Here is a 57,671-nt window from a genome sequence, read left to right on the forward strand (position 1 = left end):
ATCTCAGGTTATATTATTAAAGTGAGGAAGAGGGTAAACCTGAGAGATCTGAATAAATGCATTTACATGATTTTGATAAATAATTGTATGATTCACATATTCAGTATTTTATACTTGCAATTTCGTTTATCAAATTCCATATTGAGGCATCAACCAACCAATGAATTACTATGGCTATAACTAAAAACACTACAACTCCTTCAAAAAAATCTGCTGGCAAAGGATCTTTAACAGAAGCTAAAACGAATGAGGATTTTAATAAAAAAGCGCCTCAAAAAGATGATCCGCAACTAAAAATAAAGACCGTAAAAAAATAAACTTATTCGGTCGGAATGCGCTGAAATCCAATAAATACGTATTTTACCTGAGGTCTAAGTCGGGGTAAATTGTTCGTTTGTGTGCGTTAATTCTGTTAATAATTCCTGAACTTTACAACCGTTTTATAGTATGCCTCGTACTATATAGTACTAACCGTAATAATTAAGACCATGACTATTCAATTCAATACCGACAAAAATATTGCAGGGAATGATCGTACTGCAACGTATATGAATTCAATGATTTTAGATTCTTTGGATCGATTCAGTGATCACATTACTCGTATAGAAGTATATCTTTCAGATGAGAACAGCAATAAAACAGGTGGTAACGATAAGCGTTGTCTGCTTGAAGCACGTCTTGAAGGTTTAAAACCAATTGCAGTTACTAATTTTTCAGATACAGTTGAAAAAGCGGTGAGTGGTGCAATTGATAAACTTGTAGGTACATTAGATAAAACGTTAGAACGCCAACGCGCTTACTAATCCTTGTTTGTATAAAAATCATCAATCGTCCGGGACTTACATTCCGGACGATTTTTTTTCATAAAATCGTTGCTGTTTAAAATTCTAACAAGATTATTTTTTCATCCTGTTGTTTATGTTCCTAAAATAATTGAACTTAAAATAAGATCAGGTATTTATTTTTAAATATATAATCAAAATTTTATGAGCAACATTATTATCCTTTCATCAAGCGTACGCGTTGGCAGAGCCAGTAACAGAGTAGCAATGTATTTTAAAAAATACATTGAAGAAAATAAATTAGCCACCGCAGCAATCATCGATCTGAATGAATATCAGTTTCCAGTTTTTAACGAACGTTTAAAATTTCAAACAAACCCAACTGCACAGACATTGGAGTTTGCAGAGAAGATCAAATCTGCCGATGGTATATTGATTGTTACTCCTGAATACAATGGAGGCTATCCTGCAGCTTTAAAAAATGTAGTTGATCTCTTATACGATGAGTGGCACCGCAAACCTACTGCAATTGCTACCGTTTCCAATGGGGGATTTGGAGGCACACAGGTCATTACTTCGCTGCAATTTTCTTTATGGAAAATGAAAGCCTGGACTGTACCTGCGATGTTTCCTGTGCCCAAAGTTCAGGATGCTTTTGATGAACAAGGCAATGCAACGGATAAAGCCGGAACAGATAAAAGAGCAGATGCGTTTGTAAAAGAATTACTGTGGTGTATTGAAGCAAAAAGTAAAATGAATAAATAATAAATGCATACTCATGAAAGCATTAGAAATTATTTCTGTTCCTGTAACAGATCCCCAAAAGTCAAAAGAATTTTATTTGAAAATGGGATTGGAGCTTGTTGTTGAAGCGTCGTTTAGTGAGACGCAGAAATGGATACAGCTTCGCTTTCCGGAAGGTAGTACATGCATCACCCTTGTAAACTGGTTTCCTCAGATGCCTGCGGGTTGCTTAACAGGAATGACCATTGCTACAGATGATATTGATGCAGATATTGAACGATTAAATAAGAACGGTATTGAAACGGCGCCGATTGATTCGACACCCTGGGGAAAATTTGCAGGGATCAAAGATCCGGATGGTAATGTGTGGAATTTGCATCAAAGTTAATTGTCTAACTAAGTAGTTCATCTTAATAAAAATCGCATGAACCAGATAAAATTCTCTGAATCAATTTACATACATGCTTCACAGGAACGTGTGTTTGACTATACGCAGGATTATAAAAATCGTCTGCTGTGGGATACGTTTCTAAAAAAGGCAGATCTGATCGATGGTGCTACAGAAGCAGGTTTAACAGTGAAAGCGTATTGCGTAGCGCATAACGGAATTGGGATGGAGACAGAGTATGTTTCATTCAATCGTCCGAAAGTGACAGCTGTTAAAATGACAAAGGGCCCATTTATGTTTAAGGATTTTTTAGGTTCCTGGAATTTTAAACGGATCGGCCCTGAAGAAACGGAAGTTATTTTTTTGTATTCTTTTACGTTACGTTTTCCTTTCAATATGCTTACACCATTTATCAAACGTAACCTGCAGAACAATGTAAAGCAACGCCTGATTGATCTCAAAAACAACATAGAAAAAAAATGATTAAAGGATTACATTATTGTGAAGAATAGATACGATGATTTTTATCATAAATACATCATTCCAATCAATAAATAAGCCGAGGTATTTTGCATAAAATAAATTTTAGTGCACTTTTATATCTAAATAAACCGGGTGATATTTTGTATTTTAATTAACTATTTAGACCGATGAAACCGTATTCTTTTCTAATTGTGTTAAGTGCGTTGATCGTATTTTCATGTAAAAATGAAACTCCTGAATCGACTGATAGAGATGGCCTTACAGATAGTACTCTTATAAAGGATAGCGAAGAACATCCGATTGAACTGGTTGACTCTGCTATTTTTCATATAGGGAATCACGAATTTGAAATACGTGCATCAAGTCCAAATGAATTTAATGCAGCAGCAGATCCATTTAAAATGAAGGATACATCTGAAGCAAATAGAATTCAAAAAGTTGCATCTGCTGTTTCCCGTAGTGGGGATTCATTAATTTTTAAATGTCTGAATAATAAAAATACATATCTGATAAATGACAACGACGATGAGGATGATGTGGATGATTATTCTGTTTATACATTTATTAAAGACATGCCGGAGATCAATCAATGGCTGGTGATGGGAGTATATTATGAAGCATATGGATATGTGTTCATTAATAAATCATCTGGAGACACTACACTGTTGTATGGTATGCCGGTTGTTTCTCCGGATAACAAATATATCATTACGTTTAATCAGGATATTCAAGCAGGCTTCACCTTTAATGGTTTTCAGCTTTTTGAAGTGAACGGTTCTGAATTGATAGAGCTTGGAGAAAAAGAATTGTACAATTGGGGACCCGATAATGTAAGATGGAAAGATGAAACAACATTGCTTGTAGAACAGTCTCATTTAAAGTTCGATTATACCAATTCAGAACAATCTATTACAACAGAATATATAGAGATCAAAATGAAGTAATTATCGTCAGCGCCACAAGCTTTTTATTTGAACGGGAAAGTATAGCATAGAACAACATGCTATACTTTCCCGTTTATTTTTAGAAAACGTATAAAATGTAATTGATGCAACCTTATATCTTCCAATTACTTATAAAGAAGGGGGTAACTTAAATCGAAAAAGAAATGACTTTTATTTCATTTTAAATATCTTTAGTATTTAAACCCCTTAATATTCAAATATGGAAGGCCTTTTAATGGTTATTGGTTTTGCAGGATTATTTTTTTGCATTTTCATTTTGCTGAACCGAACAGGAACATTGCTTGATACAATCGAAGCACTGCAAAAGAAGCTTCAGGTTATGGCAAAGGATGTGAACGACGTACGTTCAGAACTGCAGCGTATAAAGTCACTGGATAAAATAAGAACAGAAGAGGCGCCTGTCAGTAAGCCTGAAACGATAATAACACCGCCGGTTATTAAAGAAGAGGTGAAGGAAGTCATTGTTCCGGAAATACCTGTTGAAGAAAAAGTGATCAAACCTGAACCTTTTGTATTTGAACATAAGGCTGAACGTCCATTATTTGTACCAACAACAGAGCCTGTTAAACCGAAGGTAGTTAAACCTAAAGAACCGAGCTTCTTTGAACGCAATCCGGATATAGAGAAATTTATAGGAGAGAACCTTATTAATAAAATTGGTATTGCCATTTTAGTATTGGGTATCGGCTTCTTTGTGAAATTTGCTATTGATCAAGGATGGATTCCTCCTGCAGGTCGTGTATTGATTGGTATTGCTTGTGGTGCCATATTAGTGGGTATTGCACATTACACTCGAAATACGTTCAGGGCATTTAGCTCAGTGCTTGTAGGTGGTGGACTGGCTGTTTTTTATCTGACTATAACCATTGCCTTTCAGGAATATAAATTAATGCCTCAGACCTTGGCGTTTATAATTATGGTCATCATTACATTGTTTGCAGTCATTTTGTCAATTTTCTATGACCGCAAAGAACTGGCCATACTTGCTATCATTGGCGGCTTTGCATCGCCATTTATGGTGAGCACAGGTGGCGGAAATTATCAGGTACTCTTTACATACATTGCTGTTTTAAATATCGGTATGATCGTTCTTTCGTACTTCAAGCGATGGAATGCAATCAATGTTATTGCTTTTGTATTTACTATTTTATTGTACGCAGGCTGGCTCATTAAAACATTTAATTACGACGAAGAACCATTGCCGTATGTTGGTGCATTGCTTTTTGCAACATTATTTTATGTATTGTTCTTTGCGATGAATATTGTAAACAACATCAAAGAGAATAAATCTTTTGTATTGTTTCAATTGTCTATATTGATCAGCAATACCTTCTTGTATTACAGTGCAGGTATGTTTATTCTGAAAGGCATACATGGTGGCTTATACCAAGGATTGTTTACTATTTTGATTGCGTCATTCAATTTTATTTTTGCATATGTATTATACAAGAATAAAAAAGTGGATTCCAATCTGGTGTATCTGCTCATTGGTTTGGTACTGACCTTTGTTACGCTTTCTGCACCGATTCAATTAGAAGGGAATTACATTACCTTATTCTGGGCAGCGGAAACAGTCTTGCTACTGTGGCTTTCGCAAAAGTCCGGCATACAATTGATGAAGATTGCTTCATTTATTATTAATGCATTGATGTTTATAAGCTTGCTGCTTGACTGGCATCATGCCTATAGTACATTTGATGGAATCCTTCCATTGTTTATCAATAAAGCATTTGTAGCTACTATAGTTGTTATTGCTTCAATAAGTGCCACGATTTTATTATTAAAAAAAGAAACAAACGAAACCTTATTTGGGGCTCTGGGTATTAAAGAATATGCAAGTGTATTGGAAATTGCATTTTTAGTCGTTGCTTACTTCGGTGGTTTACTGGAAGTTTATTATCAATTCGAAAGCAGATTGGGTTTATTGCAAAGCTATGTAGACATCACACCAATCTACACCTGCTGTTATAACTTAATATTTATATTGTTATTCGCCCTGTATGTACGCTTCCGAAAAGTAGCTCTGCTGGAATTATTTCCGATCATTGCCTGCATTGTAATTTCAGCTGCATATCTTATTTATTACAATACCATTGTTCTGGATCTTCGCAATGAATATCTGATGAGATCTCCTGAACTCGGTTTTCATTATTATTTCCATTACGTAAATGTTGTGCTTTTACTGATTCTATTAGGATACACATTTATATGGATGAAAAATAAATTTGCTAAAAACGCTACGCAATTTAGTGTTTACTTATGGTTTATGTCATTTGCAGTTATATATATTGCAAGTGCTGAATTATTAAATCTGGTATTGGTGTCTTCATTCAAATCTGATGAAGACTTATATAGCGTATCTCATCAGGTATATAAAGTTGGCTTCCCCATTCTATGGGGTGTTGGTTCATTCATATTGATGATCCTCGGAATGAAGTTTAAAGTTAAAACGCTGCGGATCATTTCGCTTACTATTTTTGGAGTTACCTTATTGAAGATGTTTATTTTCGATATTCGGGAAATGTCTGAAGGAGGAAAAATTGCAGCCTTTATTTCGTTGGGTGTATTGCTTCTGATCATTTCATTTATGTATCAAAAGCTGAAGAAAATTTTAACAGAAGAATAATCTTGAATTCATTGAAGATGTATAAAAGAATAATTGCATTACTTTGTTTTGCTTTATGTGCATCTGCTGCACAGGCACAATCCTTTCGCTGGTCTGCTGCATTGGAAGATAGTGTTATAGCAGATGGTTTTTACAACATTGTACTGCGACCGGAAATTGGTGCTAAGCTGCAAGACAATTATTCGGACATCCGCATACTGAATGAAAAAAATGAAGAGATACCCTTTGTTCACAAAAGCGAAGAACCTTATTTTTCAAGCACCCTATTTAAAGAATATCCGATTGTCTCCAATAAGATCATAAACGGGTGTTGTACAAAACTTACCATTGAGAATACGGGCAAGAAGGCAATCAACAATATTTGTTTTGTATTGAAGAACTCGGATGCGGTTAAAGTAAATCGAATTTCCGGAAGCGACGATGGTATTACCTGGTATGCAGTTAAACAGTTTGATGTGTTTTATAACAACTACAGCGAGACAGATACCAAAGTACTTACCTATGTACATTTTCCGTTAACGGATTATTTGTATTACAGTTTCGATATAACAGATAGGGGATACTGGAATGAGAAAAGCTGGATTCATTGGGAAAACAGCAGTCGATGGAATTATCCTGTAAATGTATTGAAAGTCGGTTTCTACGAAACGTTTTTAAAAGAAGGTAAATATAAATCTGTTCCTGCACCAACGTTTGAGCAGCAAACAAAGGCAGAAGAAAAAAGGACCTACATTAAGGTTTCTTTTGCGGATCAGTATTTAATCAATCGCATCCGGTTTAATTTTTCAGGTCCCAGATATTATAAGCGAGAGATTACACTTGCCACTAAAGTTTCCGGGAAGAAGAAACAAGGCGACATGTATATTCCGATTACTACACTTGAAGTAAATTCGTATTCATTAAATGAATTTGATTTTAGTTTTTTCAGAGAAAAGGAATTTTATATACTTATTGAAAACGATGACAACCGTCCGTTGGAGTTGAAAGGTATTGAAACATGGCAGCTGACAAGATACTTAAAAACCTATTTAGAAAAAGGACACCAGTATCGTTTGGCATATAGTGATTCTGCGTCTGTTGCGCCTGTATACGATCTGAATTATTTTGTAGATAGCATCCCAAAGGTATTGCCAACGCTATTGGTACTTGATAGTAAAAAGATTGATAAGCCCGCTATAGTGGTGGCTGAAGAATCGATAAGCTGGTATGAGAATAAACTGTTTGTATGGTTGGCAATTGCTGCACTCATTGCATTACTCTCGTTTATGTCCTGGAAAATGTTGGGCGAGATGAAGAAGGATAGTGGTCAGTAAATAGTGATCAGTAAAGAGTATTAACTTTGAAACCTATTCAGTATAAAAAGAAAAAGACTTTAGATGTTACTTCTAAAGTCTTTTTCTTTTTATACTGACAACTGACCACTGACAACTGTCCACTAGAAAATCGTTTTCCCTGTATAGTTTACAAACAGTTCCAAAGCTTTTGTTCCTGCCAGCGAGTTGCCCGATTCGCTTAGTCCCGGCGACCATACAGCAATAGACATTTCGCCCGGAACTATGGATACAATGCCACCGCCTACACCGCTTTTAGAAGGCAGGCCAACACGATAGGCAAAATCACCAACGGAGTCATACATACCACAGGTAAGCATTAACGCATTGATTCTGTCGGAAGCTTTTTTAGGAATGATTGCTTTTTCAGAAGAAGGAATTACACCTTCGTTCGCCAAATATAAAAAAGCCTTGCTTAGATCGGAGCAGCTCATGGACAAAGAGCATTGATGAAAATATACATCCAGCACTTCGCGCACTTTATTATGAATGTTGCCAAAGCTTTTCATAAAATAACCCATCGCAAGATTTCTGTTTCCTGTTTCGCGTTCGGATTGAGCAACCGCATAATCAAAATCGATTTGATCATTCATGCTGATCATTCGTACAAATTCAAGAATAGCTTCTTTAGGTTCTCTGATATGTGAACAGATGATGTCTGTAATAACATGTGCACCTGCGTTGATAAAAGGATTGCGAGGAATACCTTGTTCCAGTTCAAGTTGAATAAGAGAATTGAATTTACTGCCCGATGGTTCTCTGCCTACACGTTTCCAGATGCCTGCATCATTCGCTGCTATAGCCATTGTTAACGTAAGTATCTTGGAAATACTTTGAATAGAAAAATTTTCCTGTGCATCACCAATGTGTGCATGTATACCATCTACAGTGTGTATAGACATGCCGAATTTTATAGGATCAATGCCTGCCAATGCCGGAATATAATCAGCAACTTTACCTTGTCCTAAATAGGGTTTTATGTCTTTTTGAATTTGATTCAGGATCGCCTGGTAATTCATGGGCAGGTATATTCCGATAAGGTTTTTTGTTATTTGGAATTTGTTATTTGGAATTTCGAACGGCCTACGTTTTCTGTTTCTTTTTCTTCGCAGCAGGGAAGAGCACATTATTTAAAATAAGTCTGAAGCCCGGAGAGTTGGGATGCAGGTTCAGATCTGTAGGATCTTCGCCAACAAAGTGCTGATAGTCTTCCGGATCGTGGCCACCATAAAAGGTCCACGTGCCTTTACCATACGTCCCATGAATGAACTTTGCTTCACTAATCTCTTTGTTTTCGCCCAGTACAATAACTTCAGGTTTTATTAAACTGTTTTTGAATCCCGTTGTTTGTCCCATAAAGCCGTGTATAGTTCGTGTATGGCACTGGGTAAGCATTGTTGGGATCACATCCCATTTAGCAGAGAAATCAAACAGATTAAAGTAATCATTGTTCTCGGAGATCCCTCTTTCAGGAGGGTTGTTGTCAATGTTTGAATATTCGTATTCGTAGGGATCCGATTTTAATTTGAAATTCTGAAAGGCAAATGTTTTGCTATAATCCAATCGGGCAGAAGCATTTGGTGTCGCCGGATCGCCGTCGTACATGGTCTCGCAGATATCAATACCTTCGGCAGCCAATGCAATATCATAGGTATCTGTTGCAGAACACATAGCAAACATATAACCTCCGCCTGCACAGAAATCACGAATCTTTTTTACTACCCCCAGTTTCATTTCAGATACTTTGTTGAAGCCCAGACGTTTTGCAGATGCTTCATATTCCCGTTGCTGCTGTTGATACCATGCCTGATTGCGGTACATGGCATAAAATTTACCGTATTGTCCTGTAAAATCTTCGTGGTGCAAGTGCAGCCAGTCGTATTTAGGTAATTCGTTTCCTATAATTTCATCGTCATAAATTACCGTATATGGAATTTCAGCATAGGTTAATACCATGGTAACAGCATCATCCCAGGGCAGTTTAGTTTTTGGAGAGTAAACGGCAATTTTGGGGTATTTTTCCAATTTTACTACATCCATATTTATTTCCGGTTTGCTGATGTAGGATTGTATTCCTGCATAATCCGCATCGGAAATAATTTCATAGGATACCCCTCGGATAACTAATTCATTCACAAAGGATGGCGTATAATTGAAGGCAAAACTGCCGCCCCGGTAATTTAATAACCAGTCAACCGGACTATCTTTTGTTAGTATCCAATAAGCTACACCATACGATTTTAAATGATTCGTTTGATTTTCATCCATTGGTACAACGATTTGATTTGCCTGAGAAGCAAAGCCAATTGAATGTAAAAGTAATATGTATAGAAGAATTCGTTTGAGCATCAGGATCACATTTTCTTGATACAAGTTAGGCTATAATTAAAGTACCTCCAAAAAATATATCAATAGTATTAACGAATCAAAAATGTGCATAATCTTTATAAATTATTGGTTTTTTCACTTGTAATTACAGGAATAATTGACAATATTTGTCGAGGTCAATTTAATTTTTTATAAAACTAATCCTTACAAGGAAAATGACACATATTAAAATAGTAAGTAAATTTGTGATTGCCAGCTTGGTATTATTAGGCTCATTAGCTTCTAACGCTGAAATACTGACAATTTCCGGAGTTTATCAAGGTAAAAATTTGTACGTTCAGAACCCGTTTGCGGGGAATATGAGAGATTACTGCACAAATGATGTGTATGTAAATGAAGAGAAGAAAGAGTACAACGTAGCTAGTAGTGCATTTGAAATTGATTTGTCATTCTTGAAAATCGGTGATCCGGTTACTGTCAAAATAACACACAAAAGCGACTGTAAACCTAAAGTCTTGAACCCTCAGGTAATTCAGGCTACAAGTGCATTTTCTATCAGCTCATTTTCTGTTGATCAGGATAAAATTGTATGGTCTACAAAAGGTGAACGTCCAAAAGGTAAGATCTTTGTTGAGCAAATGAAATACAATACTTGGGTGATTGTAAAAGAATTGAGCGGTAAAGGAAATTCATTAATGAACAACTATGAAGTTGAAAGTTTCCATCATTCAGGCGTAAACCAATACAGAATTAAATACCTTGAAGTGGATGGTCAGATCAAGTATTCATCTACTGTTGAATATACTTCTACATTACCTCCGGTAACCTTCTATCCAAAACGTGTTACAGATAAGATCACTTTATCAAGACCTGTTGAATACGAACTACAGGATGCATTTGGTAACGTTATCAGAAAGTCTAAAGGAACTGAAATTGATATCACAGGTTCTCCGGCAGGGGTTTATTACCTTAACTGTGACAACCAGACATTTAAGATCTATAAGAAGTAATTTTACTTCAACGTTTTATAAAAAAAGACTCCTATAAATTGGGAGTCTTTTTTTTATGTGCTTAGCTTATTCATTCATTCGCCAACTCACTTCTTTCGTACACACTCAAGTTGTTTTATGAGTATATCTTGATTTGTAGTTAACAGAAGCGTTGCTCGTGTATTGTTTTTTCTATTATAAATAAAATAAACAATCTTATAGCGTTCAAGAAAGCCTAAGTCTCGCTTATTAATATCATACAGGCAAGTTGTTTTTCCGTTGGCAAGTTCTTTAGATGAGGAAAGGAATTGCATCTCAACAATGGTACTGTCTTCCAGTTGCAGATAGATGTCTTTATAGGAACGGGCTTTTAGCGTATCGTTGTATTCAAACTCAACCCGCAATGTTCTGAGGGCTCCTTGGAAGGAGAGCGACATATCGATATTCATTGAATCGGATAGGAAGATAGTATCATACTCATAGTTCCTGTTTAAGGAGCCATCTGCTCTCAGAACCTCTGTAAATTCACATTGAGCCTGTGTCTTCAATACTGTAATAAAGAAGAAAAGGATTAAGTATATTTTAATGGATACAATATTTTTATACATCATAGTATGCAGTGGTTTATTTCTTATCTTTTAAATAACCGATAAAAATATTATTAAAGGTAAATCGTATGTTCCAGACATTAGTTAATGTAGATGAGTCTGTACCAAATAAAGGGTGATACTGGCAACTATAACCAGGTTCAATCTGAATATTATCTGTTAAGCAATAACCAAGCCCTACATTTGTTAAAAATAGATTTATAAGTTGCGTACGTTTGGGATTGTTCACTTTAGAAAATAAAATTTCTTCTGAAAAGCTCAGAAAAAAAGTGCCTTTAACCAATTCTTTTTTGTTTATAGGCATGATGGCTTTTAATCTATAACGTAGTTGGGTACGGTATTGCGTGTTATCATCATACATCAACCAACGCAGGTCTATACCGGCCCTGTGTGATAAATAAAATTTACGTGAAGAAATATTAAATAACGCATATGCTGAAATTCTATATTCGTTCATCGAATTCTGGTTTATTTCTTCAACGTCCAGATCATGTCTATAGAATCCACCTAACGATAGTTTAATTACCCGTGTAGGATAAAAATGAAACCATGGATTTACAATTGCATACGATCGGTATTTCAGTATATTGGTTTGCCCCGTATCGGCGCTGGTACCTTGTGTCAGATCAAGTTCAAACAAATAACGCTTTATAGGTTTTGTAGTAAAGTCAGTTTCTATATAAGCCTGTGAAAATTTTTTATGTTGGGCAAAGATTGAATTTGAAAAAATAACGAAACTGAAAAATAAAAAAAATCTTATTATGACGGTCAGAGAAGTTATATCTTTTCTTTGACCGTCATAATATCTCGGCATATGTAACACAATAAAAGATGGGTTCATATCTAATACATCTTTATTTTTTCACCATATTTTTTTGCTCCCAGGCTCTTACATGTATTCGGCCCTGATCAAAAATACGTTCGTAATTACCCTTTGTGATCAATTCTTTAGTATTAGGTGTTAATAGCTTCCAAAGTGGCTCATATTGATTATATACACTATAATATTGTTCCTCAGATTTGGGCGCAACTACATCTGTACCAAACAAAAAACGATTGGGATAGGTATTCAGTAATTCTGAAGAAACAGTTAATGAGGAAGGAGTCTCAACGAAATACTTGGCAACTTCATCCCACGAAATATCAAAAGATACATGCTTTAAGGTTGGGTCCAATATAATCTCTTCGATAAGTGCTGCTTGATTTTTTACAGGATGAACAACTCTGCCCAAACCTATATGTGCCCATATAATCGTAGCCTTAGGATGGCGGCGGAATAAGGTCTTTACTTCTTCCAGATAGTTGGTTTTTCCTGCTTTCGGGAAAGGATTGTCAATATCGTTATGGATTAACACTACAAGACCTGTTTCTTCGGCAAAGGATAATATGGAATCCAGTGCAGGATCTGTAAGGCTTGCGACATCTCCGGATATTTTGGAAGAAACAAATTCTTTATGAATGGAAAATTCACCAATGCCGGTAAACACTCCTGGGAAGGTTTGTAAAACTCTTCGAATGTGTGCGGCAGCATACATATCGGTAGGATTAAAGCCGGTGATCATTGGATCAAACCGATTCTGATCTTCAGGCTTTAATGATTTATACTGCATCGCAATATAGGCATCTGTGAAGGAGTAGTAGTAAAGTGGTGCATCGGTATCTAAATAATAGGTTGGTGCATTATTGCCATTTACTCTGTACGACCATTGTTGTTGCAACGGAATTCCAAATAGGGTAGAGCGTCCTACTTTATCGCCCATCAACTTTAAATAGTCCTGTACAGAAATTCCTTCCTGAATGTAATTTGTAAGATGGAAATGAGAGTCGTGATATAGAAACCCTTTCTTCTCATTTACCTTTGAAAGGTGATCAATATTTACGAATAGGAATGAACTCAGTCCTCCAGCAATAAGGAGTAAACTCATCCATACGAATTGTTTTGTTAGATATTTTTTTTTCATATCGGATATGTTAGAAAAATAGTGCTGTTGCTAAACTATAAATCATTCCTGTTTGTCCGCCTACATAGTACCCGAATGTGCTGTTGGCTGCCGCATGCGTAACATGGATAACATGTGCATTTAAACGCAAATAACGATTGCCGAACGGATAGAAATTAGATCCTACTAAATATTCATAGGATCTGTTGAACTGCCCATATATTTGAGATGTTCCACCATAGACTTCCCACTTATGTTTAACAGGATAGAACGCGGCCTGTACATAGAAACCTTTATCGACTATTTTATTTAATGGCACGGGACCATCTGCTGTGAAATTATTTAATAAACGATAATAAAATTCTGTTTGAACAAAAATCCCTTTGTATTTAAAACCCGCATCAGCGGTTAATAAATTGAACTTAGCTGTTTGAAGTGTTACTGTATCGGCTAAAGCACCTGTAGCAAATAACAACTGCGAATCAGAAATTTTAATTTGTGTATTGTCCGGAGAAGGTTCACTTGTTTGATTGTAACGGTCTTCCACACTGGTTGTGAAACACGTTCCAAAACGAGTGGCTAATTTATCGTGGTATTCCCAATCGCCATAGGCTCCTTTAGGACCGAATTCGCCTGTTGTTGGCTGCCAGAATAACGTAGCTGCATACGCGTAATCTCTGGTAAGTTGTTTGGCATTAACCCCCAACTGACTTAAGTTATTACCCACCATGGCAGAATAAAATACTCTTGGCAATATTTCTCCTGAAGCCCAAACTCCACTGGTAAAGCCGGGTCTGAAAAAGTCATCTGCCATCACACGGTCTGTTCCCAACCAAAATGGATGCGAGTTCATTAATGAACGCGTACCGGGTAATCCATTCACACCTGCAAATAAATTGAACCGCTTATGGAAACTATAACCCATGTTACCAATGATATTTACCTGTTGGGTAGATAATACGGTCCAGAAAGTAATGTTGTAGGTGAATTTAGGATCGTACAAAAAACCTTTCATGAACACCAACACACGATGTAACTGTAGATCGCGTCGTGTATCGATTGCCTGAGTTCTTCCCAAATGATCCTGAAAGGTTGGATGATCTGCTACTTGATTTTCATAACGAAACAAAGCATATCCGCTTATATTCATGGAGCCTTTAGGTGTTTTAGCTACAACAAATCCACTACTTGGACTCATGGATCCCCAGTTTGTATCTTCTTTAAATGTAGTATCTCTCAAAGGTCTATATTTTGCAGTATCCTGAGCATATAGAGCATGTATCGAGTGCAATAGTAAGATGTGTAGTAAAAGTAGCTTAGACACTTTCATATGTACCTGAAATTAAAGATTAAAAGGCGAATGAAAGCGGGGATGCACTTTCATTCGTCTGTTACTAAAAAGATGTTCAAGAATTATTTAGGTTGGATCAAATAAGGATTTGCACCTAAGGTTTGAATAATGTATTGAATTGTTTTTTGTGCTTTAACACTGTTACCAGCTGCATCCAATGGAGGAGAGAATACCGCGATACCAAACTTACCAGGTATTACAGCAATGATGCCGCCGCCAACACCGCTCTTTGCAGGTGCGCCAGCGTTATACAACCAGATTCCTGAATCATCATACAGACCTGCTGTAGACATTACAGCAAGTACATGTTGTGTGGTAATTGGAGATACAACAACCTTTTTTGATAATGGGTTTTTACCTCCGTTGGCTAAGGTACCAGCCATCACCGCCAGATCATATGCACCAACATTGATGGCACATTGTTTTGTATAGATATCTGTACTTTTTAATGGATCGAAATACATTTCGCCATACGCATGCATTAGCATGGCAATAGCCTGATTACGTTGATTGGTTTCTGCTTCACTTTTGTATACAGGCCCATTCACACCTAACGAACGGTTAGCAAAGTCACTATGTGTTTGGATGATCCGATTCCATTTTTCGTCATACGTAGCCCCTCTTACCAAACTCGTTGTAGCAATGGCTCCCGGATTAACAAATGAGTTTATTTCTTTACCCTTTCTTTCTTCAATTGCTACAATAGAATTAAATTTTAAACCGGTAGCATCAACACCTATTTTATCCTGGATAGATTGTGCACCGTCGTCTTCAATAACACGTGCCAATGTGAAAACTTTCGAAATAGATTGAATAGAAAATAAAGAATCTACATCACCGATTTTATATACTTTTCCGTCAACAGTTACAATAGCAATACCATACAGATTGGAATTAACTTCCGCAAGTGCGGGAATATAGTCTGCGTTTTTTCCTTCTTTAAGATCTTTGAACTTCGCATAAGCTTCTTTAATAGCATTGTTAATTGGATCTGTTGCAGCAACAGGTTTGGAGAATGTAAAAGCTGTAACAATTGCTCCAATCAATAGCATAGATGCTACTGTAATGGTTCTAAATCTGTTTTTTTGTGAAAAGATTTTCATATGATTTCAAAATTAAAAGTTGGTATTAAAAAGTTTTAGGTGCTTCCGGATTGCGGTTAAAAACATGTCCGAATTTATATTTAAACGATGCCTGAAGTTTAACGGCATTGTAGCTCCAGCCGTCGTTGTAATTCTCACGGCGGCCATACTGTAATTCAATACCTGCAACCATTTGCGGAACAGGCTTACACAAAAGATTCACTATACCATACTGGCCGGATTTATATGAATTTGCTGCCTGTCCGTTTGAGTTGGAAATATTCATGTACGAAAATCCTATTGCGGTGGTCCATTTTTCATTCCAGTCATGATCTAAGAAACCTACTAATCCTAAAACAGGTAATGCAACTCCTTTGATCGGTTGATTAACATTTCCCGGATCCGTTTTGATTGCTACGTCAACAGGTGCATCGTTCATGTAGTTTTGTATACCTTGTCCGTATACAGCTTGGCCGCGGAACGTATTACTTGTTCCAAGTTTGATATTTGTACTTAAATTTAATCCCCAGCCGATTGCATGTCCATTCAGATCAAACTTACTGGTATCTACAACATCTTTCCAGCCTATGTAGCGAAGAATACCTGCCAATTCTACATATCCCCATTTTCTACCCAAGCGATATTCTGCAGATAAATCGGGTACCGGAAAATGACTTTTTACACCTTGTAATTCTACACGACTTGCATAAACTCCTTGATCAGCACTTGCACCGGGTCTTTCCAATGCAAACGTTAGACGGGTATCGCCTTGTATCGGCATATATCTGAACTGAACGTTACGGAAAAATACCATACCGTTAGGTCCCCAGTATTCAAGCGTATTTGGGAATACATCGATATCCATGAACGGGCTCCATGTCTGACCTGCACCAAACTTACCAAGTTCACCATAGGCATGTCGTAATCTGAATGTTGTCTGACCGGCATCTACGCCCGTTCCAAACATTTCAAATTCAAACCATGTTTTTAATTCTCCCAAAGCAGTAGGTGTGTAGGTCTTTACACCAAAACGTGTTTGCCTTACGCTCATGAAAAAATTACCATTTGTTCCGTATTCATTTTTATAACCCGGCAATTTAGTAGGGCGCATAACATCAAACCAATTTGGATCTGATTGTCCGAAATTATAACCCGCATCCAATTGCACATGGCCATATATTTCCATGCTTTTATCGGGTGCATCTGGAATATTCTGAGCAACAACTTCAGAATGCGCGAGTAAAAAGCAACTGAGTATGAACGAATACTTCAGCATTTTTTTTTGGGTAAACTTTTTTTTCATAGAGGTGTCTTTATATAAAAAACTTTAAAAAACTAAAATCTAAAAGCAATACATATCTAAAAGCAATACATAAATGTAAAAGTAAAATATTAAAAAATAAAAAAAACGATACAATAAATTTAGGTTGAAGCAACTGATTTAAATTATTCAATTTTAATGTATTTAATAGAAAAAAAATGGTATTGGTGGTATTGTAAAAATAATACGTAACAGACTTAATAAAGTGTCTATAAATAAAAAGAACTGCAGATAGCAGTTCTTTTTATTTATAGATTGAAACATATAATGTTTAGAGTACGACTTTTTCCCAAACCGGATCGATCTCTACCAATCCTTCGCCGTTAATAACTTTCAGCTTTACCTTTTTTAATTCATTTACCCAAAGCGGATCGTATGGCATAACTACTTTGATGTAGTTGCTTGTAAAGCCAAACATGCTTCCGTTTTCTTCTTCCGCTTCAAACAATACTTCTGCTGTTTCAGAAAGATGCTGTTCATAAAAGAAGCGACGTTTCTTTTCAGAAAGCGTCCTAAGCATGGTACTACGCTCGCTACGGTCTCTATTTGGACGCTTGCCTTTCATTGTTGCAGCAAGCGTATTCGCACGTTCAGAGTAACTGAATACGTGCAGATAGGAGATATCTAATTCGTTTAAGAAATTATAAGTGACGTTGAAGTCCTCATCTGTTTCTCCCGGGAAACCAACAATCACATCCACACCAATGCATGCATGTGGCATTAAGTTCTTTATCGCTTCAACACGCTCTGCATACAACTCACGTTGGTAGCGACGGCGCATCAGTTTTAAGATCTTATTGTTTCCGGATTGCAGCGGAATATGAAAATGCGGTACAAAACGTTTAGATGTTGCAACAAACGAAATGATCTCATCTGTCAATAAATTCGGTTCGATTGATGAAATACGGAAACGATCAATGCCTTCTATGTTATCCAGTACTTTTATCAGCTCTAAAAAAGAAGTTGTACGTTCGCCGCTGATGATACCATAGTCACCAATGTTTACGCCCGTCAATACAATTTCCTTTACATCATTTGCAGCAATTTCTTTCGCTGTTTTAATAACGTTTGCAATACTGTCGCTTCTGCTGTTGCCTCGCGCAAGCGGTATGGTACAGAAACTGCAGGAGTAATCGCAACCGTCCTGTACTTTCAAAAATGTACGTGTACGATCGTTTACAGAATACGAACAATAATAATCCGTCGCTTTTGAAATATCGCTGGTATAGATGGTGGCTTTTTCCTGTTTATTGAAATCGCCAAGAAGTTCAAACAATTTAAATTTTTCAGAAGCACCTAAGACTGCATCAACTCCCGGTATTTGCGCAATTTCTTCAGGCTTCAACTGTGCATAGCAACCGATGATGCCTACAAATGCACCAGGAGAATAGCGCAACGCTTCTTTTACTACTTTCTTGCATTTTTTATCGGCATGGTCTGTTACAGAACAGGTGTTGATGATGTATACATCCGCCTGTTCATGAAACTCAACTTTTTCATATCCATTCTCTGAAAACATTCTGCCAATGGTAGATGTTTCTGAGAAATTCAACTTACAGCCTAATGTATAGAAAGCAACTTTTTTCATGTATTCAATTTCGACTTCGGGAAAGTCTTATTTATTAGATACAAAGATAGCTTATTTCTTGTAAAAATCCTCCATTAATACCTGCAGGAATGCCTCAGCATAGGTAATATCCTGCTTGGTAATTCCCTTTTTTTGCTGAGTAATTTGTTGATTGTTCAATCCGTACATAAAAAAACGCTTGTTGTTGTATACGCTTGCAAATCCATCGTTAAACGAATACCAGGCCGGATATTGAGTAGTATCTGTAATATTGATGGGTTTAGAGAATGTAAATGCAGCAGGTTTTAAACCCAGATATGCAGCGATGCTCGGAGCAAGCTCAATCTGAGAATGGGTATTTGCAACTAGTCTTTTTTGATTAATAGCACCGCCCAGCCAAACCATCGGAATCTTAAATTCATCGGGTGTATGGTTTGCATATTCATTGCCAGGCAATACATGTCCGTGATCTCCAATTACAATGATCCATGTATTGTTCCACCATGCCTGCTGTTGTGCTTTATGAATGAAATCAGCAAAACAGGAGTCTGTGTAATGATGCGCATTTTTAAATTGTATTGTCTTTGAACTTCCTGCTAATACACGTCTTCCAGGCACGTCAAAAGGTTCGTGGCTGCTAAGCGTGAAAAGTGTATAGAAAAAAGGATTCGCTTTTTTACTTTGTAGATTTGCGCGCTCTAATAAACGGTCAAACGTAAATTGATCATGCGCTCCCCATTTGGCGCCCCAGCTTTCTTCAGGGAAATCAAACTTGCCTTGAATTTCATCAAAGCCATTGTAATTCATGTACGAACGCATATTGGCAAACTCCAGCTCTCCGCCATAAATATACCCTGTATTATAACCGGCTCCTTTTAGCTGCTGTGTAATAAAAGGCAGTTTACGCGACTTGCCCGGTTCGGTCATGATGGAGTAATCGGGCTGCGCCGGATATGCACTCAACAGCGCTACCAAGCCTTTATCGCTGCGGTCTCCGCTTGCATACATGCTGGAAAAATAAATACCGGAATTTTTTAACGTATTTAAACCCGGAGTTACCGTATCGTTTAAAACTTTTGCTGTTAAGCTTTCCCAGACGATCAAAATAATATTCGGACGAGTACTTGTTAAAGGGATTGAATCAAGAGCAGATGCAATCAAGCGTTGCCGAACAATACGATCTTCATCTCCCGATTTAATTAAACGATATCGTTCCGGATCCGGGCCGTTTTGTTCAATCACCGAACGGGCCAGTGTCCATGCAGGATTTAGCGCAGCTTGATTTAAAATAGGTATTGTAGAATAGTACGCAACACTTTCGTTGTTGGGTATTTGCTGCAAACCGCCTCGGATGGGAATAACCAGCAAGGCTGCAACAAATAAGGCAATAGGTACTTGCCATAATTTTAAATGAATGAACGGAAACGTGAAATAATATTTTTTAAATATTTTAAAACCGATATATGCAGCAATAAAAAAGAATGGAAGTAGCAGCCACAAAGGAGAGGACATGGCGGAACCAATCATTTCTGCAGGTGTACCTGTATAACGAAAGAGTGTATTATCTAATCTGAATCCCCAGAATGAAAACAATTCTGCATCAAGCGTATAGGCAAAGGCCAGTAAAATGATCCAGATACTTGTATATATAAGTATACTGTTGCGAACAATTTTTTCATTGAGCTTAAACACCAATAAAAGCGGGAGCAGAGCTGCAATGAGTATTGTAATATAGGAGGCAAAGGAAATATCTAAGGTTAGTCCGTAAACAAACGATTTTAACGTTTCCGTGATTGGAAGTTTAGAAATAGGCTTGATGTGATAAAGCAGAAAAAAGCATCTTCCGCACAGGAAGAATAACATCCAGAATAACAGATAGCGTAAAATAAATAGAATATACTTTTTCAGAAGAATTAAGGTTTTGGGTTTAATAGTTAAAATTAAGCAGAATTGAGAGCATTGAAGCAGAATTGCTAAAGTACTTTTCAACGAGTTAGGTCAGGATATCTGTATTTTGAATTGATAAATACGTATATACACGGATTTTGGCAACTTGCCCTTAAATTTTTATGCCTAAAAGGTTGAAATGAATAAGGTTTTTATAGTTTTGGGTTAGAATATAGACCCCTAAAGAAAAAATTATTCATTATGGCCCACTTACGTTTTAAAGCTTTAGAAAGTCTTAATGCAAGGCAACCAATTAAAGTTACAGCCCCATCCACTAAGATATCTGATTATTATGGAGAAAATGTGTTTGGTATAGATGCAATGAAGCGTTATATCTCATCCGATGCAGTTAAAGTAGTATTAGCAGCAACAGATTCAGGTGAGAAAATTGATGCTATTACCGCAGATGCTGTTGCAGCAGGTATGAAATGCTGGGCTATTGAAAAAGGTGTTACACACTATACGCACTGGTTTCAGCCGTTAACAGATGCTACAGCTGAGAAGCATGATTCATTTTTTGATCTGGATGGTGAAGGTAAACCTTTTGAAAAATTTAAAGGAAGTGCTCTTGTTCAGCAGGAACCGGATGCCTCTTCTTTCCCGAACGGCGGTATTCGTTCTACATTCGAAGCACGTGGCTACACGGCCTGGGATCCATCGTCTCCGGCTTTTATTATGGGCGGTACCTTATGTATTCCTACCATATTTGTTTCCTATACAGGTGAATCTTTAGATAACAAAGCACCCTTATTGAAATCGCTTGCAGCGGTTGACAAAGCTGCTACTGAAGTATGTCAGTTCTTCGATAAAGACATTACAAAAGTAACTGCAACACTTGGACCTGAACAGGAATATTTCTTGGTAGATGCAGCATTGTTCAATGCTCGTCCGGACTTGCTAATGGCTGGTCGTACCGTATTTGGTCATGCGCCTTCCCGCGGACAACAATTAGACGATCACTATTTTGGTTCTATACCGCCACGTGTAAATGATTTCATGGTTGATTTTGAAATCGAAGCATTGAAGCTTGGAATCCCTGCACGTACACGTCACAACGAAGTTGCACCGGGCCAATATGAGATGGCACCTACTTTTGAAGAGTGTAACCTGTCTTGCGATCACAATCAATTGATCCGTGATTTAATGCATAAAGTGGCAGAGAAACATGCCTTAAAAGTATTGTTCCATGAAAAACCTTTTTCAGGAATCAATGGCAGCGGAAAACATAACAACTGGGCGTTGAGCACAAACTTTGGTAAAAATTTATTAAGCCCGAGCAGCAAGCCAAAAGAAAATTTAATCTTTTTAACGTTCCTTGTGAATGTTGTTAAAGCAGTAAACGATTATGCAGACTTATTGCGTGCATCGATTGCATCTGCCGGTAACGACCACCGTTTGGGTGCAAACGAAGCACCTCCTGCAATCATTTCAGTATTCCTTGGTAAACAACTAACTGAAGTACTGGAAGAGCTTGAGAAGAACGGAAACGTGCGTATTGATAAAGGGGATAACATGTATATGAAATTAGGGATCAATAAAATTCCTGAATTGTTGTTGGATAATACCGATCGCAACCGTACATCTCCATTTGCTTTCACAGGTAATAAATTTGAATTCAGAGCTGTGGGAAGTGCTGCAAACTCAGCTTCACCAATGACAGTATTGAATACCATTGTTGCAGAAACATTAGTGCAATTCAAATTAGAAGTGGATAAACAAATTGATAAAGGAGTGAAGAAAGAAGTTGCTGTAGCAAACGTGTTACGCGACTATACACTTGCTTCCAAGAAGATCCGTTTTGAAGGAAACGGATACAGCGAAGAATGGGTGAAAGAAGCTTCGAAGAGAGGATTGAACAATGTAATGACAACACCACAAGCGCTTGATTTCTGGATTACACCAAAGGTTAAAAAATTATTTGAAAAGCATGGTATTTATTCAGAACGTGAATTAGAAGCACGTTATGAGATCATGCAGGAAAATTATATTAAAAAAATTCAGATCGAAGGCCGTGTAATTGGTGATTTGTCTATCAATCACATCATTCCTACAGCTATTGAATATCAAAACAAATTGATATTGAATGTAAAAGGGTTGAAAGATATTGGTCTTGAAAAAGAAGCTAAACCGATTATTGAAGTCATTAAAGAGATATCTAAGCATATCAATGCAATTCAAACAGATGTCGATGCAATGACGGAGGCACGTAAAAAAGCAAACGTCATTGAGCACATGCCCGAGAGAGCAAAAGCATACTGCGATAAAGTGAAGCCATACTTTGATACAATCCGTTACGCGGTCGACAAATTGGAGTTGATTGTGGATGATGAAATGTGGCCATTACCTAAATACAGAGAACTTCTGTTTTTAAGGTAATAATAGTATTGTTCTAACTTTAAACTGGCATTCAAGCAAAATAATGCCTGTTTAATTTGTATTATTCCAATTAAAAATTGTCTGTAAAATATTTTAGTACTTCAAAATCAAGAAGTTTTAAAATATGTGCAAAAAGAGATACGACTTATGTGTTAAAACATTAGTTTTTTACAAATAGAGGGTTAAATTTGCATCATAGTATTTACAATTCTTATTAATTATCTATAAACACGTTCATTTTCGATGGCAAAGTCAAAATTAGAGTACATCTGGCTTGATGGTTACCAACCAATTCAAAGCTTACGTAGCAAAACTAAAATTGAAGACGATTTTAGTGGGAAATTAGAAGATCTTAGCAATTGGTCTTTTGACGGTTCGTCAACAGAACAAGCAAAAGGTGGTTCTTCTGACTGTTTGTTAAAACCAGTATTTGTTTGTCCTGATCCACAGAGAAAAAATGGTTATTTAGTAATGTGTGAAGTATTAAATGCAGATGGTACTCCTCACGTTTCAAATGGTCGTGCTCAAATTTCAGATGATGACAATGATTTCTGGTTCGGTTTCGAACAGGAATATTTCTTATATGATTTAACTACAAACATGCCGTTAGGTTTCCCTGCTGGTGGATATCCAAAACCACAAGGACCTTACTATTGTTCAGTAGGTGCTCAGAATGCTTATGGTCGTGAGATCATTGAAGAGCATTTGGATGTATGTCTTGATGCTGGCTTAAACGTTGAAGGTATCAACGCTGAGGTTGCTGCAGGTCAGTGGGAATTCCAGATCTTCGCTAAAGGTGCTAAACGTGCTGGTGACGAAATTTGGGTTGCTCGTTACTTGTTAGAAAGAATCGGGGAAAAATATGGTGTTTCTGTAAACTACCATCCTAAGCCACTTGGTAACCTTGACTGGAACGGTTCAGGTATGCACGCGAACTTCTCTAATACATTGTTGAGAACAGCAGGCAGCAAAGAAGTATTCGATAAAGTATGTGAAGCATTCCGTCCGGTAGTTAAAGAACACATCGACGTTTACGGTGCATACAACGAATTACGTTTAACTGGTAAGCACGAAACTGCAAGTATTCATGATTTCAGCTACGGTGTATCTGATCGTGGTGCTTCAATCCGTATCCCGGTTTTAGTTCCTGCTAAAGGCTGGAGTGGTTACCTAGAAGATCGTCGTCCAAACTCTGCGGCAGATCCATACAAAGTTGCTGCACGTATCATCAAAACAGTTAAGCCGATTACGCGCTAATCTGTTTGTTGATTTAAATATTGAAAAGTCTCCCGCGAATTATTCGTGGGAGACTTTTTTGTTTTAAATCCATTCGAAATAACTGAAATATCTTATATTAGTTATATGTTCAATAATTTTAAAATCATATTTTATGAATAGACGTATACTTAAGAAAGCAACTCTGTTTTTAATTGTTTGTTTTTTGTTTCTAACATCAGCACAAAACCTTCGGGCCTGTACGGGTATAGATGTTATTGTTACTAAAATTACATTTACATCCATTACTACTGACTCATATATGTATACGTATGAGATCAAGAACACAGGTACCCAATCTGTTCCATTGAATCAACTGTCACTACAGAATTATGTTGCCACAGATGCACAAGGATCAAATCAAAAAGCAGCAGGAGGTTCAAATATTGTTCTGTCCAGCAATACAGGAGTGATTGCCGCAGGTGCTACCTTTACTGGAACACTCGGTGCATATCCAAATGCAGTGGGTACTTATCCCCAAAGTTCATATCCGTATTTATTTGTCACTGTTTCTGTTTATCCGGGAACAGAATGTGATAATACAAATAATACATTGGTTGCTCTAATTGAAATGACCACTACCGGTAACCAATCCAAACATACAGCCGATGCTACATTAATCTGGAATGCAACTACAAAAAGTTTTTTGGTTAAAGACTGGTCGGGTAGCAGTACCTCGTTGCAATACAATATATTCAACATGTCCGGCACGTTGTGTATGTCCGGTTTTATTGAAGAAGAACTATCTACAACACTGACTTCATTACAAAATGGTATGTACATCATTTACATTACAGATGGAGAAAAAGTATATTCAAAGAAAATAATCTATTAAATGCAATAAGATTAAAGTCGAATCATTTCTACTTTAATCTTATACATGAATCCGCTCTTAAGCCTTTTACCCCTGAATATATTTTTAAGTGGAATATGCCTTTGTAGTGTATCATGAATGATTCATTACAAAGGCATATTTGACTTTACAATTGCGACCTTCTTAAGGTTTTATTACCTTGTGAAGTATAAACAGAAAAAGTTGTAAGTAGGAGGATAAAACTTATGGAAATTAACAGGTAATATGCTTTTTAACTCAATACACTTTGCCATATTTCTGCCGATAGTTTTTATCCTTTATTGGTTTTTGAAAGGAAACTTAAAACTTCAAAATATTTTATTACTCGTTTCGAGCTATTTTTTTTATGCATGCTGGGACTGGCGCTTTATGTTTCTGCTTATCTTTTCAACGCTATTGGATTATTTCACCGGTATTAAAATTTACGATGCTGCCAATCAGAAAGAAAAAAAGTTTTGGTTATTTCTTAGTATTGCCATCAACTTAGGCTTCCTTGGAGTATTTAAATACTATAATTTTTTTGCTTCATCCTTTGCTGATGCACTGTCGCTATTGGGCTTTAAAGCTGATTTCGTCTCTTTGCAAGTATTATTACCTGTCGGAATTTCTTTTTATACCTTTCATGGCTTATCCTATGTTCTGGATCTCTATAAAAACAAAATTACACCTGAAAGAAACCTGATCAACTATTCTGTTTTTGTTAGCTTTTTCCCATTGCTTGTAGCCGGGCCAATAGAACGGGCAACACATCTATTACCTCAGATTCTTAAAAAAAGAGAATTTGATTATTCAAAAGCGGTTGACGGATTGAGACAAATATTATGGGGCCTATTCAAGAAAATTGTAATAGCAGATAACTGTGCTGAATATGCGAATACAATTTTCAATCATTCATCAGACTATTCAGGAAGTACGCTTGTTTTAGGAGCATTGTTTTTTACGTTTCAAATCTATTGCGACTTTTCAGGTTACTCTGATATTGCATTGGGTGTAGCACGTTTATTTGGTATAGATCTTTTAAGAAACTTTGCTTTTCCATATTTCTCAAGAGATATAGCCGAGTTTTGGAGACGCTGGCACATTTCGCTTTCCTCTTGGTTTAAAGAATACCTCTATATCCCATTAGGAGGTAGTAAAGGCGGCACGTGGATGAAGATACGTAATACCTTTATCATCTTTCTTGTAAGTGGTTTTTGGCATGGCGCAAACTGGACCTTTATTGCCTGGGGCACCTTGAACGCAATTTATTTCTTACCACTTTTATTAACCAACAGAAATCGCCATAACTTAGAAACTGTTGCACAAGGCAAGTTCATTCCAGGTATTAAGGATTTTTTATTGATGTTATTCACTTTTAGTTTAACTGTATTTGCCTGGATATTTTTCAGAGCAAATACCATTGAGCACGCCATAAATTACATTCAGGGAATTTTCTCACTGTCAATATTTTCATTTCCTTATATCATAGAAGAAGGCACCGGACATCAAATTTTTCCATATAGCCTGATAGCATTGTTAATTATTTTTAATATGCTTGAATGGCAAGGTAGGGAAAGCCAATATGCGATTGCTCGCTTAGGTATGGGATGGAAGCGTCCGTTAAGATATGCATTCTATTATACAATTATTGTTGCAATTTTTTGGTTTCATGGCAAAGAGCAACAATTCATTTATTTTCAATTTTAGTATCTAGTCGTAGCCATGAGAAAATTCATCATAAATAGTATTGTTTTTCTAGCATGTTTTATCTTAATAAGTGCTCTTGTTATATTCGTTTATGCATATAAAAATAATATTACACGCAATGATATACCCGCTTTAAACTTTTCTGACAGTTATTCATTTAATGAAAAAGTTCGTTTTATGAAAAACAGAGAAAGAACTGCAACAACAGTAGCAATAGGGTCTTCCATGACGCAAAATAATCTTCATTCAGAAACTGTAATATCAAATTTACACACACGTAATTATTTAAACACGTCATCATGGGGCATGTCTATGCACGATAATTTTGTGTTTTTAAAATCGCTGTGTGATATCTATAAAATAGAACGTGTACTTATTGTCAGCAATATCATTGATTTTCAGCAAACCGATAAGCATATAGATATTCCGTTTGTTGAAAGCTATTTGAAAGGCAATACATGCGAAGTAGCTAAAGCATTTATAGAACATTTCGACTTAAAGTATTATACACGGAATTTGACTTATGCAAAGAAAGTAAGAAGCTGTGATAAGGATTATGAGTATTTGAAATATGATCGATACGGTGCAGTAAATTTCCGAACAGATAGTTTTAATATTGATAAAGAGAGATGGGAAAATGATTATTTGTCAAATCCAGGACTAGCGCAGCACTATCAATATCTTGATAGCATTGCTGCTTATTGTAAGGTAAATGGGATCGAATTATTGTTTTTTCAAAGTCCGGAAAGACAAGACCTCGCCGTTCATTTAGATTCTTTAAAATCAAATAATTTAAAGCAACATCTTATAAAAATTAAACATATACTTGAAACGAATAATCAAACCTTTGTTGATTCAAATGAAAAGCTATGGCAGGATACATTATTTACAGACGCCATTCATTTTAATAAGATGGGTTCTCAATTATTTACTGAATTCTGTTTTGACAAAATGAAACAATGTGGCAGCAGTGTAAAACATTAATGTGTAATATAGAGGTAGATTAATAAAATTTGATATGTGTGATTTTGTCCAAATCAACCTGTTATAAAGTCTATTTTGCACCAAGCATAGTTTAAAGCGATGTATACCTTTGCATTGTATGTTAACTAAATTTTATGACAGCTATAAAAACAAAAACTCCACACGAAGTAGCAACACGATTTCAAGAACTTGCCATGCAGGAAAAGTGGTTTGAAATTCAGGAAGAGCTTTTTTCTGAAGATGTAATAAGCATAGATCCTGAAAACTCACCCTATATGGGTTATGCAGAAGGTAAGGCAAACGTTCGGAAGAAAGGGGAAGACTTTGTAAAGAAGATTCAGGCATTCCATGGAGCAACTACTAGCGTGCCTGTTTTAGCTGGTAATCACTTTGCTGTTGGCAGAGAAATGGATGTGACGGTAGAAGGTTTTGGAAGAATACAATTGAACGAAATCATGTTGTATGAAGTAAAAGATGGAGAGATTGTATTGGAGCAGTTTTTCTATTAAGTAATATTATTGATGGACCGGAAAACAAAACTACCTGCCCGTATATTTGCTCTTAATTTATTCGCTTTCAAAATATATATTTCCTGTTATTAATTTATTTGAGTTTTGTTCGTATCTATAAAGTAATAATTATTTTTTGGAACCATTTTTGTTATTCTTCTCAAATTGGGCAAGGACGGATAATCCGTTCATATAAAATAGGTTCAATTGTGCTTAAATCAATATACAATTGATTTAGATCATATAAATAACTCCCGATAGTGTTGCCTTGAATGATGAGCATTTTTCAAGGGATAGCTTAATGTACTCCAAAGTTTTTTTATGAATAAAGTTACTTTATTAACCATTTTGTTTTCTGCCTTTTCAATCATACAAGGTATTTGTCAAACGTCTGCAACATATGATATTACTTTCACAAGTACGTGGAATACTATAGATCACAATAGCTTGCCTGTTGGTGCGCACTGGTCTAAGTTAGTTGGAGCGACACATAAGACCGAAAATGCATTTTTTCAAGTGGGGAGTTTGGCTACTACGGGTATAAAAAATATTGCTGAATTGGGGAATAATATTGTTTTTAATTCTGAAGTGCAAACAGCAATAACCAATAATGAAGCGAATCAATACATTGATGGCTCAGGATTGGCAAGTGCAACAGGGGATATTGTAATTTCGAATTTGGTCGTTTCGAGTGAATTTCCTTTGCTGACCCTGGCATCAATGGTGGCACCGAGTCCGGATTGGTTTACTGGGATTAATGGTATTAATTTATTGGATGCAAATAGCAACTGGAAAACATCTGTTACTATTGATTTGTATGTATACGATACAGGCACGGATAGTGGCACAGACTATGCTTCGGCTAATAGCATTACCAACCCTTTTCAGCCCATTTCTATGATTAATGGATTGCCATTTCAAGGGAATAAAGTAGGAACGATCACAATAACCTTAAAAACAGTTTTAGCTATACAGGACGCTTCTATTTTTAACAACGTAAAGGTATTTCCCAATCCTGTATCGGATGGAAAGATTACAATTAGTGAGATAGGAGATATTTCTGCAGTCAAGATTGATATATTAAGCGCTATTGGTACATATATGTTATCCGTTGAGGTAAGCGGAAATCAAAATACTTTTACAATTGATACACAATCTTTACCACCAGGCACATACATATTGAAATTAACCACAGAAGGCAATAGTACTCTTGTGCGGAAAATTGTGATAATATAATTTAGAATTATTTATATAAGCTACTCTCTTTTTTCTTTGTGCTCTTCTGTCTCCGGTCTTAGTAGTAGTTGGGATAAGAGTTAAAAGAACGATATTTGTGCTTCAATTCATAACTTATAATTCATCAATTCTTCTTCAGATCCAGCGCCTCTGCCATCCCCGGTAGCAGCTTGTTTTCAGAATCCATAATTCCAAACCATACCTGCCAGGCGATATCCATCTCTCTGAAAATTTCGCCCATTGTTTTAAAATAGGCGTTCAGATCTTCGATCTTAGCCGTGTTTGGCAATGCACCCCATTCATTACAAATAAGCGGTACATTATTATCATAGGCCCAGTTTTTTACTTTCGCCAATCTGTTTTTAATGAATTGTTTGTTCCCTTCCTGATAATAGCGTTGAGCCTGATCTTTTATCCAGCCGGGTGTTCCTTCGGTGATGCCAAAGTCGCGGTACTCGGTCGACCAGCGGTCTGCAGAATACGGAAACGGAATATTTTTCATAGTTCCCATATTGGCCCAGGATGCACCCTGATGTGAGAACAAGAACGGATCATACATATGGAAACAATAGATCACATACTTATCTTTTAACGGTTTGTTTTTGATCAGTTCATCCAGACTATACCACTTAGTATCTCCAAAAATAATCGGACGTGTTTTATCTACTTTACGTATGGAGTCAATCATCATTTGAGCCAGCAAGGTCCAGTCTGCCTGATCAATGTATTCGCCTTCAGGCAAGCTCAAACAAGGCTCGTTGGTAAGTTCAAAGAAAAGGTCTGCACGTTTCTCTTTTACAAAATGCTGTGCTACCACACGCCATAAAGACGAAACAGCTTCTCTGAATTTCTGATCTTTAGAAGATGCTCTGTTATAACTACCGTCGTAAGCATGATAATCGATCGTTAAAGATAAACCGTAACGTTTTGTCCAGATATTCATTGAGTCCAGCAGCGTGTATAACATCGGCTCTATTTCAATCTTTTTATTGCTGCCGTTCAATACATTTATGCGATCCACTACATACAGATCCAGATCAATAGGGAAGCGGATTCCCAGTAAACCTTGGTCTGCCTGGAGTTTAATTGTTGCTTCGTTATACTTCCAGTCTTTCGGATTCGCAGACGTGATCTTATTTGCTTCAGCCCAGCTTGCTAAGTTCATGCCTTTCGTTAAATATTTTTTTGCCAGATCATTTAATGGACTGGATATATTTCCTTTTACCGCAACCGGTGCCGGAATTTCTGCCGGCAGGATCTTCATATTAAATTGTTTTTCGTATTTGATCTCTTTTACAAAACGGATATCGTCGATCTGAAAATGCCCGGATGTTTCATCCACATTCCAAACAAGCTTTATTGAGTTGTCCAAGTTCAGCGGAACTTTTTTACCCCAGCCTTCCTGGTTTAGCATGGTGTAATCAATGGTTACATAGGTCCATACATCGCTTGCGGGTACCCGTATGGAGTAATAATCATAATCGGTTACTTCATCTGTTTGTATGCGAACTTTATGTGCCACACCTTTATGCCAATAGGAAATCCCTGCAAAAGCGGAAGGATTCACCGCAGCAGTTTTATGAACGATTGTAGCAAATGAATAATAGGGAGTCCATTGATAGCTGGCTTTCTCAAGGATTACATCCACACTGAACATGCCCTGAGATTCATATCCACCTGTTGTTACAAATGCTTCTTTCTGCCAGTTCTCCTGTTTCAACCGGCTTTTACCACCGCTTTGATTATCATTGAAACTAAACCAATATCCGCCAAGATTATTTTGTGAATTGCCATCTTCAAAATCTTCTATCAAAACGGTTGGCGATTGTTGTGCAGCTGCATGGAACATGCATAAAAAAAATACGGGTATAAAGTATACGATTTTCATAATCCGGTTCAATTAAATATTTGTTTAATGTAAGGAGAAATACAGAAAAATCCTCTTATTATCATATCATCTTTCCATTTGTTCATTAACTATTTTAAATAAATGAAACCGCTAAAAAAGTGATGGAAGGATAACACCAAATCCATTGTAAAATATGCAGATAATGCTTAAACTAGCATAGAATTTATAACATTAAAAAAGAACAATATGGATATTAGTAAATACACAGAAGTTTACAAAGGTACACGTGGTATTTATGTACACATTACACGTTATGGTGCTTTTGATCAGAACCAGTCTTTGGTGCGCGTGAGTAATTTTGATCACCCTTGGAGCGAACATATCTTCTTATGTGATACATCTTTCAACTTCAACGATATGACTGTAACCTATACGACTCAGATCGACGGAAGTGATTATGTGTTACTTCGTACAACGAAGGATTGGGGTGCAATCTGGTTATTGGGTGGTTATTCATTCGATATTAATTACATCGAAACATTTGTTGAGCACATGGAAGGACGTAATGATATTTTGAACGATTACAACAATTCTCATTTGACAGGTAATCCAAGAAAATAAGAATAGATTTAATTTGAAATTTTGCATAGCCCACGACTTCAGTCGTGGGTTGCTTTTTGTTGAGCAAACACATTTATTTTTTATTTAGCTCGAAACATTCACATGCATTTTTAAACTAAAATACCAATCAACCGTTGAACATACTTCGCTCAAACATCCATATCATATGCACATGTTAACATTGGCCTCAAAACATAGAAAAGCAGAGGCAAATAAGCTTGAAGGGAAATACATTGATTTTGTTGTGTCTGACAAATCGCTCTCTGACTTGTTTGTAGTGACTGATCTGGATTTGGTCGGTGCATTGGGTTGGAGTGAAAATAAAGCATATGAATCCGAACAGCTGGATCAATTTTTAGGATTGAAAGCATCGGAATTAAAAACAGGCAGAATAAGTTTTTATGTATGTCCCATGTGTGCAGATATTGGCTGCGGAGCAATTACAGCACGTATAGAAATAACAGATACGTCTGTTATATGGAAAGACTTCGGTTATGAAACAGATTATTCGGAACCCGAATTAGAAGCATATAATCACATTGGACCTTTTGTATTTGAGAAGATCGTTTATGATAAAGTCATGGAAGGAATCAGACCTTAAATTAATAGCAACTTTATCGATTATAGTAATTACTCCAGCGGAGTAACATATCTGTAGAAACTACCTAATCATAAATCTTCACGCACGGAGCTCCGTATAGGAGCGACCGATAAGGATTACATTATGACGTCCCGATGGGACTTGTGCGGTTGTGTTGGGATTGATTATTTGGCTACAGATATTGTGTCCCAAACGGGACTAGGTAAATAAAGCCTCTAGGTTGATGAGCAGTTTCGCTTATGGCGCAAGTCTTAGCACAGTGACTGGTGCCCTTTTTACCATAGTCTTTGACTAAACATAAGAAAATCATTTTAGTAGTCGGTCCCCAAGCTTTAAGCATTAGGCCTTCCGCCTTTAGCTTTAGGCTTAAGAAATATTCAACGAGAATTTGAACATCACATTATCTGCCGTTTTATTAAATTGATATTCCCCATACCGTAAAAATGCACCGGCACCAATACCCAGCTTTAATCCGGATAGTTTAAGAACTACAATGTTATTTAAAAATCCGCCAAATTCTTTATACCCTTTGCTGTAATCCGCCACAGACGGACCTTGATGCAATTGCGGGTTTGATATAAAACCCCAGCCAATGTTATAGATCACCATAAAGTTGGGCATAAAGAATGAACTTCTGTAATACATTCTTCCAAAATCATGACTTAGAAACAGATTGAAATATCGATCTGCTGCAAACTCATTATAACCCATGGTTTCAAAACTGTTGTGTACCACAACACCGGCACTTTTGCTACTTCCTTTACCAGCAAACAATTTGGTGTATGGAGCTTCGCCTGTTGTTGCGCCGGTTGCCAGCTGGATACCTAATTTTCCTAAATCTACAATTTTCACAAACTGATCAATACGAATTTCGTAACGTGAATAATTAAACGGCTGATTGCTGACTTTAAATCCTTTATCAAAATTGAAATAAAGAATGGGGAATTTAGACGGAAGTTTAATATGCTCATCGTTGATCTCGATCTCCTGTTCGCCGTAGGCATAACGGATTCCTGCGCTCCATTCCAGGAAATTCATATGCTCGAACGATTCGCCATTATACACATAGGCATAGTTGGGCGTTGCATGCTGATACGAAAAGGATGTTGTAAAATCGAAATAGGTAAGCGGATGGGCTTTGAAATATACGGTAAGGTTTTTTGTATAGTCCATGTATTTGATCGCGAATCTTCGCAACGTTTCTGTTGAATATTGCGGCGTCTGAAATGCCAGCTGCTGACCGGCTGCTTCATGTAGTTCATTACTGAAATTAAAACCTACATAACATTTTAAAGGGGTATAGACCGACTTTTGAACACCAAAGCCATACTTTGCCTTATTGTCATCAAACCCATATCCTATAAAGCCTGAGAGCTGCCATATTTTTGAAAAGCGAAAGTTCGTGTTCCCGCCCAAACCGATTCGTATACCTTCAGCTCGGTTGTGGTTTAATACTTTATTCAGATCAAAATCAAATGCACCTACAGTTAACTTACCAAAATAAATACTTTGACCAAGGTTTAATATTTTTTGTATGAGCAAAGGATTCAATCCATTTAAAAAATACTTATAGGTGTTTTTGTCCGTTTGGCTCGCAGGCTCCATGCGCATCTGATTCCAGTAATTGGTATCTTTTTCAATAGACTCCTCTTGGTATGACAAAATACGTTCATCAAATTGCTTGCCTTCAAAATGTTGATCGGGTAGATAAAAATGATACCACGTGCTTGCCTGAATAATCGGTGATAATCCACCCACATTTTCTGTGCCGCGTAAATAAATGGTTTGGCGCTCAGGGTACAATTCATAATTCTGTGTCTTATACTGCACCGCTACTTCTATAAGACCTTTTTTGGTAAATGCAGGTGAGACCAATACATACCGAACAGAAAAATCATCTGCATGAATGAGCATCAATCCTTTTAATGCGCTGAAGTTTTTATGTGATTTCGGACTGAATGCAATTGAATAATATTTTCCGTCAGGTAAATACAGTGTATCAATTACCTGGTAGTTGTAGCGGTTAACGCTGTGGCTTTGTGCAAGCGGACTGATGTATTTCTTTCCGGATATGTCTACAAAATTGTCATAGATATTAAAATGCTGCAGGTGTGTACCCAATAACGCAACACCGGGTATGCGAACTCCGGAACTCATCAACGCATCAATATTTTCTAACTGATTTTGAGCATTTAAAATCCGTCGTGTAGCACTGCTTTCAAGAATGTACAAATGCTGATCGCCGGAGATGTTTTCATTACGCACCCAGCCATTTTTTTTCAGCTTGTTCAGGATCTCCGTTACCTTGTTGTAATTACCAACATCGATTGTCAGCTTACTGTAGGTTTGATATTGGATCTGCTTGCGTTTATTGATGTTATTGTCACTCGCTAAATTAATGGTGTTTTGAATAATGTGTAGTGCAAAAGGATCGGTTGCAGGTAAGGCTGGAAACAGAAGATATCGATTGAGTTTTACCCGAAGTGTATCTCCGGGTATTTTTGTTTCTGTTATTTCAATCTCAACCGTTCTGTGTAAAAATCGTTTGAACACAATGGTACTTCCAACTGCCGGATAAGGTATACAGAATGTTCCATCTATATTACTGATAAATTCATTTCCCGAAGGCTGAATCGTAATATGAACAAAGGGTAGGGATTGATTGGTAAATGTTTCATTAATGCGCCCTCTCAATGTATCTATCTGGGCAAAACCTGAAATGCTTTGGAAAAGCAAAAGGAATGCAAGACATAAATAGCTGAGTGTGGAAGAAAGTAGTATACGCACTCTCAAAAATACAAGAATTATTGACTCAACAAAAATTGAAGCCGCTGAATAGACTGCTGATTGTTTTGTTCAAGGATCGTGTTGTATAAATTTTCTTTTTCACGTAATGTCAAGTGCCAGCTTAATGCAGCACGTTCACTAACGCTATGTTTCGCCGGATTTTCTCCCGGTAGAGCCTTAAATTGATTTGTTCTTGGAATGTACTCAAACTCAACTACATCAAGCGGAGCATTCAACCACGAAGAAGCATATTCAAGTAAATTATCATTATTGAAATCCTGATAATCACTCCAGTTGTTGTATAAGCTGCCAATAGGAGTCACAATGGTTTGAAAAACCGAACCTGTATTTCCTTTTTCTACTTCCTGATTTTTTTGTGAATCACGGATGTTTACAAAAATTACACCGCTTGTATTGGCGCTGATCCATTCTTTAAACGTAAACATAAAAGCCGTTGCATCTTTAACACCAAAATTGTCAGATAAGCCGGCATCCATTATTTCCATTGCAGGTTCACTTGGCAAATCAACATTTGGAGTAATGTATGGAAAGGTCGCACTCATTCTAAGCGCACTCATAAAATGCAGATCGTTTGCTTCTTGCTGCTCAAAGAATTTCCTGAATTCGATTCCTTTTAACTTCTCCTGAAACCCTGTATTTGATGATGCATTGGTAGTCATGTAAGCAATATTTAATGGAGAGATGTATAACTTTCGTCCATCATTGATGATTGTCGGCGACAGGATCAGCATAGGTATCTGCGCATCTTCTTCTGGTTTTTTATAATCAGAGATGCGTTTATACATTACATATTCCGTGTTTTCATGCAGCTTTTGTTCAAATGCATAACCTCTGTCTTTATAATATTCATGATTTCCATCGGTGAATTTTTGAAAACGGAAGAACAAATCGTTAACAACCATACTGAATACAATCGGATTCAGTACATCATTTGAAATGTTGTTCAGATACTTAAATTCATGCGCACTTTTTATTTTACCCTGACTTTGCAATAAAGCAAGTTCTCTGAAATAGCTCGCTCCAATGATCCCACCCGAAGCGCCTGTGATCAATCTGGTATGTTTGATCAATTCACCCTTTGTAATACTATCTACATACTGTAAGGTACGCATTGTCCATACCGCCGCACGTTGTCCGCCACCACTGGTACAGATAAAGATCATTTTAGGTTTTACACTATCCGGATAATGACTTCTCCATTTATCAAGGATCTTAATGGTTTGTGCTTTGTCTTCCTGATATGTGTGGGCGTTACTCAATGCTTTTAAACGATCGATGGTGTAAACAGCCGACTGCTTATTGTAATTGATCCCAAAAACCTGATAGGTAGATTGTATGATTTCTTCCTTGATAAGAATATTAAATAAAATTAAAATGAGTACAAGTGTTGTGATTGCCCAGCCTCTAAGCCAATAAGAAAAGGCTCCGGTGAACATAACGATAATAGAAAAGAATAAAATACCACTGGCAGCAGCAGGGATCTGAAACAACGGATTGTCTCTGAATAGACCCAGACTTATAATCAATGTAATCAAACAGATCTCTACAATTACAGCATTCAGGTGATTCTGATCAAAAATCATCATCATCATTGAACGGTCTAAATGCTCGTGTGTAGGTGTTTTGGCAACTTTTAGACTAATGGTAAAAAAGGACGTGATCGGATATTTGTTTTTAAGTTTTTTTGAATGAAAATCCTTCAACACATTTACCCGGTTGATCGGATTTCTTTTTAATGTTTTATCTACAGACGATGCCAGCTCTTTAAAAATATCTTTATTCGTTCTACTGAAGTAGATGAACATGATCAAAATCGTAACAAGCTGTCCGCATAATAAACCTGCAACCTGACAGATCACTTCCCACATGGTTCGGATGTTGTAATTATTCTGGAAGTAAATGATGTTAACAACATAAAGAATCGTGAAAATTACCGGAATCGTACTGTTGTTTAAACAGAACGTGGCAAAGGGTTTCGGCGTGGCTCCAAGAAATGGGAATTTATAACTGTCTAATATGTATATAGTTATATGGAATGACGTAATGAAAACCCCAAGAGAGATCCCAATAATAAAAAAGCTTTTGAAGTTTGTTTCGGATAAATATTCCGGATCTAAAAACAAATATGGGATACCGATAATGTCTCCAAACTGACGAGTTACAAAACCCAATAATACCAACCAGATGAAAAGTAAGATCTGATTTTTTTTGACACTATTTAGAATCAGTTGAACCGCAAAAGAATAATATACTTTTGTTATCCATTCCCCAAATGGGTTTTTTGGCAGGTTCATTTACTGATTGACGGTTTAAAAGTTTGAATTAAATAATTTCAATAATACATATTTGTTTTAATCTAATCAAACGAGAGATCGAGTGGATAAGATACACGGTTTTCTGCGTTTAAATGATTAAATTTGTACCTAGATGGAAAACATTCGTAATTTCTGCATTATTGCACATATCGACCATGGTAAAAGTACCTTGGCAGACAGACTATTAGAATTCACAAGTACAGTATCCAACCGACAGATGCAGGCGCAGGTATTGGATGACATGGATCTTGAACGGGAGCGTGGTATCACCATTAAGAGTCACGCGATTCAAATGAATTATACCTATGAAGGTCAAAAATATATTTTGAATCTGATCGATACACCGGGCCACGTCGATTTCTCTTATGAAGTATCTAGATCCATTGCTGCCTGCGAAGGCGCATTGTTGATTGTAGATGCCGCACAGGGAATCGAAGCACAAACGATATCAAATTTATATCTGGCATTGGAAAATGATCTTGAGATCATTCCGGTGTTGAATAAAATAGATCTGCCGGGCGCAATGCCGGAAGAAGTAAAAGATCAGGTGGTTGAATTACTTGGTTGTGATCGCGACAGCATCATACCTGCCAGCGGTAAAGAAGGCATTGGTATTTTTGAGATCCTTGCTGCTATCATTCAACGTATACCTGCTCCCAAAGGAGATCCGAAAGCACCCTTGCAGGCATTGATCTTTGACTCTCAATTCAACTCATTCAGAGGGATTGAAGTTATGTTCCGTATTTTCAACGGAACAATTAAAAAAGGAGATAAAGTTAAATTCATAAACATCGGCAAGGAATACTACGCCGATGAAATTGGTGTACTGAAACTGCAACAGGAACCGCAGCTTGAAATGAGCGCAGGGAATGTTGGTTACATCATTTCAGGGATCAAAGAAGCGAAAGATGTAAAAGTAGGTGATACCATTACCCACGTAAGCAGACCTGGAGAACCGATTCAAGGCTTTGCCGATGTGAAACCAATGGTATTTGCAGGTATCTATCCGGTTGAAACAAGTGAGTTTGAAGACTTACGTGCTGCTATGGAAAAGCTTCAGTTAAATGATGCGTCTCTGGTATGGGAACCTGAAACATCGATTGCACTTGGCTTTGGCTTCCGTTGCGGATTCTTGGGAATGCTGCACATGGAGATTGTACAGGAGCGTCTGGAACGTGAATTCGATATGACGGTGATTACAACCGTTCCATCGGTTCAGTTCAAAGCATACTTAACAAAAGACTCTGAGATGGTTGTGGTAAACGCACCATCAGATATGCCGGAACCAACAACATTAGATTATATAGAAGAACCATACATTAAAGCACAGATCATTACCAAAGCCGATTTTGTTGGTCCTGTAATATCGTTGTGTATGGATAAACGTGGTATCATTACCAACCAAACATATTTAACTTCGGATCGTGTTGAATTAACATTCGAACTTCCGTTGGCAGAGATTGTATTTGACTTCTTCGATAAACTTAAAACGATCTCTAAGGGTTATGCTTCATTGGATTATGAACTGATCGGCTTCAGAGAATCAAATGTAATTAAATTAGATATCATGTTGAACGGAGAGAAGGTAGATGCCTTGTCTGCCATTGTTCACAGAGATAAAGCCTACGATTGGGGCAAACGTTTGTGCGAAAAACTGAAAGATCTAATCCCGATGCAGATGTTTGAGATTGCAGTACAGGCAGCGATCGGACAAAAGATTATTGCTCGTGAGACTGTAAAAGCAATGCGTAAAAACGTATTGGCAAAATGTTACGGTGGTGATATCTCCCGTAAAAGAAAACTTCTTGAAAAGCAGAAAAAAGGAAAGAAACGTATGCGCCAGGTTGGTAACGTTGAGATACCGCAAGCTGCCTTCATGGCAATTCTGAAACTTGATCAATAACATGTAGCATCACGCCTTGCGCGTGATTTTATTATATTCTATGCAATTACTAGACGGTAAAATCACTTCAGATCAGATCAAAGAAGAACTGAAGTCAAAAGTTGACGCCATCAAATCCAACGGTGGTAAGATCCCGCACTTAGCTGCTGTATTAGTAGGAGACAGCGGTGCAGCTGTTACCTATGTCAATGCAAAAGTAAAAGCCTGCGAACTGGTTGGATTCAAATCTACGCTTGTTAAACTTCCCGAAACAATTTCTGAAGCAGATCTATTGGCAAAAGTTGCAGAACTGAATGCAGATAAAGACATCGACGGTTACATCGTTCAATTACCGTTACCAAAACATATTGATGAGCAGAAGGTAACAGAAGCCATTTCACCCGATAAAGATGTGGATGGGTTTCACCCGACAAGCTTAGGTAAAATGGTATTGAATTTGCCTACATACTTGCCTGCAACACCATACGGTATCATGCAATTGCTTGAACGCAATGGTATTGAGACTGCAGGCAGACACTGTGTAGTAATGGGCAGAAGCCACATCGTAGGTTCGCCTATGAGCATCTTAATGGCACGTAATACCAATCCAGGTAATGCTACCGTTACGATGGTGCATTCCCGTACAAAGAATTTAAAAGAATTAACGCTTCAGGCAGATATTCTAATCGTTGCGATTGGTAAGCCGGAGTTTGTTACAGCAGATATGGTGAAAGAAGGTGCAGTAGTTGTGGATGTGGGTATTCACCGCATCGACGATGCTTCTAAAAAATCAGGCTTCCGTTTATTAGGCGATGTGAAGTTTGATGAAGTAGCTCCTAAAACATCTTATATATCACCGGTACCGGGTGGTGTTGGTCCAATGACCATAGCTTCTCTATTAATGAATACACTACAGGCTGCGGCTTTAAAATAATCAACTTGCAGATTTCTACATCCATACAATCCTTGCCCGTCATGGAATCCTTTTACACCATTCAGGGTGAAGGGCATTACCAGGGCAGAGCAGCCTATTTCATCCGCCTTGCAGGCTGTGACGTAGGCTGTCATTGGTGTGATGTAAAAGAATCGTGGGATGCTTCTCAGCACCCCATGCAAACCATTGAACATATGGTTGCAGAAGCAGCAGCATTTACCGGTCGCATTGCTGTCATAACAGGCGGAGAACCTTTAATGCACGATCTAACAAATCTTACGGCGGCTTTAAAGAAAGAAGGCTTTAGAAATCATATTGAAACAAGCGGAGCGCATCCATTATCCGGGCAATGGGATTGGATCTGTTTATCACCAAAGAAATTTAAAGCACCCTTAGATTCTGTTATTGAAGCCTGCGACGAATTAAAGATCATTGTATTTCACCCAAGTGATATTGAATGGGCAAAGACATTTATTCCGAAACTTAAAAAGGGATGCAAGCTATTTTTACAACCAGAGTGGTCGCGTCAGGAAGAAATGTTGCCTCAGATCATATCTTTTGTGAAAGAAAATCCGGAGTGGGAGATCTCACTGCAGATTCACAAATTCATGAATATTCCTTAGGCTTGTGAAACCATTTTCGCTGGCGCAAGCATTCGCTTGTGCCTAATAATATCCTCTTATATTTTTAACCGAACCTGTAACGTATTTTTTACTGCATAAGCAGTCCATATTAATATTGCCGGTACCATAACATTCAATTGTCTCGGATAGGCGCTCACAAGCGAGCTTAAGCCAAGGTACACAAATGAAAATCCTATAAGTATCTGTATTTCTAACGGAAGTGTCTTCCAGTTCCATAATGAAACAATCAACGAATACACCATTGCCAACATCAGAATCGAGTTGATATAAATTCGTATCAACGTTGTCGGACTCTGAAAATAATAAGAGGCAGGAATGCCAAATAGTAAGCGGCCTATATTTGCATACCAGTTTTTTAGATACTTTACCGGATTGGCTTTAATATGTTGAATCGCATATGCCTTAAACAATGAATCAACTTCCAATACACTCTTGGAACGACCGATGCGTTCCATGTCAGATGCATGGTTTTTAGCAATATAATCTGCATTACAAAAAATGTCGTTCGAACAATTTCCTGTAAAGTTGTTGTTGTTCCAATCACCATATTCATGAGCATCTAAAGAGGTCATCCAATATAAAACTTTTCCACCTTCGCTGCTTAAATAAAAAAACTTCCCTGTTAAGGAATAGGTATAAATGATATAAGGCGTAATGGTTCCGATAGAAATGGAAAGGATACAAACAATTTTCAGAAGCTTATCAGACCTCTTTTGCAGAAAATAAAAGAATGCAGTGAATAGAAATAAAACACATACAACGTATGCGAAGATTACTTTTGTAAGAATCAACAAACCCAATGTAACACCCGCGAAAGCTATAGATCGGTAGGTTATAGATGCTGTCGAATAGATTTTGATAATCTGATAACTAAACAACGAGATTAAAAACAATGTGAAACATTCTGTAAGAATGCAGGGCATTTCCTGATAGGCAAGAATATTAAGACCCCAGCATAAGGCAACAATGCAGGCTGTTTTAAAGGAATGGCTTACTATATGTACCGACTTAAATAAAAAGACGACAGATAAATAATGCAACAAAGCATTGAATAGCGTAATGGATAGCAATGGAAGTTTGAATCCTACGAAAGGAAGAAGTAAAATAGGGTAGCCCGGACCATTGATCAGATCTATATTTGGGTATGCAGGCGAATAAAAGCCATGCAATAGATTTTGAGCAAACTGAATATAACGAGCTTCATCTCCTGCCATTTGATCCGTATGAAAACGGATAACATACAGAATGTATATAAATAGAAACGGTAAAAAAAGAACAAACGGAGAACGTTCTTTTATAGGTTTTATCTGCATCTGATACAATGAAAATTCATCTTTGAAACAAGATAGCTACTATTTTTAATTTATGCGAACGAATTACATCTTGGTCCGACCAATTAATTCTAATCACAGTTGATAAAATCTTTTAGAAAAGCACATATTAAACGCAATACCTTTTTCCTGAAATCAATTTTCAATAAGTTTACCTATATTATGTACTCCTTTACTTATAAAATATGAATAAACTTAAAGTAATAGCAGCAATTTTTACTCTGTTTATCGGTATCTGTGTTAAAGCGCAAACACCATCAGCTGATCTGCACACCAAAAATAAAAAATCAATAGAAGCATATCACCAGGCAGAATTGCTTCAGAAGGAGCGCAGATGGAGTGAAGCAATTAACTTATTGAATACAATTATTCAAAAGGATACAGGTTTTGTGGAGGCATATTTAAAAGCCGGCGGTTTATATATGGCAATGGGTGATAAAACTTCCGCTCGAAGATATTTTAGCAAAGCTTCTGATATGTACCCTTCTGTTAAATCATTTGCAGGAATGTATTTTACTGCTGCAGGATTGAATTATGAAGAAGGAAAGTATGAAAAAGCAAAACGTTATTTTCAACAGTCCCTGGCTGTTCTGCCAACCGATAAAAGAATTGTGGATCAGGCACCTCTTTACATTACTAAATGTGACTATGCAATTGAATTGATGAAGCATCCGGTTGATTTTAAACCGGTCTTAATGGGACCTCCGCTTAATACATTCTTTTCTCAATCTCATCCCGTACTGACAGCAGATCGCCAAACATTGTATTTTACAAAATTGACAGGCTTGTCGCGCCAGGATCAGGAAGATATTCTTGTTTCAACATATAAGGATAATGCATGGACAGAGCCCGTTTCAATTTCTTCAAATATCAATAGTCCTGTTGCAAATGAAGGTACATGTTCCATTTCAATGGACGGGAACTCGCTGGTATTTGTTGCTTGCGGCAAAGCAGATGGGTTAGGTTCATGTGATATATACATATCAAACAAAGTGAATGGAGTATGGTCAAAACCTACCAATGTTGGTTCTGCGATCAATAGTACGGACTGGGATTCACATCCTTGTTTATCTGCAGATGGCCGTACCCTCTATTTTACTTCTGCACGAAAGGGAGGCTATGGGAAAGAGGATATTTATATTTCACATATGAACGATCAGGGTGATTGGCTTCCTGCAGTAAATGCTGGACCTAAAATTAATACCTCGGGCACAGATTATTCTCCTTTCATTCATGCGGATGGTAGAACACTTTATTTTTCCTCAGATGGATGGATGGGGTTAGGGGGCTTGGATATATTTTATTCTTCCGGTTCTGATACTAGCTGGTCCGTACCTAAGAATTTAGGTTATCCGCTGAACACATATCTAAATGATGAAACATTATTTATTACTGTTGATGGAAAAAAAGGATATTATTCCCGTTTTAAAGGTGAAGTGAATTACACCACCGGAATTGTAATGTATGAATTTGATATGCCGGATGCATTTAAACCTGAAAAGTTAAGTACGTTTGCACAAGGTCATATCTATGATAAGCAAACGAAGAAACCATTGGGAGCACGTGTAGAGCTGATTGATATTGCTTCAGGTAAAGTAACACAATCTGTTATGTCTGATAGCATAACAGGACAGTATACGGTTGTTATAACAGAAGGTAAAGAGTATGCGGTATACGTAAATAAAAAACAATATTTATTTGAATCTTTGAACTTTGATTATAGAGTAGCAAAAGACTTCAATCCATTAACCCTGGATGTTTATTTAACACCTATCAAAACCGGATCACATGTAACACTCAATAATATTTTCTTTCCAACAAATTCATATAAGCTGGAAGATAAATCACTTGTTGAATTAAATAAACTGATTGCATTTATTAATCTCAATCCCAATCAACGCATAGAACTCTCCGGATATACCGATAATGTTGGGTCTGCAGAATCCAATATGACGCTATCAACAATGAGAGCAAAAGCCGTATATGATTATTTGATATCAAAGGGGATCAAATCAACATTCATTACCTACAAAGGATATGGAGCAAGCAGTCCGGTTGCAGATAACACAACGGAAGAAGGCCGTCAAAAAAATAGAAGACTTGAAATAAAAATATTGTAACTCCCTTCTCCTGAAGGAGAAGGGTTGGGGATGAGGTATAATAAAAAGGTCCCGTTTACAACGGGACCTTTTTATTATATTAGTTTTGAAAGTTGAACATATAGTCAGACTTTTTCTTCTTAGCTTTTTTGTGACTCTTATGTTTCCCTGCAGGTTTGCCTGGAGCGGCAGAAGCAGCGATTGCTGACAATGCAAAAACTACTGTTAATATGTATACAATCTTTTTCATAGTTCTTAATCGTTTAAGTAATACTAAAATAGAAGTATTTTATCAAAATCCATAATTTAATTTAGATAAATATCTAATATTCAATAAAAAATCTTTGTTTTATTATAAAATTCATGCTTTAATAATATTATTAAAAATAGGAGAGACGCAATTTATTGCGTCTTTTTAATTTATAGTTTGAGCTTCTAATCACTTCCAATGTTATCATTTTCAAAATTCCGAAATGATAACATTGAAAATGAAACGTTTTAATTAGGGTTTCGTTATCTTCATGTAATTGAATGTTATTAAATTGTTAAATAACCATTAAATAATTGTAACCATGAAAAATATAGCCATAATAATCGCTTCGATCTTTTTGTTGGGAACTACCTCTGCATTTGCAGCAAAGAGAGCAACAACTAAGACATCACATAAAAAATCCGCTGCTTCTAAGGTAGAATTGGCAGAAAAAATCAGCAACATGCTTGGATATCCTTCTTACATATTGGATGGAACTAGTGAAGCAGTTATGATATCGTATTCAGTTGATGAAAACAATATCATTCATGTGGGTGAAATTTCGAGTTCCAATATTGCGCTTAAACAATATGTATTAGAGCATTTGGATGGAAAGAAGATGAAGAGAACGCATATGGAAGGCCAAAATGGAGTGATGAAAGTCCATTTTAATGGGAATAAAAACGAGAAACTGCACTTTCAATACTAACCTTTCTAATTAAGAGATACTTAAAAAAGGATGTTGCTATGCAATATCCTTTTTTTTGTCTGTTTATTATATTAACTTGGACTTATATAAGTTAACATAAGATGAGAAAGTATCTAATTGTAGCGTTGTTTTCAGTTTTTTGTGGGAGTGTTTTTGCTCAGGTTATCCCAGGAAATTATGATAAAAATGTTAAAAGAGGAAAAGAACATTATGACCTGGAAGAGTACCACCAAGCACTTCCATTTTTCTTAGAGGCCTGGAAAGTTGATACCACAGATTATAAGCTGGCTTTTAATATTGCTACATGTTATTTCAAAACAAAAAATGAACTGGCTGCTTATCCATACTTGGATAATGCTAAAGTAGGTTCAAAAGATCCCATATTAAAATTTTATTATGCTCGTGCATTTCACTTGCAGCACAAATTTGAATTAGCCATCACACTATATAGAGAATATCAGCAAACTCTGGATCCGGAAGAGCCTGAATACTTTGAAATGCATCAATACATTGCGAACTGCAAAACAGGTATGGAGCTGATCAAAAATCCGGTTAAAGTAAAAATTACAAACCTTGGACCTGTTATCAATTCTGAATACCCGGATTATGCACCAGTAATTTCTGCAGATGAAACAGAATTATTATTTACTTCCCGCCGCGCGAATACAACCGGAGGAGGCAAAGATATGGAAGACGGTATGTTTTATGAAGATATATATCAGTCGAACAGAATTAAAGACAATGAATGGACAGATCCGATTGATATTGGTAACGGAATAAATACAGAATCTCATGATGCTTGTGTTGCCTTATCTCCGGATGGTATGGAACTGATTATGTATCGTCACTCTGGTACAGATGGCGGCGACTTATATTCAAGTAAGGAGCACGGTACTGTATGGGAAAACCCGAAAAGATTAGGTACTACTATAAATACTCCGTATTGGGAGCCAAGTGCATCAATTTCTGCAGATGAAAAATCCATCTTCTTTACAAGTAATCGCAAAGGCGGTTTAGGTGGAACAGACATCTACATGGTGCGCATGAAAGACAACGGTGATTACGGTCCTGCAATTTTATTGGGTCCGTCGATCAATACTCCTAAAGACGAAGACGCACCGTTCATTCACGCAGATGGAAAGACCTTATATTTCAGCTCGAAAGGTCATAAATCTATGGGTGGATACGATATCTTTTATTGTACCATTGACTTAGAAACAGGTGAAGTACTAACTCCGCCTCAGAACATCGGATACCCGATCAATACTGCCGACGACGACGTATTCTTCGTGTGGTCTGCAGATGGGAAAAGAGCTTATTTCTCTTCTATAAGAGAAGGTGGCTACGGAGATAAGGACATCTATGTATTAGAACGTGAAACAGCTAAGAAAGCACCTACGGTTTTATTTAAAGGACAGATCGTTGCCTGCGAAGATAAACATCCGGTAACTGCAACAATCTTTGTGACAGATCTGTCAACACAAAAAATTGTGGGCGTATTCAACTCCAACAGCTTTACAGGTAAATATACAGTCTCTCTTCCGGCAGGGAAGAATTATGGTATTTCAGTTGAAGCAAGCGGGTATTTATTCGAATCCAAAAACATCAACTTCCCTTTAGAAGATGGATACATAGAACTTGTTGATACCATTTGTATGAATAAGCTTAAGATAAATACCTCAATCATTCTGCATAACGTATTCTTTGATGTAGATAAGGCTACACTGCGACCTGAATCCGTTCAGGAGTTGGATAAACTTGTTGAGATTATGAGAAACAATCCGAACCTTAAGATCGAACTTTCCGGACATACAGATTCGGATGGCAATGATGATCACAATATGAAGTTATCAGACAGCAGAGCAAAAGCAGTAGTGGATTACTTAATAGCGAAGGGGATAAACCCAGCCAGACTTACCTGGAAAGGCTATGGGGAAACCAAACCGATTGAACCAAACGACACTCCTGAACACAAACAACAAAATAGACGAACAGAAGTAAAGATCCTGAGCAACGAATAATAGACAGTGGTCAGTAAAAAATACAATAAAAAAGTCTCCTGCAAATTCGCAGGAGACTTTTTTATTGATATGAGCTGGTAAAATCTATTAATTCTGAATAAATCAACTATTGATCAACTTCTTAAAACTTAATACCTATTACTTATAACATACTTCGATTCTGACCACTGACAACTGTCTACTGACTACTAATAATACGTTTTCGGTGCCTTTGGTTTCTTCTTTTTCTTTTCAAACTCCTCATTATTGCCCCTACGTGAAGGCTGGAATTTTTCTAATTCTTTACGTTTGGTTTTGTTCTGTTTGTATTGCTCTTTTAAGGCTTCATCACTCTCCTCATTATATAAAAAATCACTGTTTTCAAGCGTGGTATTTTGATTTTTGTGCTTAACAACTCTGAGTTTCTTTTCAGACTGTAAGGACATAAGTTTATCCTTGCGAGATTTACAAGAACACACTAAAAGAAGAATGATAAAAATTAAACTACTGAACCTTAACATTTTGAATTTTTATTGAAAATTGGTTAAGAATATTAATTCGGATTGAATGTCTCAAATGTATTATCGGAATAAAAGAAGACAATTTTTACGACTTTTTTATCATTTTGAACAGAATTTTCTCTCTGAGTAGCTTCCTGAGTGACTTTAGGAGAGTTTGCAGGGATTTCCTGAGCGCTAGAAGTCGCTTTACCGGCTAATACAGACGGACCTGGAATAACAGCTACAGGTTCATGAATAGGCTGAAGAGGTTCAGCCTTAGGTATTTCTGCGTGTATATGTTCTTTGATCTCTGGTACTGCAGCGAATGTTGGCGCAGATTGAGTGTACATAACTTTTTTAGAGTCTGGAGCATTCGCTTGATCATCATCGGATATAGATGGCTTAGCGATCGGTTGAGCTGCTACAGGCGGTTCTACGCGAAAATTTTCTGCCGGTATTGGCTGTATAGGAGCTACGTCTCCCTTTGTATCGAATAAATCTAATTGTTTCATTGGTCCAGTTCCCATAATTAACCAGGTAGGATTGAGGTCTGAAAAATTGTTTAATATCTTCTGTATAAAGTCCAGGCTGGGTTTATTCCGCCCGGACACCAAATGCGACATACTGGAGCGCTGTACGTCTATTTTATCCGCAAATTCTGAGGCTGTGAGCTCATAATTTTTCATTAGGATAAGGACTCGCTCTACAATTGATTCTTCCATGTTGTAAACTGTATTTACAAATGTAATAGTTTTAATGATTACTTTTGTAACTTTACTATTAAATATTTAAATACCTGAATTACAATTATATACATATGTAATTTACATTTGTAATTACATATGTAAACTTAATTTACAATTGTAATTACAAATGTAAATAGTATTCATATGCATCAAAAACGCACTATTTTATACTATACTACAACAGCAGTGCGTACATTTTACTTTAAATAGTATAGTTTTAAGTATTACTTAACAGACTTATATGAAAAAACAAATCACCAAATACACATTGAAAGTCTGTTTTTACAATTGTAAGAGATATAATCGAATGGATTTGATGTAAAAATTTAACCTGTAAACTGCAATAATTTACATTTGTGTGGGTCTTTATAGAGGTAACTATATACCACTTGGGACTAAATGAGTTAAAGGTCTGAAAAATAACTGGTATGTACTGTTTACATTTGTGAAATAGTTGTATATTTGCATTGATCCTACTTCAAATGAGGGCTTTGAGCGGCGCGACGTAGCTTAGTCTGATGAAGTAGGGTTTGTTTTTTCTAGTAATTCAGCCATCATATCCCTATTTCCAGTAAGCATCTTATCAAGACTTTCAATAACTGCATCAGTTATTTCAAATTCATTTACCTTATTTTTAAATCTAAGAAGTCTCAATTTACTTTTACTCACATATAATTCATGAGCTTCACCTGATGTATCTAGCATCCAATGAGCTAACTTATTTCTAGTAGTCATTAAAAAGGTTAAGTCTTCTGATTTTGATTTATGTTTAATGTAAATTTCATTGTCATATTTTTCCATAACATACCATAAAAGAAGTCTTTTAGGCTCAAAAGCTACATTCTCACACATTATATACTCAAATAGTTCTTTCTTTTTATGTGCTTCGTCACAAAAGTGTCTAGTGAGATATTCATCTATTAACCTTTCAATAAAAATAAATTCATTCAAATAGTGCCCTCTTATCTCCATAGAGTGTATTTGCATTTGTTTTGTTATTTCATCATCCATAATTTAAAAGTTTAGAGGTTCAAACCCCTAACATACAAAAATATATTAAATAATATTAGGTAGTTATTGGGACAAGATGTATATTTGTATCAACAAAACGGTACAATTATGGTAACTCAATTTAAAAGCCTTATTCAACTACTAGACCACTTCGAAGAAGAATCTACTTGTATTCAGTACTTAGTACAGACAAGATGGAGTGGTGGGGCTGTATGTTGCCCTCATTGCGGTAATGAAAAGGTGTATACTACTAACAGAGGCTACAAATGTGCTGATAAGGACTGCGCTAAGAAGTTTACAGTAACAACCGGAACGATATTCGAAAATACTAAGATCTCTTTACGTCTTTGGTTCGCAGCTATCTACTTAGGAACAGCACACAAAAAAGGTATTTCTTCACTTCAATTAAGCCGTGATTTGAATATCACTCAAAAAACAGCTTGGTTTTTACTACACAGAGTACGTGAAATGCTGAATGAAAATGCACCTGAATTATTAGATGGTACAGTTGAGGTTGATGAAACATATATCGGTGGTAAGAATCAAAACCGCCATAACAATAAGAAGAAAGAAAACAGCACTGGTGGAGCTGGCAAAACGCCTGTATTTGGAGTTTTACAACGTGGTGGTGTAGTTCGTGCGCAAGTTGTTAAGAATACAACAGGAGCAACGCTAAAGCCTTTAATCAGAAAGAACGTTAAGTTTGATTCCATTATGGTATCAGATGAAAACAAAGCTTACCACGGTTTATCTTTATACTACGACCACAGAACGATAAATCATAGTGCTAAAGAATACGTTAGAGGCGTTGACTATACAAACACATTAGAAGGGTATTGGTCTTTACTTAAAAGGGGTATTATCGGTATCTACCATAACGTTAGCCCTAAACACTTAAACCGTTACTGCGCTGAATTTAGCTACCGTTATAACACTCGTAAGGTAAAAGATGGTGACCGTTTTGAACTTGCTATCAAAAATGTAAGCGGTAGACGTTTGACTTATTCTAAACTTATTTCGTAACTTGTAGTATGGCAAAAGAGAAAAAAGAACCCAAGAAAAGGGCAGACAAATACGATGCTAAATTGAAGGTGAAGGGGACGTTTGAGGACGTAATTAAAGCCTCGTTTCTGAAACCAAAAAACAAAGACAATAAAAAAGCCTCCGAGTAATCAGAGGCTTTTTTATTATTTAATAGAAATTGAAATATTGTGAAATGTTTTATGGTAAGCCTTTATTACAAACTCGGGCATTTTATGAACTTTTGCAACATCATAATAACTAACAGTACCATCATCTAATATCTCCATAATGGCTGTTGTTGTAATTTCTTGATGGCTAAATGGAAATATTATGTCTATCGCCATTGTAATAGCAGAAAATTCAGTAGAAGATTCATCAGAAAAAGGATCTAAAGAATTACCAAAACTTGCATTATAGGTGTTCTTTATATATTTATCTTGAATATTAACTAAATCAGATATTTGACTTTTAATATCGCAAGGATTATATCCTTTCTGAACACCTTTTTGAGAATCAATATAAAGTTGCATTAATTCTTTGCATATGGTAAAGCGTGTCCAACAATCATTAAGTTTCCCATTAACAATAATTTCAGCAGTATTCCTTTTTACCTTAAGAATTCCATAAACATTACTAGTAGGAAAGTGGTGATACTTTCTTATGATAATCTCCTTAATTGGACTGTTAACTAATTTTAAATGCTCTAATACGATATCAGATAAGGCATTTGTATTTAATTGTAAAATTCCAGGTATTGTTGAAGCTTGATAAATTTCTCCTTCTTTTCTTTTTGATAAATCGTGAGATAGTGTAATGCCACTTCTTACTACATCTAATAAATAAGCCATTAAAAATAAAATTATTGAATATAATCGTAAATATTATTTAGAATGGTGAATAAGCTCCATATCAGAATCTGTAGTATTTTTTATGGCCATAAAGAATGCTCTAGCATCTTCAATTACTGATTCTACTGAAACATTTTTATCAGGTGCAATAAAAAATCTTATAGAATCACAACCATCTTCGGAAGCTAATTTCTCTAATTCTTCAGCATATTGCTTAGAAATAGAATTGTCTATTATTGACGCGCGGTTTTCCATTTTCTTGTAGTTTTTAGTATGCTCAATTTATCTTATGTAAATACTATTTACAATTAGTCTAAATAGTATTTTATAGACTCACAAAATTAATCAATTATAATTGATATCAATATATTTTGATATATAATTACTAAATATATTTAGTATATACTTGACATTTTCATACATCAGATCGCCAGTAAGTTACAACGTATACATGCCGTAATTATTATGTAATTATAGATAAATATTACATAATTTAGTGTAAGTTGATAGTAATTTAGAATATTTATAAACAGGTTAATAAACATTTAACTCCAATTTGAACGAGAGATTACACTAAAGGTTTTGTATAACCTATTCTGCAAATTCCCCTCAAACTACCTTTTACATTTGTAATCTATTCATTTATAATAACTTATTGATAGATAGGCTTTGTCCCAACTGGTATATAGTTACCTTTATAGAGGTAACTATATACCAGTTGGGACCAAAATAGCTGTCTGCATCCGCATAAAACAAAAAAGACCTCTGTATTTCTACAGAGGTCTTTTAAATTCAATATAAACGATCCTTAAGCCACTTTGAGCTTCTTATACTTAGATCGGTCCAACTTTTCTTTTGCGTACTCATACGTCACAACAAACGTCTTTTGAGGGATCTCAGCCGATGGTAGATCAAACATAGCGTCTGTCATGATAGCTTCACAGATAGAACGTAAACCTCTGGCACCCAATTTAAATGCCATTGCCTTTTCTACTATATAAATTAAAGCATCTTTTTCAAACGTTAAGGCAATGTCTTCCATTTTGAACAATTTTTGATATTGCTTTACAATGGCATTTTTAGGCTGCGTCAGAATTTCCAACAGCATTTCCTCATTCAATGGATCCAGATACGATACCAATGGCAAACGACCAATTAATTCCGGAATTAATCCGAAAGTCTTTAAATCTAAGGCTGTTACATACTGAAGAAGATTATCAAAATTGATATCATCCGTGTCATCCTTCGTTTTAAAGCCAATTGGTTGCGTATTTAAACGGTTTGCAATAATTCTGGAAATACCGTCAAATGCACCACCGCATATAAAAAGTATATTCTCTGTATTTATCGCAATCATCTTCTGGTCAGGATGTTTTCTTCCTCCTTGTGGCGGAACATTAACAACACTGCCTTCTAATAATTTCAATAATGCTTGTTGAACACCTTCACCGCTTACATCTCTGGTGATAGATGGATTGTCGCTTTTGCGTGCAATCTTATCGATCTCATCAATGTAAACAATACCACGTTGCGCTGCGTCCACATCATAATTAGCTGCCTGTAGTAAGCGTGTAAGGATGGACTCTACGTCTTCACCTACATAACCTGCTTCCGTCAATACAGTAGCATCTGCAATACAAAACGGAACCTGTAATATTTTAGCTAATGTTCGGGCTAGATAGGTCTTTCCTGTACCGGTTTCGCCAACCATAATGATGTTGGATTTTTCGATCTGTACATCGTCTTCTGCGTTTATTTCGCTTTGCATCAAACGTTTGTAGTGATTGTAAACCGCAACAGACATTACTTTTTTAGCCTCATCCTGTCCAATTACATATTGGTCAAGATGGGATTTCATGTTAGCAGGTTTAATCAGATTAAACTTTGGCTTTGCCTCAAGTGCACTTTTTTGCTTTAGTTCTTCTTGCAAAATATTGTAAGACTGCGTGATGCACTTGTCACACATGTTGGCATGTATGCCGGTGATCATTAATGCGACTTCTTTTTTAGGTCTTTCGCAGAAAGAACAGGTTTGTTGAGCCATGTTTGAATAAATCTATTGTGTTAGGTATAAAGCAGATAAAAGCATGAACACAGTCCATGCTTTTATCTGCTTTAAGTAATTTTAAAAGGAAGGATGAATTAGCTTCTTACCAATACTTCATCAATGATGCCGTATTCTTTTGCTTCCGCTGCTTTCAACCAATAATCACGATCTGAATGTTTTTCGATCGTTTCAATATCTTTTCCTGAGTGCTTAGCTAAAATTGCATACAATTCTGCTTTCAGTTTCAATATTTCGCGGGCTGTAATTTCAATATCAGATGCTTGTCCTTGTGCACCGCCTAATGGCTGGTGAATCATGATTCTTGAATGGGGAAGTGCTGAACGTTTTTTATCCGCACCACCGCAAAGCAATACAGCGCCCATAGATGCTGCAAGACCAACACATGTTGTAGATACATCCGGATTGATGTAATGCATGGTATCGTAAATACCCAAACCTGCATATACAGAACCACCCGGACTGTTGATATACATCATGATGTCTTTCTTCGGATCAACTGATTCAAGGAACAACAACTGTGCATTCACCACGTTCGCTACGTAATCGTCAATTCCTGTACCCAGGAAAATAATACGGTCACCCATTAAACGAGAGAAAACGTCAATTACTGTTGCACGCATCTGGCGTTCTTCAACAACATTTGGAGTCATACCAACAATGTAGTTCGGCGCAATGCTTTGTATTTGATTGATATAGCTGTCAACGGCAAGGCTACTGATTCCCTGATCCTTTACAGCAAATTTTCTGAATTCGTTCTGGTTGATCATTCTGGTTTGGTGTTTTAAATGGTATACGTTGTACAAATGTAAAAAAAAAGTCCTTTTAACAAAGGACTTCTTTTCATTGTAACACAAATCGTGAATAATTAGTTTGCTTGTACTAATTTTTCAAATTCATCTACGCTTATTTTTTTTGTTTTGAAGCTTATTTTTGATTCAATAAGTTTTAAAACTTTATTGTAATATACTTCTTCAAACGTACGGTTGTAGTTTTTGCCGTTCTCTGCAGATAGATAGTTATCAGCAAGTTTGTTCATCGTTTCTTCCATCTCTTCAGATAGGGAAGTCATACCACCAAATTGCTGCATGAACAATTCTTTTGTGCGTTGGATTACTTCTGAATGCTCAACTTTTACATCGTTATCTTCACCGATTTTGTTACGGATCAACAACCATTTTAAGTCGTCCTGATATAAATTGAGGTCTTTATCGATTTGTTCAGCAGAGATTTTTCCTTCGTTATTTACCAAAAGAAAACGCTTTAAAAACGCTTCAGATATTTCAACTTTTGTGTTCGCTAAGAACTCTTTACGTACGTCTCTTGAAACCAATACTTCAGCTTCACGATTGTAATTCTGAGCAATTGTTTCTTCTAATTTTTTATTGAATTCTTCTTCAGAAGCTACTGCTCCAGGTCCGAATATTTTATCGAAAAACTCCTGATTGATTTCAGCAGGGAACGAACGACGGATACCAGTGATTGTGAAAGAGAATTTACCTGAAGTTGTTTCAGCTTCTTCTTTTGTTAATCCCGTTACGTGTGCAATAGAAGATTTATCCGTAAATGCTTTGTCAATATCAAACTCAATTACATCACCTGTTTTTTTACCGATGAATTTCTTTAACTCCGCTTTTTCAACTTTTTCCGTTGGGATCATTGTTGATGTAGCAAACTCAGTTGTTAAAGATTTCAATTCACCATTCACGTAATCACCTTCTTCAACTTTCTCAGCTTCATCCATTTTACCTTGCTGGCGACGGATGTTGTCTAATGTTTCCGCAACGCGTTTTGGATCAACCTGAATTTCGTATTTGCTTACGTTAACCTTATCAGATAATTCGTATTTGAATTCCGGTATTAAGCCGAGATCATAAAAGAATTCATATTCTGAAGCGTTCTCCCAATCAATTTTTGCAGCCTGAGCCTGATCAGGTAATGGAAATCCGATGATATTCAGCTTCTCATCTTTGATGTATTTACTTACAGATTGAGTTAATAATTGATTGATCTCATCAACTTTCAAGCTCTTTCCGTACATTCTTTCAACTACACTCGTTGGTACTTTTCCTTGTCTGAAACCTTTCAAGGAAACTTTTTTACCATATTCTTTCAACTTATTTTTAACGATAGGCTGATAATCATCGGCTTTGATTGTTACTTTTAATGTAGCAGCTGTAGAGCCTTTTTTGTCTAATACGATTTCCAAGGTAGTAGATGGGTTTAGTTTAAGATGAATTACAAATAAATACAAAACCCCCGCTTGTAGCAAGCGAGGGTTTCAAAACATGTTGGTGTTTGTGTGCGGATGGAGGGACTCGAACCCCCATGCCTCGCGGCGCTAGATCCTAAGTCTAGTGCGTCTACCAATTTCGCCACATCCGCTTTTAAAGTTATGCTTCTTCTAAGCATTTTTCCGTCCTCATTGCTGATTTGGGACTGCAAACTTAGAATAATTTTTTTAATAATACTACTATACATTCAAAAAAAATATTTTAAACAGTTGATAATTTTCAGGGGGTATTTTTGTTACTTGGAACATTAATTACGTACAAGGCTGTTATGAATGTGTGATGAGTAAAGCTGAAACTGCTTATCTATTGAATAACAATTAGTAAGGTATTATTAGTCGGTGGAGTTATGGTGATTGATATTGAAAAAGAAAATAAAGAAATAATCAAGAGGTATCGTTTGTTACTTCGGACTGCTAAACCCATACTGAAGGAAGGCGATGCTAAAATTATAAAAAAAGCTTTTTTTACATCCGTGCAGGCGCATAAAGATATGCGTCGCAAATCGGGTGAACCTTATATATACCATCCCTTAGCCGTTGCTCAGATTGCTGTTGAAGAAATCGGTTTGGGTACAACATCCATTATTGCTGCTTTACTGCATGATGTAGTAGAAGATACGCACTTGGAATTACGAGACATTGAAAGAGATTTTGGCTCTAAAGTGGCCACCATCATTGATGGCTTGACAAAGATCTCCGGTGTGTTTGAACACGGAAGCTCGCAGCAGGCAGAGAACTTCAGAAAAATGATTCTGACACTCTCTGAAGATGTCCGCGTTATCCTCGTAAAACTTGCCGATCGCTTACACAACATGCGTACGCTTGAAAGTATGCCGCGTGATAAGCAGTTAAAGATTGCTTCTGAAACCATGTACTTGTATGCACCTCTGGCGCACCGTCTGGGTTTATATGCAATTAAATCGGAACTGGAAGATCTGTATTTAAAATATACCGATACCGAACGCTATAACTTTGTTGCAGATAAGGTAGCAAAGTCTGATGCCGCCCGTGAGAAAACTACCAAAGATTTTGCAGGTCCGCTTGAACTTCCTTTAAAACGTGCCGGCTTAAAATTCAAAATCAAAGGCCGCACAAAATCTATCTATTCCATTCATACTAAGATGCAGCAACAAAACATTCCCTTTGAAGAGGTGTATGATTTGTTTGCGATCCGTTTGATCCTGGAGGCAGAACCAGAAGAAGAAAAAAGTGTTTGCTGGAAAGCGTATTCGATTGTAACCGATTTTTATAAACCGAACCCCGATCGTTTAAAAGACTGGGTGAGTACACCCAAAGCGAATGGGTACGAATCATTGCATACAACGGTAATGAGCAAAACCGGACAATGGGTAGAAGTGCAGATTCGTACAGATCGTATGGATGACATTGCAGAGAAAGGGTATGCGGCCCACTGGAAATACAAAGAAGACAAACCTGTAGCTAAAGATTCGGGTATTGAAGACTGGATCCGTAAGGTGCGTGAATTGATTGAAAACAATGACTTCTCTGCTCTTGAATTTGTAAATGAATTCAGACAGAATTTATTTAGCGAAGAGGTATTTGTATTTACACCAAAAGGCGATTTAAAAACGCTGCAGTTTGGTGCAACAGCCTTGGATTTTGCATTTGAAATTCATACAAAAATAGGTGAGCACTGTCTGGGTGCAAAAGTGAACCAGAAGCTTGTTCCCTTGAGTTATCAATTAAATAACGGAGATCAGATTGAAATTCTTACTTCGGCCAAACAAAAACCTTCCGAAGACTGGCTGAA

50 protein-coding genes and 1 tRNA gene (1 of these 51 cut by a window edge) are annotated in these 57,671 nt (G+C 36.6%); 27 read left to right on the forward strand and 24 right to left on the reverse strand.

Annotation, left to right across the window (positions count from 1 at the left end; translation table 11 throughout):
* The first annotated feature begins 170 nt into the window (after positions 1–170).
* The 8 genes from A3EE_RS21915 (at position 171) to A3EE_RS0118730 (ending at position 7,301) form a co-directional block, all read left to right on the forward strand.
* A complete protein-coding gene (locus A3EE_RS21915) occupies positions 171–317 on the forward strand; it encodes a hypothetical protein (RefSeq protein ID WP_018344974.1) in 147 nt (48 codons plus the stop codon).
* A gap of 171 nt (positions 318–488) precedes the next feature.
* Complete coding sequence (locus A3EE_RS0118700; protein ID WP_018344975.1) at positions 489–803, forward strand: HPF/RaiA family ribosome-associated protein; 315 nt, start codon at positions 489–491, stop codon at positions 801–803.
* A 183-nt stretch (positions 804–986) separates the two neighbouring features.
* A complete protein-coding gene (locus A3EE_RS0118705; RefSeq protein WP_018344976.1) occupies positions 987–1,547 on the forward strand; it encodes an NADPH-dependent FMN reductase in 561 nt (186 codons plus the stop codon).
* Between the two features lie 13 nt (positions 1,548–1,560).
* The gene (locus A3EE_RS0118710; RefSeq protein WP_018344977.1) at positions 1,561–1,914 is read left to right on the forward strand and encodes a VOC family protein; all 354 of its coding nucleotides are present in this window, start codon (positions 1,561–1,563) and stop codon (positions 1,912–1,914) included.
* 36 nt (positions 1,915–1,950) lie between these two features.
* Positions 1,951–2,397, forward strand: coding sequence for a type II toxin-antitoxin system RatA family toxin (locus A3EE_RS0118715; RefSeq protein ID WP_018344978.1), 447 nt, complete (start codon positions 1,951–1,953; stop codon positions 2,395–2,397).
* A gap of 167 nt (positions 2,398–2,564) precedes the next feature.
* Positions 2,565–3,341 carry a hypothetical protein gene (locus A3EE_RS0118720; RefSeq protein WP_018344979.1) on the forward strand — a complete coding sequence of 259 codons (777 nt, stop codon included), beginning with the start codon at positions 2,565–2,567 and terminating at the stop codon, positions 3,339–3,341.
* A gap of 220 nt (positions 3,342–3,561) precedes the next feature.
* On the forward strand, positions 3,562–5,988 hold the full coding sequence (locus tag A3EE_RS0118725; RefSeq protein ID WP_018344980.1) for a DUF2339 domain-containing protein: 2,427 nt from the start codon (positions 3,562–3,564) through the stop codon (positions 5,986–5,988).
* A gap of 17 nt (positions 5,989–6,005) precedes the next feature.
* The gene (locus A3EE_RS0118730; RefSeq protein WP_018344981.1) at positions 6,006–7,301 is read left to right on the forward strand and encodes a hypothetical protein; all 1,296 of its coding nucleotides are present in this window, start codon (positions 6,006–6,008) and stop codon (positions 7,299–7,301) included.
* A gap of 122 nt (positions 7,302–7,423) precedes the next feature.
* On the opposite strand, the gene A3EE_RS0118735 is transcribed toward A3EE_RS0118730, so the two are convergent.
* Positions 7,424–8,338 carry a glutaminase gene (locus A3EE_RS0118735; protein ID WP_026209865.1) on the reverse strand — a complete coding sequence of 305 codons (915 nt, stop codon included), beginning with the start codon at positions 8,336–8,338 and terminating at the stop codon, positions 7,424–7,426.
* A gap of 64 nt (positions 8,339–8,402) precedes the next feature.
* Complete coding sequence (locus tag A3EE_RS0118740) at positions 8,403–9,668, reverse strand: hypothetical protein (RefSeq protein ID WP_018344983.1); 1,266 nt, start codon at positions 9,666–9,668, stop codon at positions 8,403–8,405.
* A gap of 194 nt (positions 9,669–9,862) precedes the next feature.
* On the opposite strand from A3EE_RS0118740, the gene A3EE_RS0118745 reads away from it, so the two are divergent.
* Positions 9,863–10,657, forward strand: a complete 795-nt coding sequence (locus A3EE_RS0118745) for a hypothetical protein (RefSeq protein WP_018344984.1) — start codon at positions 9,863–9,865, stop codon at positions 10,655–10,657.
* Positions 10,658–10,743: 86 nt separating this feature from the next.
* Here A3EE_RS0118745 and A3EE_RS0118750 read toward each other — a convergent pair whose 3' ends face one another.
* The 8 genes from A3EE_RS0118750 to A3EE_RS0118785 all read right to left on the reverse strand — a co-directional run bounded on the left by A3EE_RS0118750 (position 10,744) and on the right by A3EE_RS0118785 (position 20,368).
* Positions 10,744–11,247 (reverse strand): hypothetical protein, encoded by a 504-nt coding sequence (locus tag A3EE_RS0118750; RefSeq protein WP_018344985.1) that lies wholly within the window; start codon positions 11,245–11,247, stop codon positions 10,744–10,746.
* A gap of 13 nt (positions 11,248–11,260) precedes the next feature.
* Positions 11,261–12,085, reverse strand: a complete 825-nt coding sequence (locus A3EE_RS0118755) for a DUF2490 domain-containing protein (protein ID WP_083921296.1) — start codon at positions 12,083–12,085, stop codon at positions 11,261–11,263.
* 13 nt (positions 12,086–12,098) lie between these two features.
* The gene (locus tag A3EE_RS0118760; protein ID WP_018344987.1) at positions 12,099–13,205 is read right to left on the reverse strand and encodes an amidohydrolase family protein; all 1,107 of its coding nucleotides are present in this window, start codon (positions 13,203–13,205) and stop codon (positions 12,099–12,101) included.
* A gap of 10 nt (positions 13,206–13,215) precedes the next feature.
* Positions 13,216–14,514, reverse strand: coding sequence for a hypothetical protein (locus A3EE_RS20965; protein ID WP_018344988.1), 1,299 nt, complete (start codon positions 14,512–14,514; stop codon positions 13,216–13,218).
* A gap of 83 nt (positions 14,515–14,597) precedes the next feature.
* Positions 14,598–15,638: a glutaminase A gene (gene glsA, locus A3EE_RS0118770; protein ID WP_018344989.1), complete on the reverse strand. Its 1,041-nt coding sequence runs from the start codon at positions 15,636–15,638 to the stop codon at positions 14,598–14,600.
* A 25-nt stretch (positions 15,639–15,663) separates the two neighbouring features.
* The gene (locus A3EE_RS0118775; protein WP_018344990.1) at positions 15,664–16,920 is read right to left on the reverse strand and encodes a DcaP family trimeric outer membrane transporter; all 1,257 of its coding nucleotides are present in this window, start codon (positions 16,918–16,920) and stop codon (positions 15,664–15,666) included.
* A gap of 289 nt (positions 16,921–17,209) precedes the next feature.
* Positions 17,210–18,526 carry a tRNA (N(6)-L-threonylcarbamoyladenosine(37)-C(2))-methylthiotransferase MtaB gene (gene mtaB, locus A3EE_RS0118780; protein WP_018344991.1) on the reverse strand — a complete coding sequence of 439 codons (1,317 nt, stop codon included), beginning with the start codon at positions 18,524–18,526 and terminating at the stop codon, positions 17,210–17,212.
* 51 nt (positions 18,527–18,577) lie between these two features.
* Positions 18,578–20,368, reverse strand: a complete 1,791-nt coding sequence (locus A3EE_RS0118785; protein ID WP_018344992.1) for an LTA synthase family protein — start codon at positions 20,366–20,368, stop codon at positions 18,578–18,580.
* A 285-nt stretch (positions 20,369–20,653) separates the two neighbouring features.
* Here A3EE_RS0118785 and A3EE_RS0118790 point away from each other — a divergent pair, with 285 nt between their 5' ends.
* The 7 genes from A3EE_RS0118790 to A3EE_RS0118820 all read left to right on the forward strand — a co-directional run bounded on the left by A3EE_RS0118790 (position 20,654) and on the right by A3EE_RS0118820 (position 29,371).
* Entirely contained in the window at positions 20,654–22,828 is a 2,175-nt protein-coding gene (locus A3EE_RS0118790) for a glutamine synthetase III family protein (RefSeq protein WP_018344993.1), read from the forward strand.
* Between the two features lie 243 nt (positions 22,829–23,071).
* Entirely contained in the window at positions 23,072–24,085 is a 1,014-nt protein-coding gene (locus tag A3EE_RS0118795; RefSeq protein WP_018344994.1) for a glutamine synthetase beta-grasp domain-containing protein, read from the forward strand.
* 133 nt (positions 24,086–24,218) lie between these two features.
* The gene (locus A3EE_RS0118800; RefSeq protein WP_018344995.1) at positions 24,219–24,938 is read left to right on the forward strand and encodes a T9SS type A sorting domain-containing protein; all 720 of its coding nucleotides are present in this window, start codon (positions 24,219–24,221) and stop codon (positions 24,936–24,938) included.
* Between the two features lie 243 nt (positions 24,939–25,181).
* Positions 25,182–26,642, forward strand: coding sequence for an MBOAT family O-acyltransferase (locus A3EE_RS0118805; RefSeq protein WP_026209866.1), 1,461 nt, complete (start codon positions 25,182–25,184; stop codon positions 26,640–26,642).
* Between the two features lie 177 nt (positions 26,643–26,819).
* On the forward strand, positions 26,820–27,626 hold the full coding sequence (locus A3EE_RS0118810; protein ID WP_157447112.1) for a hypothetical protein: 807 nt from the start codon (positions 26,820–26,822) through the stop codon (positions 27,624–27,626).
* 134 nt (positions 27,627–27,760) lie between these two features.
* The gene (locus tag A3EE_RS0118815; protein ID WP_018344998.1) at positions 27,761–28,135 is read left to right on the forward strand and encodes a SnoaL-like domain-containing protein; all 375 of its coding nucleotides are present in this window, start codon (positions 27,761–27,763) and stop codon (positions 28,133–28,135) included.
* A 321-nt stretch (positions 28,136–28,456) separates the two neighbouring features.
* Complete coding sequence (locus A3EE_RS0118820) at positions 28,457–29,371, forward strand: spondin domain-containing protein (protein ID WP_018344999.1); 915 nt, start codon at positions 28,457–28,459, stop codon at positions 29,369–29,371.
* 124 nt (positions 29,372–29,495) lie between these two features.
* Here A3EE_RS0118820 and A3EE_RS0118825 read toward each other — a convergent pair whose 3' ends face one another.
* Complete coding sequence (locus A3EE_RS0118825; protein ID WP_033418288.1) at positions 29,496–31,259, reverse strand: cellulase family glycosylhydrolase; 1,764 nt, start codon at positions 31,257–31,259, stop codon at positions 29,496–29,498.
* Positions 31,260–31,466: 207 nt separating this feature from the next.
* Between A3EE_RS0118825 and A3EE_RS0118830 the strand changes: the two genes are divergently transcribed.
* Positions 31,467–31,841, forward strand: coding sequence for a hypothetical protein (locus A3EE_RS0118830; protein ID WP_018345001.1), 375 nt, complete (start codon positions 31,467–31,469; stop codon positions 31,839–31,841).
* 166 nt (positions 31,842–32,007) lie between these two features.
* Positions 32,008–32,442 (forward strand): hypothetical protein, encoded by a 435-nt coding sequence (locus tag A3EE_RS0118835; RefSeq protein ID WP_026209867.1) that lies wholly within the window; start codon positions 32,008–32,010, stop codon positions 32,440–32,442.
* 366 nt (positions 32,443–32,808) lie between these two features.
* Here the strand turns inward: A3EE_RS0118835 and A3EE_RS0118840 are convergent, their stop codons facing one another.
* Positions 32,809–35,229 (reverse strand): DUF5686 family protein, encoded by a 2,421-nt coding sequence (locus A3EE_RS0118840; protein ID WP_245553866.1) that lies wholly within the window; start codon positions 35,227–35,229, stop codon positions 32,809–32,811.
* Positions 35,230–35,246: 17 nt separating this feature from the next.
* Positions 35,247–37,544, reverse strand: a complete 2,298-nt coding sequence (locus tag A3EE_RS0118845; protein WP_018345004.1) for a patatin-like phospholipase family protein — start codon at positions 37,542–37,544, stop codon at positions 35,247–35,249.
* A 133-nt stretch (positions 37,545–37,677) separates the two neighbouring features.
* On the opposite strand from A3EE_RS0118845, the gene lepA reads away from it, so the two are divergent.
* The 3 genes from lepA to A3EE_RS0118860 are packed head-to-tail and all read left to right on the forward strand — an operon-like array spanning position 37,678 to position 41,004.
* Positions 37,678–39,468 (forward strand): translation elongation factor 4, encoded by a 1,791-nt coding sequence (gene lepA / locus A3EE_RS0118850; RefSeq protein WP_018345005.1) that lies wholly within the window; start codon positions 37,678–37,680, stop codon positions 39,466–39,468.
* Positions 39,469–39,508: 40 nt separating this feature from the next.
* Positions 39,509–40,381: a bifunctional 5,10-methylenetetrahydrofolate dehydrogenase/5,10-methenyltetrahydrofolate cyclohydrolase gene (locus tag A3EE_RS0118855; RefSeq protein WP_018345006.1), complete on the forward strand. Its 873-nt coding sequence runs from the start codon at positions 39,509–39,511 to the stop codon at positions 40,379–40,381.
* 41 nt (positions 40,382–40,422) lie between these two features.
* Positions 40,423–41,004 carry a 7-carboxy-7-deazaguanine synthase QueE gene (locus A3EE_RS0118860; RefSeq protein ID WP_018345007.1) on the forward strand — a complete coding sequence of 194 codons (582 nt, stop codon included), beginning with the start codon at positions 40,423–40,425 and terminating at the stop codon, positions 41,002–41,004.
* A 56-nt stretch (positions 41,005–41,060) separates the two neighbouring features.
* On the opposite strand, the gene A3EE_RS0118865 is transcribed toward A3EE_RS0118860, so the two are convergent.
* Positions 41,061–42,338, reverse strand: coding sequence for a hypothetical protein (locus A3EE_RS0118865; protein ID WP_018345008.1), 1,278 nt, complete (start codon positions 42,336–42,338; stop codon positions 41,061–41,063).
* A gap of 203 nt (positions 42,339–42,541) precedes the next feature.
* Here A3EE_RS0118865 and A3EE_RS0118870 point away from each other — a divergent pair, with 203 nt between their 5' ends.
* Positions 42,542–44,476 carry an OmpA family protein gene (locus A3EE_RS0118870; protein WP_018345009.1) on the forward strand — a complete coding sequence of 645 codons (1,935 nt, stop codon included), beginning with the start codon at positions 42,542–42,544 and terminating at the stop codon, positions 44,474–44,476.
* A 79-nt stretch (positions 44,477–44,555) separates the two neighbouring features.
* Here A3EE_RS0118870 and A3EE_RS22025 read toward each other — a convergent pair whose 3' ends face one another.
* Positions 44,556–44,705, reverse strand: coding sequence for a hypothetical protein (locus A3EE_RS22025; protein ID WP_018345010.1), 150 nt, complete (start codon positions 44,703–44,705; stop codon positions 44,556–44,558).
* A gap of 322 nt (positions 44,706–45,027) precedes the next feature.
* On the opposite strand from A3EE_RS22025, the gene A3EE_RS0118880 reads away from it, so the two are divergent.
* Both A3EE_RS0118880 and A3EE_RS0118885 read left to right on the forward strand, forming a co-directional pair.
* Positions 45,028–45,414: a hypothetical protein gene (locus A3EE_RS0118880; protein WP_018345011.1), complete on the forward strand. Its 387-nt coding sequence runs from the start codon at positions 45,028–45,030 to the stop codon at positions 45,412–45,414.
* Between the two features lie 101 nt (positions 45,415–45,515).
* Positions 45,516–47,435, forward strand: coding sequence for an OmpA family protein (locus tag A3EE_RS0118885; protein WP_018345012.1), 1,920 nt, complete (start codon positions 45,516–45,518; stop codon positions 47,433–47,435).
* Positions 47,436–47,623: 188 nt separating this feature from the next.
* Here A3EE_RS0118885 and A3EE_RS0118890 read toward each other — a convergent pair whose 3' ends face one another.
* The 3 genes from A3EE_RS0118890 to A3EE_RS0118900 form a co-directional block, all read right to left on the reverse strand.
* Positions 47,624–47,860: a hypothetical protein gene (locus A3EE_RS0118890; protein WP_018345013.1), complete on the reverse strand. Its 237-nt coding sequence runs from the start codon at positions 47,858–47,860 to the stop codon at positions 47,624–47,626.
* Positions 47,861–47,967: 107 nt separating this feature from the next.
* Entirely contained in the window at positions 47,968–48,600 is a 633-nt protein-coding gene (locus A3EE_RS0118895; protein WP_245553867.1) for a helix-turn-helix domain-containing protein, read from the reverse strand.
* Between the two features lie 570 nt (positions 48,601–49,170).
* A complete protein-coding gene (locus tag A3EE_RS0118900) occupies positions 49,171–49,671 on the reverse strand; it encodes a hypothetical protein (protein ID WP_018345015.1) in 501 nt (166 codons plus the stop codon).
* A gap of 66 nt (positions 49,672–49,737) precedes the next feature.
* On the opposite strand from A3EE_RS0118900, the gene A3EE_RS0118905 reads away from it, so the two are divergent.
* Complete coding sequence (locus tag A3EE_RS0118905; protein ID WP_245553868.1) at positions 49,738–50,694, forward strand: IS1595 family transposase; 957 nt, start codon at positions 49,738–49,740, stop codon at positions 50,692–50,694.
* Between the two features lie 8 nt (positions 50,695–50,702).
* A complete protein-coding gene (locus A3EE_RS21920) occupies positions 50,703–50,843 on the forward strand; it encodes a hypothetical protein (RefSeq protein WP_018345017.1) in 141 nt (46 codons plus the stop codon).
* A gap of 15 nt (positions 50,844–50,858) precedes the next feature.
* Here the strand turns inward: A3EE_RS21920 and A3EE_RS0118915 are convergent, their stop codons facing one another.
* From A3EE_RS0118915 to A3EE_RS0118940, 6 genes are all read right to left on the reverse strand, one after another.
* Entirely contained in the window at positions 50,859–51,542 is a 684-nt protein-coding gene (locus A3EE_RS0118915; protein ID WP_018345018.1) for a hypothetical protein, read from the reverse strand.
* 33 nt (positions 51,543–51,575) lie between these two features.
* Positions 51,576–51,797, reverse strand: coding sequence for a hypothetical protein (locus tag A3EE_RS0118920; RefSeq protein WP_018345019.1), 222 nt, complete (start codon positions 51,795–51,797; stop codon positions 51,576–51,578).
* Positions 51,798–52,350: 553 nt separating this feature from the next.
* On the reverse strand, positions 52,351–53,586 hold the full coding sequence (clpX, locus tag A3EE_RS0118925) for an ATP-dependent Clp protease ATP-binding subunit ClpX (protein WP_018345020.1): 1,236 nt from the start codon (positions 53,584–53,586) through the stop codon (positions 52,351–52,353).
* A 98-nt stretch (positions 53,587–53,684) separates the two neighbouring features.
* The gene (locus A3EE_RS0118930) at positions 53,685–54,377 is read right to left on the reverse strand and encodes an ATP-dependent Clp protease proteolytic subunit (RefSeq protein WP_018345021.1); all 693 of its coding nucleotides are present in this window, start codon (positions 54,375–54,377) and stop codon (positions 53,685–53,687) included.
* Positions 54,378–54,475: 98 nt separating this feature from the next.
* On the reverse strand, positions 54,476–55,816 hold the full coding sequence (gene tig / locus A3EE_RS0118935) for a trigger factor (RefSeq protein ID WP_018345022.1): 1,341 nt from the start codon (positions 55,814–55,816) through the stop codon (positions 54,476–54,478).
* A 94-nt stretch (positions 55,817–55,910) separates the two neighbouring features.
* Positions 55,911–55,992, reverse strand: a tRNA-Leu gene (locus tag A3EE_RS0118940).
* Positions 55,993–56,247: 255 nt separating this feature from the next.
* On the opposite strand from A3EE_RS0118940, the gene A3EE_RS0118945 reads away from it, so the two are divergent.
* Positions 56,248–57,671, forward strand: partial view of a RelA/SpoT family protein gene (locus A3EE_RS0118945; RefSeq protein ID WP_018345023.1) — the 5' portion only. The gene runs 775 nt beyond the window's last position; the window shows 1,424 of its 2,199 coding nt (coding positions 1–1,424); it begins with the start codon at positions 56,248–56,250; its stop codon lies beyond the right edge, outside the window.

Source organism: Cytophaga aurantiaca DSM 3654, from assembly GCF_000379725.1.
Classification (GTDB): Bacteria; Bacteroidota; Bacteroidia; order Cytophagales; family Cytophagaceae; genus Cytophaga; species Cytophaga aurantiaca.

Coding starts and splice junctions, on each gene's coding strand:
- A3EE_RS0118735 (WP_026209865.1), bottom strand. CDS start 8,338: ATGAATTACCAGGCGATCCTGAATCAAATTCAAAAAGACATAAAACCC.
- A3EE_RS0118740 (WP_018344983.1), bottom strand. CDS start 9,668: ATGCTCAAACGAATTCTTCTATACATATTACTTTTACATTCAATTGGC.
- A3EE_RS0118745 (WP_018344984.1), top strand. CDS start 9,863: ATGACACATATTAAAATAGTAAGTAAATTTGTGATTGCCAGCTTGGTA.
- A3EE_RS0118755 (WP_083921296.1), bottom strand. CDS start 12,085: ATGAACCCATCTTTTATTGTGTTACATATGCCGAGATATTATGACGGT.
- A3EE_RS0118890 (WP_018345013.1), bottom strand. CDS start 47,860: ATGTCCTTACAGTCTGAAAAGAAACTCAGAGTTGTTAAGCACAAAAAT.
- A3EE_RS0118705 (WP_018344976.1), top strand. CDS start 987: ATGAGCAACATTATTATCCTTTCATCAAGCGTACGCGTTGGCAGAGCC.
- A3EE_RS0118920 (WP_018345019.1), bottom strand. CDS start 51,797: ATGGAAAACCGCGCGTCAATAATAGACAATTCTATTTCTAAGCAATAT.
- A3EE_RS0118930 (WP_018345021.1), bottom strand. CDS start 54,377: ATGATCAACCAGAACGAATTCAGAAAATTTGCTGTAAAGGATCAGGGA.
- A3EE_RS0118915 (WP_018345018.1), bottom strand. CDS start 51,542: ATGGCTTATTTATTAGATGTAGTAAGAAGTGGCATTACACTATCTCAC.
- A3EE_RS0118800 (WP_018344995.1), top strand. CDS start 24,219: ATGAATAGACGTATACTTAAGAAAGCAACTCTGTTTTTAATTGTTTGT.
- clpX (WP_018345020.1), bottom strand. CDS start 53,586: ATGGCTCAACAAACCTGTTCTTTCTGCGAAAGACCTAAAAAAGAAGTC.
- A3EE_RS0118825 (WP_033418288.1), bottom strand. CDS start 31,259: ATGAAAATCGTATACTTTATACCCGTATTTTTTTTATGCATGTTCCAT.
- A3EE_RS0118720 (WP_018344979.1), top strand. CDS start 2,565: ATGAAACCGTATTCTTTTCTAATTGTGTTAAGTGCGTTGATCGTATTT.
- A3EE_RS0118715 (WP_018344978.1), top strand. CDS start 1,951: ATGAACCAGATAAAATTCTCTGAATCAATTTACATACATGCTTCACAG.
- A3EE_RS0118760 (WP_018344987.1), bottom strand. CDS start 13,205: ATGAAAAAAAAATATCTAACAAAACAATTCGTATGGATGAGTTTACTC.
- lepA (WP_018345005.1), top strand. CDS start 37,678: ATGGAAAACATTCGTAATTTCTGCATTATTGCACATATCGACCATGGT.
- A3EE_RS0118870 (WP_018345009.1), top strand. CDS start 42,542: ATGAATAAACTTAAAGTAATAGCAGCAATTTTTACTCTGTTTATCGGT.
- A3EE_RS0118785 (WP_018344992.1), bottom strand. CDS start 20,368: ATGTTATTCTTCCTGTGCGGAAGATGCTTTTTTCTGCTTTATCACATC.
- A3EE_RS0118710 (WP_018344977.1), top strand. CDS start 1,561: ATGAAAGCATTAGAAATTATTTCTGTTCCTGTAACAGATCCCCAAAAG.
- A3EE_RS0118835 (WP_026209867.1), top strand. CDS start 32,008: ATGCACATGTTAACATTGGCCTCAAAACATAGAAAAGCAGAGGCAAAT.
- A3EE_RS0118815 (WP_018344998.1), top strand. CDS start 27,761: ATGACAGCTATAAAAACAAAAACTCCACACGAAGTAGCAACACGATTT.
- A3EE_RS0118820 (WP_018344999.1), top strand. CDS start 28,457: ATGAATAAAGTTACTTTATTAACCATTTTGTTTTCTGCCTTTTCAATC.
- A3EE_RS0118855 (WP_018345006.1), top strand. CDS start 39,509: ATGCAATTACTAGACGGTAAAATCACTTCAGATCAGATCAAAGAAGAA.
- A3EE_RS0118845 (WP_018345004.1), bottom strand. CDS start 37,544: ATGAACCTGCCAAAAAACCCATTTGGGGAATGGATAACAAAAGTATAT.
- A3EE_RS0118865 (WP_018345008.1), bottom strand. CDS start 42,338: ATGCAGATAAAACCTATAAAAGAACGTTCTCCGTTTGTTCTTTTTTTA.
- A3EE_RS0118775 (WP_018344990.1), bottom strand. CDS start 16,920: ATGAAAAAAAAGTTTACCCAAAAAAAAATGCTGAAGTATTCGTTCATA.
- glsA (WP_018344989.1), bottom strand. CDS start 15,638: ATGAAAATCTTTTCACAAAAAAACAGATTTAGAACCATTACAGTAGCA.
- A3EE_RS0118795 (WP_018344994.1), top strand. CDS start 23,072: ATGGCAAAGTCAAAATTAGAGTACATCTGGCTTGATGGTTACCAACCA.
- mtaB (WP_018344991.1), bottom strand. CDS start 18,526: ATGAAAAAAGTTGCTTTCTATACATTAGGCTGTAAGTTGAATTTCTCA.
- A3EE_RS0118810 (WP_157447112.1), top strand. CDS start 26,820: ATGAAAAACAGAGAAAGAACTGCAACAACAGTAGCAATAGGGTCTTCC.
- A3EE_RS0118725 (WP_018344980.1), top strand. CDS start 3,562: ATGGAAGGCCTTTTAATGGTTATTGGTTTTGCAGGATTATTTTTTTGC.
- A3EE_RS21915 (WP_018344974.1), top strand. CDS start 171: ATGGCTATAACTAAAAACACTACAACTCCTTCAAAAAAATCTGCTGGC.
- A3EE_RS0118790 (WP_018344993.1), top strand. CDS start 20,654: ATGGCCCACTTACGTTTTAAAGCTTTAGAAAGTCTTAATGCAAGGCAA.
- A3EE_RS20965 (WP_018344988.1), bottom strand. CDS start 14,514: ATGAAAGTGTCTAAGCTACTTTTACTACACATCTTACTATTGCACTCG.
- A3EE_RS22025 (WP_018345010.1), bottom strand. CDS start 44,705: ATGAAAAAGATTGTATACATATTAACAGTAGTTTTTGCATTGTCAGCA.
- A3EE_RS0118885 (WP_018345012.1), top strand. CDS start 45,516: ATGAGAAAGTATCTAATTGTAGCGTTGTTTTCAGTTTTTTGTGGGAGT.
- A3EE_RS0118750 (WP_018344985.1), bottom strand. CDS start 11,247: ATGATGTATAAAAATATTGTATCCATTAAAATATACTTAATCCTTTTC.
- A3EE_RS0118880 (WP_018345011.1), top strand. CDS start 45,028: ATGAAAAATATAGCCATAATAATCGCTTCGATCTTTTTGTTGGGAACT.
- A3EE_RS0118895 (WP_245553867.1), bottom strand. CDS start 48,600: ATGAAAAATTATGAGCTCACAGCCTCAGAATTTGCGGATAAAATAGAC.
- A3EE_RS0118860 (WP_018345007.1), top strand. CDS start 40,423: ATGGAATCCTTTTACACCATTCAGGGTGAAGGGCATTACCAGGGCAGA.
- A3EE_RS0118900 (WP_018345015.1), bottom strand. CDS start 49,671: ATGGATGATGAAATAACAAAACAAATGCAAATACACTCTATGGAGATA.
- A3EE_RS0118700 (WP_018344975.1), top strand. CDS start 489: ATGACTATTCAATTCAATACCGACAAAAATATTGCAGGGAATGATCGT.
- A3EE_RS0118730 (WP_018344981.1), top strand. CDS start 6,006: ATGTATAAAAGAATAATTGCATTACTTTGTTTTGCTTTATGTGCATCT.
- A3EE_RS0118805 (WP_026209866.1), top strand. CDS start 25,182: ATGCTTTTTAACTCAATACACTTTGCCATATTTCTGCCGATAGTTTTT.
- A3EE_RS21920 (WP_018345017.1), top strand. CDS start 50,703: ATGGCAAAAGAGAAAAAAGAACCCAAGAAAAGGGCAGACAAATACGAT.
- A3EE_RS0118830 (WP_018345001.1), top strand. CDS start 31,467: ATGGATATTAGTAAATACACAGAAGTTTACAAAGGTACACGTGGTATT.